This is a genomic window from Kribbella sp. NPDC051620, from assembly GCF_044453825.1.
Classification (GTDB): Bacteria; Actinomycetota; Actinomycetes; order Propionibacteriales; family Kribbellaceae; genus Kribbella.
Window position 1 is genome coordinate 1,144,318 of record NZ_JBITDB010000002.1, and the last position, 57,306, is coordinate 1,201,623.

Here is a 57,306-nt window from a genome sequence, read left to right on the forward strand (position 1 = left end):
AGCCGCGCCGGTGGTCACCCCGGGCGACTTCGCGCCAGCGGGTTCCGCCGGCCGTTCGACATCGGCCGAGTCGGCGCGGGTACTACCGGCGAGGGGGTCCGTGGGCGGCGAGGCGGCGGTGGCGCCGGTCAGTGCGTCGCCGCTGGTAGTGGCGGTCAGCGGGTCAATTTCGGTGCTACCGGTGGGCGCATCGACGCCAACTGCTTCGGTGGTCGCGGATGCGTTGGGTGTGTCCGCGTGGGAGTCCGCGCCAGTGGGCGGCGCCGCGGTAGTACCGGTCAGTGCGTCGCTGCCGGGCGTACCGGCTAGTGCGTCGGTGGTGGAGTCGTCGGCGTCTTCGGGGTGGCGGTTGGCGCCTAGCGTGGGGCGTTGGGGTGGGGTGGGGATGGAGTCTTGGAGGTTGCGGCGCCAGGCTAGGCGGACTATGGGGAGTTCGGTGGTTTGTTCGCTGGGGTCTTCGTCGTTGTCGTAGCGCGAGGACGCAGGGACCGAGCCTGGGCGGATGGGATCGCCGTACGGGGACGCCACGGGCGGAGTGGCGTACGGGCCCGGGGCCGTCTCCAGGGTGTTGTCGAGCCAGCGTTGCTTCAGGAGTGGGCGGAGGATCTTGCCGCCGGGAGTGGTGGGGAAATGGCGGCGAGGGACGCCGACGACCCGGGCGTCCAGGCCCAGGCGGCCGCGGATGACCGAGCGGATCGCCTCGTCGACGCCCTCGGCCGACTCCGACGAGAGGGCGTAGAAGATCAGCAGCCGCTCAGTGCCCAGGGCGGCGTCGGCTACGCCGCAGGCTGCGACTAGGCCGGCGACGGCGCCAGGAGCAGTTGCGGCGACCGCCTCGAGCTCGTGCGCGTAGTACGTCTGGCCGTTGAGGATGATCCGCTCACTGTCGCGCCCGGTGATGACCACCTGCCCACCGGAGATGAACCCCTGGTCCCCCGTTGCCAGCCACTTGCGCGCCGGCCAGTTGCCTGCGGGGAACGCTGCGCGGTCTGCATCGGGATTGCCGAGATACCCCGGCGTCACCCGAGCGGACGCGATCTGCAGCTGTCCGATCCGCCCCTCCGGCAGTACTGCGCCGTTGGGCCCCACGATCCGCACAGTCGCCCCAGGAGCAGGCGCACCCACAGACACCAGACTCAGTACGCCGGGCGCATCCGTGCGGCCCTTCCCCGGCCGAGCGACAGCAACCTTCCCAGCACTGGTCCGCTGGTCGACCCACTCGACAACCCCGGTCTGCGAGATCCGCACCCGATGCACGTTCGGCGTGAGCCCCGGTCGCCCGAAGGTGATGCCGGTGACCGTCTCGGTCATCCCCCAGGCGGCGACGAAGGTCTCCGGCACGACACCGAACCGATTCGTCAGCCGCAGGAACTCGCTCACCACCGGCACAGTGATCTGCTCGCCACCACTGACCAGACTGCGCAACGCCGACAGATCCCAGTGCCGATCAGGCTCGCCGGCGATCGCCGCGGCGGCCAGCCGGTACCCGAAGTTGGGCGACCACGAGTGGTTCACCCGGTGCTGGTCCATCAGGTCCAGCCAGCGCAGCGGGTCGGCGAGCACCCAGTCCGTCGCCACATGAATGTTGGTGCAGCCAGTGAACACGGGCAGCAGGTGGTACAGCAGGAAGGCCCCGCTGTGGTCGAGCGGCAACCAGTTGAGCGTCGTCTGCCCGGGTCGCACCGGCAGCATCGCCGGCGTACCGGCTGCGAACTCGACCAGCCCGCGATGTGTGAGCTGGATGATCTTCGGCGTACCGGTACTGGACCCCGAGGTCATCATCAGTACCGCGACGTCGTCCGCAGCAGGCCGGTGGAATTCGGAGGTCGGCTCGTGCCCAGCCAACGCGTCCGGGTCGAGCACCGGCAACCCGAGATCGTTCGGCAGGTCCGACGGCCGCCCGATCAGTACCGTCCAGCCGAGCAGGTCTGTGACCTTGCGGAGCCGCTCGCGGCCCTCCTCGGTCGTGTCACCCTCCGGCGACGGCGACATCAGCAACGGCCGGATGCCGCCCAGCGTGCACGCCCAGAACGCCGCGAAGAACCCCACCGGCTCGGTGCAGTGCACGACAGCAGGATCACCAGCCCGTACGCCGTTCGCGCGCAAGCCGGCCAGGATCCGCGCAGCCAGCTCGAGCAGCGTCGGGAAGTCGAGCCTGGTCTCGCGACCGTCCGGGCCGATCTCGACGACGCCCGCAGTACCGAAGTCGCGGGCAGCCCGCAGCAGGGCGCTGGGCAGATCGCGCGGGTACCCCGCCGGGATCATCAGCGCCGGTCCGGTACTGATCGCCGGCCGGTCCATACCGCTCCTCATCGCACCAGCCCCGCACCGGGGAGCACAGAGGCGCCAGTCAGTTGGCGACCCACGGACACGTGCCTCCCCAACTGGACGGAGCCGGGCTCAGGGCATGCCCGTCTCGCTGGTATCGACAGAAAAGCCCCGTTGCCGGCACCGCGCGAGGAGGGTGACCGAGTGGTCCCGGTGCGTCATCGCGTGAGCCGACGAACGGGAACCTTACCAGCCGAATTGTGACCTGGCCGAAGCAGATCCGGCAGCTGACTGTTAAGAAAGTCAGCAGGGGTGAGGGGTGGGCGCTGAGGGGATCGAACCCCCGACATCTTCCTTGTAAGGGAAGCGCTCTACCGCTGAGCTAAGCGCCCTCGTTCAGCCTGTCGAAAAGGCGGAGCGGGAAGTCTATCCGAGATCAGGCCGAAGACTCGCCAGGGCCTCCGCATACTCGTCCGGATCACGGGCCGCACCGATCTCGTTCACCACCGACCAGCGCACGATCCCGGCCTGGTCGACCACGAACGTGCCACGCAGCGCGCAGCCGCGGTCGGCGTCGAACACCCCGTACTCCGAGGCGATCACGCCGTGCGGCCAGAAGTCGCTGAGCAGCCCGAACTCCAGCCGTTCGGCCTCGGCGTACGCGCGCAGCGTGAACATCGGGTCGCACGAGATCCCCACGAACTCCGCGCCGGCCAACAGGTCGGGCCGGTCGCGGAGCGCGCCGAGTTCACTCGTGCACACCCTGCTGAAGGCATACGGATAGAACACCAGAACCACGTCGCGCCGGCCCCGGTACTCCGAGAGCCGGAACTGCTCGCCGTGCTGGTTGCGGGCGGTGAAGTCCGGTGCCTGGCTGCCGACCCTGGGGACGACAGCAGTCACCGGACAGTCACTTCCTGACCTTGGGCGACTTCGGCAGCACCAACTTCGTCGCCGACCAGTCCGGGGTCGCGCTCAGGCTGCTGGTCGTCTGCATCCCGGCCGTCGGCGCCGCCTCGGCGATCTCCGCCGCGTCGACATAGCCCTCCCGGCCGACCTTGGGAGTCATCAGCCAGACGGCTCCGCCGGCCTTCAGGTCGGTCAGCGTCTCGAACAGGGCGTCGACCAGGTCCCCGTCGTCCTCACGGAACCAGAGCAGGACGACATCGACTGCGTCGTCCGGGTCGTCGCCGGTGAATTCCTCGCCGGTCAGTTCCACGATGGCGTCGCGGAAGGCGTCGTCACAGTCGTCGTCGTAGCCGAGCTCCAGCACGACCGTGCCGCTCTCGAAGCCGAGCCGGCTCGCCATGTTCGGCTCGCCGCTCTTGCCGTCCGCGTGGTCCGCGGTCGCGCTCACGTGTCCTCCTCCGTCGTCCCCGGTGGCCGGGGGTAGGCGTCAGTAGCAGTAGTCCATCGTGGCCTACCGCGTCGCGCAAGTATGCACGAGGGTTCCGTGACGTGTCCGGTATCCGCATGTCGGACACGGTGCGTGTCCGGTGGGAACCCACCCGATCAGGCGAGATCGGCCGAGGTTGTGGATGCCAAGTAGAACGCATTCCGGTCAGGTGACAGGATTACCAGTGCTCCGATCGCTCAGCACTGGAGTAGGACCGACTAGACAGACAGGCAGGACACCCGTGGCTTCCGGACACGAACCACCAGCCATCATCACCGAGGGGATGCCCACCCAGCTCCCCGACATCGACCCCGACGAGACCCGCGAGTGGGTCGAGTCGCTCGACGCCGTGCTGGACGAACGCGGCAAGGCGCGAGCGCGCTACCTGATGCTCAAGCTGATCGAGCGGGCCCGGGAGCGACAGGTGGGGGTGCCCGCGCTGCGGAGCACGGACTACATCAACTCGATCCCGCCCGAGCGCGAGCCGTGGTTCCCCGGCGACGAGCACATCGAGCGGCGGATCCGGGCCTTCATCCGGTGGAACGCCGCGGTGATGGTGAGCAAGGCCAACCGCAAGGGCCTGGAGGTCGGCGGCCACATCGCCACCTACCAGTCGGCGGCCAGCCTGTACGAGGTCGGCTTCAACCACTTCTTCCGGGGCAAGGACCACCCCGGCGGCGGCGACCAGGTCTTCATCCAGGGCCACGCCTCCCCCGGTATGTACGCCCGGGCCTTCCTCGAGGGCCGGCTGACCGCCGACCAGCTGGACGGGTTCCGGCAGGAAGTCTCCCGCGGCCCGCACAAGGGCCTGTCGTCGTACCCGCACCCGCGGTTGATGCCCGACTTCTGGGAGTACCCGACGGTCTCGATGGGTCTGGCGGCGCTGGACTCGATCTACCAGGCGCGCTTCAACCGGTACCTGCACAACCGCGGCATCAAGGACACCAGCGACCAGCACGTCTGGACGTTCCTCGGTGACGGCGAGATGGGCGAGCCGGAGTCGCTCGGCGCGATCGGCCTGGCCGCCCGCGAGGAGCTCGACAACCTGACCTTCGTGGTCAACTGCAACCTGCAGCAGCTGGACGGCCCGGTCCGCGGCAACGGCAAGGTGATCCAGGAGCTCGAGGCGTACTTCCGCGGCGCCGGCTGGAACGTCATCAAGGTGGTCTGGGGCCGGGAGTGGGACGCGCTGCTCGCGCAGGACCACGACGGCGCCCTGGTGAACAAGATGAACACCACTCCGGACGGCCAGTTCCAGACCTACTCGGTCGAGTCCGGCGAGTACATCCGGAACAACTTCTTCGGCGGCGACCAGCGGCTGCAGGCGATGGTCCGGAACCTGTCCGACGAGGACCTGCGCAAGCTGCCCCGCGGCGGCCACGACTACCGCAAGGTCTACGCGGCCTTCAAGAGCGCCAAGGAGCACGTCGGCCAGCCGACCGTCATCCTGGCCCAGACCGTCAAGGGCTGGACGATCGAGGCGCTGGAGGGCCGCAACGCGACCCACCAGATGAAGAAGCTCACCTCCGACGACCTGAAGACCTTCCGCGACCGGCTCTACCTGCCGATCGAGGACAAGGACCTCGAGGACGCCTACAACCCGCCGTACTTCCACCCGGGCAAGGACTCCCCGGAGTACCAGTACATGATGGAGCGGCGTTCCCAGCTCGGCGGCTTCCTGCCCGAGCGCCGGGTCCGGCCGAAGACGCTGAAGCTGCCTGGTGACGACGTCTACAAGCCGCTGGCCAAGGGCAACGAGAAGACCCCGGTCGCGACCACGATGGCGCTGGTCCGGCTGTTCCGCGACCTGATGAAGGACCCGGAGATCGGCCACCGGATCGTCCCGATCGCGCCCGACGAGTACCGGACGTTCGGTATGGACTCGATGTTCCCGACGGCGAAGATCTACTCGCCGCACGGGCAGACGTACGAGGCTGTCGACCGCGCGCTGCTGCTGGCGTACAAGGAGTCCGAGCAGGGCCAGCTGCTGCACGAGGGCATCAGCGAGGCCGGCGCGATGGGCTCGATGATCGCTGCCGGCACGGCGTACGCGACGCACGGCGAGCCGATGATCCCGTTCTACATCTTCTACTCGATGTTCGGGTTCCAGCGCACCGGCGACCAGCTCTGGGCGCTCGGTGACCAGCTCGGTCGCGGCTTCCTGATCGGCGCCACCGCGGGCCGTACGACGCTGACCGGTGAAGGTCTGCAGCACGCGGACGGACACTCGCCGCTGCTCGCGTCCTCGAACCCGGCGGCCGTGCACTACGACCCCGCGTTCGCCTACGAGGTCGCGCACATCGTCAAGGACGGCCTGCGCCGGATGTACGGCTACGGGCTGGACAAGGACAAGCCGTTCGGCGAGGACGTCTTCTACTACCTCACCGTCTACAACGAGCCGGTCGCGCAGCCGGCCGAGCCGAAGGACCTCGACGTCGCGGCCCTGCTCAAGGGCATGTACCGCTTCAACGAGTACGAGACGGCCTCGGGCGACGACGTACCACGGGTCCAGCTGCTCGGCTCGGGTGTCGCGCTGCCGTGGATCCGCAAGGCCCAGCAGATCCTCGCCGAGGAATACTCGGTCGCCGCCGACATCTGGTCGGTGACGAGCTGGAACGAGCTGCGCCGCGACGCGATCGCCGCCGAGCAGCACAACCTGCTGCACCCGGACGAGGACGAGCGGGTCCCGTTCGTCACGCAGCAACTGAAGGACACCAAGGGCCCGGTCGTCGCGGTCAGCGACTTCATGCGCGCGGTCCAGGACCAGATCTCCCGCTGGGTGCCGAACGACTACACGTCGCTGGGCACCGACGGCTGGGGCCTGGCCGACACCCGCGCCGCCGCCCGCCGGCACTTCCAGGTCGACGCCGAGTCCATCGTCGTCGCAGCCCTGGAGATCCTGGCCAAGCGCGGTGAGGTCAAGCGCGAGGTCGCCGCCGAGGCAGCCCGCAAATACCGCATCGACGACCCGACGGCGGTTGCCGGAGTCAAGCAAGAGGGCGCCGGCGCCTGACCCGAAGCACCTGACGAAGGGCCGTCCACCGATCCGGTGGCCGGCCTTTCGTCGGGTACGAGAAAGTACGTAGTACCGGCCGGGAGCAGTTGGGTATTGCGACCGACGCGGGTACCGATGCCGCGCTCATACCTTCGGTGACATGACTGGCGCAGGCATTGCTCTTCTCGCGGGGACGGTATCGACCCTCCTGTTCGCGTCGAGCACGCTGCCGATGGTGATGAAGGCGGCTCGGACGAAGGACCTCTCGTCGTACAGCCTGGCGAATCTCGTGCTCGCCAACATCGGCAACGCCGTCCACTGCATCTATGTGGTGCACCTGCCGGTAGGGCCGATCTGGGCCCTGCACGGCTTCTACGTCGTGACGACCGGGCTGATGCTGCTGTGGTGCTTGCGCTACCGGCCGGCCCGCCGATCGCCCGGCGCGCTACGCACTGAGCGGAGACTCGCATGATCACCGAGAGCATTGAGACTGTCATCATCGGAGCCGGCCAGGCCGGCCTGGCGACCGGGTACCACCTGCGCAAGCGGGGCCGGCCGTTCGTCATCCTCGACGGCAACGCCCGCGTGGGTGACAACTGGCGGGCGCAGTGGGACTCGCTGCGCCTCTTCACCCCGAAGAAGTACGACGGACTGCCAGGACTGCCCTTCCCCGGCAGCAAGTGGTCCTACCCGACCAAGGACGAGGTCGCCGACTACCTGGAGTCGTACGCCGCCCACTTCGAGTTGCCGGTCCGCACCCGGACGACGGTGGACCAGCTCGAACCGCTGGACGACGGCGGCTACGCCCTGACCACAGGTGACCGGCGTATCCTCGCCACCAACGTGGTCGTTGCCACCGGCACCTTCGGTCGTACGCCGTACCTGCCCGACTTCGCCGTCGACCTCGACCCGGCGATCCGGCAGCTCCACTCCAGCGAGTACCGGCGTCCGGGACAGCTCAAGGACGGCCCGGTCCTGGTCGTCGGCGGCTCGCACTCGGGTACCGACATCGCGTACGAGGTCGTGACCACGCATCCGACCGTGCTCGCCGGCCGTGATCCGGGCCAGATCCCGGTCCGGCTGGAGAAGAAGGGCGCCCGGATCTTCTTCCCCGTCTTCCTCTTCCTCGGCAAGCACCTGATCACTCGCCGGACGCCGATGGGCCGCAAGGAACTGCAGGAGATCCGGTACCACGGCGGCCCGATGCTCAGGGTCAAGCGGGAGGACCTCCTCGAGCGCGGCGTCGAGCGGGTGCACAACCGGGTCACCGGCGTACAGGACGGACGGCCGGTACTCGACGACGGCCGGGTGCTGGACGTGGCGAACGTCGTCTGGTGCACCGGGTTCCGCCAGGTGTTCGACTGGATCAAGGCGCCGGTGATCGGCCCGGACGGCTGGCCCGAGGAGATGCGCGGCGTCGCCGGCGGCGCGCCCGGCCTGTTCTTCTGCGGCCTGTGCTTCCAGTACGCCTTCACCTCGATGACCCTGCCCGGCGTCGGCCGGGACGCCGAGTACGTCGCCAAGCGCATCGTCGCCCGTTCCACCGCCGCCCGAACCGTCACCGCCGCCTGAAGCCCTCCCGCGCGTATCCTCAGCGCAAAGGGGACTCTCCGCGGAGGAGATGGGCGATGGGCATCGTCGACGACCTGGAGCAAGCACGCCGGGCCTTCGAACGGCGGGACTGGGCGGCCGCCTACGACCGCTTGTCGCTGGTCGCCGACCTCGGCCCCGACGATCTGCTGAAGCTCGCCACCGCCGCGTACCTGGCGGGCGACGACGACGCCTGCATCCGGGCGCTCCAGCGCGGCTATCAGGCGCAGGTCGACAGTGCACACACCCTGGGCGCGGTCCGCTTCGCCTTCTGGCTCGGTCTGGTTCTCAGCACCCGCGGCGAGGCGGCGGTCGCGGCCGGCTGGGTCGGCCGGGCCCAGCGGCTGCTGGCCGATCAACCGGATGATGTCGTGGAACGGGGCTACCTCCTGATCCACGACTTCTTCCGGTACCTCGACCAGCAGGACTTCGCGGGCGCGCTGCGGGTCGGCACCGAGATGGCCGACCTCGGCCGCCGGTACGGTGAACCCGACCTGGTCGCCCAGGGCCTGGTCTGCCAGGGCCGCCTGCTGATGTACTCAGGACAGGTCCCGGAAGGGCTCGCGCTGCTGGACGAGGCGATGGTCGGAGTCGCGGCTGGCGAGCTGTCGCCGATCTTCGCGGGCAACGTGTACTGCGCGATGATCGAAGCCTGCCAGGAGGTGGCCGACTTCGGCCGGGCCTCCGCTTGGACGAGTGCGCTGACCCGGTGGTGCGACACGCAGCCGGACCTGGTGCCGTTCACCGGTCAGTGCGCTGTCCATCGCGGTCAGATCCTGCGGCTGCGCGGAGCCTTTAGTGAGGCCCTGGAGGAGTTCGAGCTAGCCCGGCGCCGCTACGCCGCCACGAACTCGCAGGGCGCGGCCGGGCTCGCATTGAGCGAGTGTGGCGATGTGCTGCGGATCCGCGGCGAGTTCGCGACCGCCGAGTCCTGCTACGAGCAGGCGTCGGGACACGGGTACGAGCCTCAGCCCGGCCTGGCTCTGTTGTGGCTCGCGCGTGGGCGCACGCCGGCCGCACTCGCCGCCATCCGCCGACTGCTCGCCGAAACGCCTGACCCGGTGCACCGGTCCCGGCTGCTGCCCGCCGCGACGGAGATCTTCGTCGCCGGTGGCTGCGGCGACGAAGCCGAAGCAGCGGCGGGCGAGCTCACGAAGATCGCTGAGGCCTTCGGCTGTACCGGCTTGCGCGCAACAGCGGCGTACTGCGCCGGCCTGGTCGCCCTCGCCGCCGATGACGCCGACCGTGCACTCCCCTGCGCGAGGCTGGCGACACAACTCTGGACCGGCCTGCAGGCGCCGTACGAGGTCGCCCGCGCCAGGGTGCTGGTCGGACGTGCCTTCCGGCTCCTCGGTGACGAGGACTCGGCGACGGCCGAGCTCGCCGCAGCCGGGCAGACCTTCACCGAACTCGGTGCAGTGACCGACAGCCTGCGGCGGACAGCAGGCGGTCTGACGGCCCGAGAGCTAGAGGTGCTGCGCCTGGTTGCCGCCGGCAACAGCAACACAGAGATCGCGCAGCACCTCGTCCTCAGCGACAAGACGGTGGCCCGCCACCTGTCCAACATCTTCACCAAGCTCGACGTACCGTCCCGCACCGCAGCCGTCGCCTACGCCCACACCCACCACCTGCTCTGAGTCGCACGTGCTCGACCTCGCGCTGATCTGGCTGAGCCTCAGACCTTTCCTCTCGGCCGCACCACCCGATGCCCCAGCCGAGTCGCCACCGACTCCACGAAGCGATCAGCCAACAAGGGCCAGTTCCAGAACGTGAAGCCGAGATAGCCGAACCCCCAGGGCGGCATCCACCGCAGGTCGTTCAGGTCGACGGCACGTTGGCACGCCGGGCAGCGATAGGGCCCGCTGTTCCCGGCGTACCAGCGGCTGATCTCGTCCCAAACATCCTCCGCCACGACGCGGCTGAAGCCGCAGTACGGGCAGGTGGTCGACGAGAGATCGTCACTGGAGTAGAAGACGGTCCTGCCGACATCGAGTTCGAGGCCGTTCGTGATCAGAGTGCTCAGCTCCGGGTCGGGGGTGGTGACGGCGTTGTAGTACGCCGGGCCGGGCTCGTATCCATAGCCGTCGCCGCCGAGCACGCACTGGGTCCGCTCACCGACGACGATCCCGGAGTCGACCAGCCATCGCAGCATCGAGGCCGCGAGCGCCGGGGCTTCGTCGGGGGTAGCGTCGATGTCGGCAAGTACCTGAAACCGGTCGCCCATGGATCTCCCAACGGTCGTCTCCCTCGCATGGTGGCACGGAATCGATCGGTGGAGGGACTGGTCTCACTCGCGTGGGTGAGGATCGGGTCCGCGGCCGGCGAGATGCTCCTGGTATGACAGAGAATCCGGTACCGCGGTGGGCTGATCGTCTGGCGCATGTCGTTCCGTTGCTGGTCCTGCCGTCGGGGTTGTGGCGGCTCGGGCTGGTGGCGGGGTCGTCGATGGGGATGTTGGACGACAGCGGGCGGCCGGCTCGGGTGGAGAGTGTTTGGCAGGGCGCGTACATCGTCTGCCTGAGCTTGTTCTCGGAGGCGGTCGCGTTGACCGCCTTCGGAATGGTCAAGCGGTGGGGTGAGGTGGTGCCGGGGTGGATTCCGTGGCTGGGCGGGCGGCGAGTGGCACCGTACGCGGCGATCGTTCCCGCGACGCTCGGGGCGCTGTCGCTGATCGCGATCTGGACCTATGGGTTCCGGGATGTCTTCAGCGGGAACTTCATCCCGTTCTCGAGCGATGCGGCCGCGGCGCTGATGATCAGTTGTTATGCGCCGTTGCAACTCTGGGGGCCGGCGCTGCTCGTACTGACCTGGGCCTACTGGCGCCGCCGAACCGGCCGCACACACCAACCTCTCTCAGGGCGCAGTCCGGCTAGCGGGAGCGCGGGCGGGGTTTGAGGCGGGTGGCGGGGAGGGGTGGTGCGGGGAGGGCGTCGCCGTCGTAGCCGGGGACGGCGGGGAAACGGTCGGTGCCTTGAGCATCGATCGAGGCCATCCAGTCGTTGCGGGCGGCAACGATCTCCTCGTGGGAGCGGCCGATGAAGTTCCACCACATGACGAGCTGCTCCTCGAACGGCTCGCCACCGAGCAGAAGGAAGCGGGCATCACCGGTCAGCTGGATGCCGTCGCGGCCGGCCCCCAGATACAGCATCTCCCCGAAGCCGGCAGTCAGGCCGCCGCGTGCGAGGTCACCGGCCGTTGGGTCAGCGCCCGCCGGGACACAAGCTGCTGGGTCAGCGGCTGTTGGGGAGGTGACGGTTAGGGAGCCGGCTACCACCAGTACGGCGTACTCGAAAGCCGGGGTCAGTGGGAGGGTGGCTGCGGCGCCTTCGAGTTGGATGTCGGCGCCGACCAGCGGGGTGTACGCCGGTGCGGGTGACGTGACGCCGGCGACCGTACCGATCATCACCGTGCCCTGCGCACCGTCGAGGGTCAGCTTCGGCAGGTCGGCGTACGCGTTGAAGTGCGGGGTGACCGTGGTGCGGTGGGAGTCGGGCAGGGCGACCCATAGTTGGGCGCCGTGCAGCGTCGGCGGGCCGTCCGGCAGCGAGACCTCGGAGTGGGCGATGCCGTTGCCGGCGGTCATGATGTTGAGTTCGCCCGGCCGTACCATCGCATGCGAACCGACGCTGTCGCGGTGCTCGATCTCGCCCTCGAACAACCAGCTGACCGTCTGCAGACTGGTGTGCGGATGCGGCGGCACGAGCATGCCGCGCTCCCCCGGTACGTCGTACGAATCGACCCGGGCCGTCAGATCATCCGGCCCGTAGTGATCGACGAAGCACCAGGCGCCGACCATCCGGCGGTTCTTGTTCGGCAGGAGTCGACGGACCTTCGTCGTCCGGCCGAGCACGACCTCGCGCGCCTCGAGCCGCTCGACCACCGGCCCCTCGGCCCCTTCGCCGCCACAGACACCTTCAGCAGGATGCTCGTCCAGATTGCTCATGTTCCGAGTATCACCCGGCCCGCCCAACAGCCCGCGAGGACGCACCCCCTACCCCACCGTCGTGGGCCGTCGGTCAGGAGGCGGTCCACTCCTGCAGGGTGGCGGCGTCCCAGGTGTTGATGACGCGGTCGGCGGGGACTTCGCACTCCTCGGCGCGCTCGCAGCCGTAGATCTGCCAGTCGAGCTGGCCGGGCGCGTGGGCGTCGGTGTCGATGGAGAACACGCAGCCGGTATCCACAGCCATCGACAGCAGCCGGCGCGGCGGGTCGAGGCGCTCGGGGCGGGAGTTGATCTCGACGGCAGTACCGAACTGCTTGCAGGCCTCGAAGACCACCTCGGCGTCGAACTGCGATTCGGGCCGGGTGCCGCGGCCGCCGGTGATGAGGCGGCCGGTGCAGTGACCCAGTACGTCGACGTGCGGGTTGGCGATCGCGCGTACCATCCGCTCGGTCATCGCCTCGGACTCCATCCGCAGCTTGGAGTGCACGCTCGCGACCACGAGGTCGAGGCGGGCGAGGATCTCGACGTCGCAGTCCAGCGAGCCGTCGTCGAGGATGTCGACCTCGATCCCGTTCAGGATCGTGAACCCGTCGAGCTCGTCGGCCAGCAACTTGTTCAGCTCGGCGACCACGTCGAGCTGCTGCAACCGCCGCTCGCGGGACAGCCCGTTGGCGACGGTCAGCCGCGGCGAGTGGTCGGTGAGTGCCATGTACTTGTGCCCGAGCGCGGCCGCGGTACGAGCCATCTCCTCGATCGGGCTGCCCCCGTCGGACCAGTCGGAGTGCAGATGCAGATCCGCCTTCAATTCGGCCCGGAGCGCAGTACCGGCTCCTGCCGCGGTCAACTCGCCCGCAGCCTTCTCCAGCTTGACGAGGTACGACGGCGTCTCGCCGTCCATCGCCTCGATGATCACGGCCTCCGTCTTCGGCCCGATCCCCGCCAACTCGGTCAACGTCCCCGCCCGCCGCCGAGCCCGCACCTCAGCCGCCGGCAACCCCTCGATCGTGTCCGCCGCCCGCCGGTAAGCCTTCACCCGATGCGTAGGCTCCCGCGCCCGCTCCAGAAAATACCCAATCCTCCGCAACGCCCCCACCGCAGCCTCAACACCAGCCCGATCACTCATCCCCCCATCATGCCGCCTCCCAGGGACACCCTCCGCCCCTCGCCCGGCCCCTGTCCGGTAACAAACTTGCACCCAGCGACGAAAAGTTTCCGCAGTACCGGATCAAGCTCAGATCACGTGCTCGGGGTAGCCGAGGTGCGGGCCGGAGTTGCGGCGGAAGATTCGCCAGGCCTCGGTGTCGACGGCTGAGGAGGTGGGGAGGACTTCGAGGCGGAGGTCGTCGCGCCAGCTGATCGCCAAGGCGCCGGCGTTGCCGACGGTCACGTCGGTCATCGGGACGGTGGACTTGGCCAGAAGTTCGGTGATCTGGGTTGCCCGGTCGTCGTAGAAGGTGGCGCCCTCTCGCGATGAGTTCAGGTCGGCGGAGCCCAGCACGATCGAAGTACCTCGGACCAGCCGGAACGGGCATTGGATGTGGATCGCGATGTCGCCGGTCGGACCGGTGGCGTGGAACTCGCCCATGTCGAGTGTGCGGCTGATCGAGCGGAGTTGGGTGTCGTGCAGGAGACGCCTCACCGACGTCTCCAGAGCTTCAGTTGTCATCTACTCCATCTTCCTCGGGCCAGTTGGTGAGGAGGGTGTGGAGGGCTGTTAGGGCTGTGTGCCAGGAGGACTGGGAGGGGCGGGGGGTGTGGCGGAAGGAGCCGGTTAGTTCGAGGGTTATGTAGCCGTGGAGGGTGGCGCCCAGGAGGCGGATGGCGTCTGTTTCGGCGGTGGGAGTCAGGTTGTAGGCGTGGAGGATGGATCGGGTCAGAGCCGCGTGGCGGCGGGCGGGGTCGGCGGCTGGGCCGTCTGCGTCCAGGTCTTGTTGCATGGCGGCGTAGCGGCCGGGGTGTTGGGTGGCGTAGTCGCGGTAGGTGTTGGCGAAGGCGGCTAGGGCGTCCTGGCCTGATCGGCCGGCCATGTTGGCTGCTACTTGGTCGGCTAGTTCCGTCAGGGCAAGGGCGGCGACTCGGGCTCTGAGGTCCTTCGCGTTCTTGATGTGGGAGTAGAGGCTCGCGTCCTTGACGCCGAAGTGGCGGGCCAGGGCGGAGACGGTGACGTTGGCGAAGCCGATCTCGTCGGCCAACTCCGCGGCCGCCTGGGTCAGGCGGTCGGCGGTCATTCCCACGCGTGGCATGCGGCTCCTCGGATATCGGTTTGCCTAGGAGGTCTAGGATACTACCTATGAGCACTTGGATAACTACACCGATCGACGGCTGGCTCCTCCGCGGCGCGGTCGCGCTGGAGAACACCCAGCACGGCGTACTGCCGCATCGTCTCCCGGCGTGGGCCCGGGCCCAGTCGACGGACGGCCAGCTCGCGATGGCCGAGGCGCAGCCTTCCGGCGTACGGCTCGTCTTCCGCACGTCCGCCACCGCGATCGAGCTGGACGTACTACCGACCAAGGTCCTGTACGCCGGTGCGCCCACCAGCCCGCATGGCGTCTACGACCTGCTCGTCGACGGCGGACTCATGGCCCAGGCGCACGCGACCGGCGGCAACGTCCTCACCATCGACATGGCCGCCGGTACCACCGCATTCGAACCCGGTTTACCGACCACCGTCGCCTTCACCGCGCTCCCACCGGGCGAGAAGGAGATCGAGATCTGGCTCCCCCACCGCGAGCGGACCGAATTGGTTGCCCTGCGCACCGATGCTCTGATCGAACCGCCGGCCGGCGCCGGCAAGCCGGTGTGGTTGCACCACGGCAGCTCGATCAGCCACGGCTCGAACGCGGACAGCCCGACCCAGATCTGGCCCGCGCTGGCGGCTCAGCAGGGCGGTGTCGAGCTGATCAACCTGGGCTTCGGTGGCGGCGCGCTGCTGGATCCGTTCACCGCGCGGACGATGCGCGATCTCGAGGCGGATCTGATCAGCGTGAAGCTCGGCATCAACGTGGTGAACGCCGACCTGATGCGGCAGCGCGCGTTCGGGCCGGCGGTCCATGGTTTCCTCGACACCATCCGGGAGGGGCATCCGACCACGCCGCTGCTGGTGATCTCGTCCATCTACTGCCCGATCCACGAGAACACGCCCGGTCCGTGCGTGCCGGAGTTCGTCGACGGCAAGGTCCAGTTCAAGGCGACCGGCGATCCGGACGAGCCCGGCAAGCTGACCCTCAGTTGGATCCGCGACGAGCTGGCCGAGCTGACGGCCTCGAGGGCGAAGGACGACGCAAACCTGTACTACCTGGACGGCCGCGAACTGTACGGCGAGCAGGAGTTCGCCGTACGACCGCTGCCGGATCAACTGCATCCGGACAACGCGACTCACCATGCGATGGCCGCGCGTTTCGCTGACCTCGCCTTCGGCGACCAGGGCGCGTTCGGGGGCAGGTGAGCCGGCGAGCTGAGCTGCGCGCAGGCGGGCTGAGCCGGACCGGCAAGGCGGGACGGCGAGGCGGGCGTTCAGCGGGCGATGGTGATTTGTGTGCGGCGAGGGAGTAGTAGCGGTGTTGCGAGGATCAGTACTCCGGCGGCTGCTACTGCTATGCGTGGGGTGGTGGCAGCGGCCAGTACTCCCCACAGGGCGGTCATCAAGGCGATGACCGCCTTGCTGGAGATTGACCAGGCGGAGAGGGTGCGGGCTACTCGGTCGTCGGGGGTTTCGGTCAAGCGGTAGGCCGCGAAGAGGGGCATGAAGATGCCCATGCAGGTGATCAGGCCGAGCTCCACCAGGATCACCGTCAGCAGACCCGCGACTCCGGGCTGTACGAAGGCCAGGCCGAGCAACCAGCAGGCCCGCAACCAGCCCGTCACCATCAAGACCCGATGCGAACCGAAGCGCGCGGCCAACGGCGCCGACAACCGCGACCCGATCAGCCCGCCGATGCACGGCAGCCCGAAGGCCAACGCGTACTGCCACGGCGCGAACCCGAGTTCCCCCAGCATCAGCACGGCCAGCAACGGCGCCGTCGCCATGATCAACCCACTGGTCAGTACGCCGTTGAAGAACAGCAACCGCAACGACGAGTGCTGGAGGATGTACCGCCACCCATCCAGCAACTCACCGGCTCGAAGCCGCTCAGCACGACGTACCGGCGGGCTCTCCCGCAACCGGATCGCCCGGACGCTCAGCGCCGACAACAAGTAGCTGACCGCATCGACCACGACTGTCACGACCGGCCCGAAGATCCCGATCGACAACCCACCCAGCGGCGGCCCGATCATCGTCGCCGTCCACGTCGTCGACTCGAACCGCCCGGTCGCGACGACCAGTCGTGACCGCGGTACGACGGCCTTCATCACCGCCCCGGTCGCCGCGGTGAACGCATTGTCGGCCGCACCGACCACCACCGAGACGACCACCAACTGCAGGAAGCTGAGCCACCCCAGCCAATACGCGAGTGGAATGGTCGCCAGCGCGACGAAGCGCACCAGATCCATCCCGATCATCACCGGTACCTTCCGGCGGAACTCCACCCACGGCCCGAGCGGCACCGCGACCACTGCCCCGACGGCAAGACCCGCGGCCGCCAGCAGCGACACCTGACCGGGTCCCGAGTGAAGTACCAGGATCGCGATCAGCGGGAACGCGTCGAAGGCGAACCAGGTGCCGACCGTGCTCACGGCGTACGAGGTCCACAACCAGCCGAACTGCCGCCCCAACCCGCGCTCACTCACCGCAGGATCAAACCGCGCCGGCCGGCCCGGCCTCAAACAACCGCCGACCCGGCGAGCCACAACCGGAGGTTGTCGAGCACCCTCGACGCTGTAGAACAGACGGCGTGGATCTCGACGCCGTGCGCACCTTCGTCGCGGCAGCCGGCGCGGGCAAGTTCCAGGACGCCGCCGACGACCTCGGGATCACCCAGCAGGCCGTCTCCAAACGCATCGCCGCCCTCGAGAAGCACCTGGGTGTCAGGCTCTTCACCCGTACTGCGCGCGGCGCCCGGCTCACCCTCGACGGCCAGACGTTCCTCCCCCACGCCCAAGCACTGCTGACCGCTGAGCAACAAGCCCTGGCCTCAGTGAAACCCGGCAACCGCCCCCTCCGAGTCGACGTGATCGGCGGCTTCCTCGCCCCCGCCGTCCTCGTCCGCGACTTCCACCGCGCCCAGCCCACCGTCCCTCTCGACATCGTCAACCTCCCCAACGGCACCACCGCCATCGAAGCAGTCCGCGAAGGCACCATCGACGCCACCTTCCGAGCCCTCCCCTCGACAGCAGACCAGCCAGCCGATGGCCGCCTCGGCGTGACGCCTCAGGCCAGCCTCAGCGGTGATCTCGACAGCGTTCGCGTCTTCGACGAGCCGCTCCAACTCCTGACCGGCCCCGCCCACGCCCTAGCGGACGCCGACGTACTGAGTCCCGCCGACCTCGCCGGTCACCGGATCTGGATGCCCGGCAACATCGCCGGCACCGAATGGGCCGCGTACTACGACGACCTGGCCGCCACCTTCGGCTTCACCATCGACACGGCCGGACCCAACTTCGGCCTCGACGCCATGCTCGACGCAATGGCCGAAACCCCCGACCGAGCCACCTTCGTCGGCGAACTCACCCGCTTCCGCTGGCCAGCCGCCTACGATCTCCGCCGCATAGACCTCCAAAACCCCATCCCCGTCTACCCCCACTCCCTCATCTGGCGCACCACCAACCCCCACCCCGCCCTAACCACCCTCCGCCACCATCTCTTGCGCCAACGCTCCCCGCAGACCACCTCTGTATGGTCGGGGCGTGGCGACCAAGCGGAGGATCAGCGCGCATGAGGCGCGGGCGCTTCGGTTGCAAGGGGCCACCGGGGCGCTGGCGACGGCTGCGATTGCGGCGATGGACGAGAAGCTTCCTTGGTTCAGCAAACTCTCGGCCCAGGATCGGTCCTGGATCGGGCTGGTCGCGCAGTCCGGGATCACCGCGTTCGTCGACTGGTTTCGCGATCCCGAGGCGCACTCGTCGATGCCGACGCGGATGTTCGGGTCGGCGCCGCGGGAGTTCACCCGGGTCATCTCGCTGCATCAGACCGTCGACCTGCTCCGCACCACCATCGAGATGATCGAGCAGACGATCGGCGACCTGCTGCCGGCCGACGACGTACCGGCCGTCCGTGAGTCGATGCAGCGGTACGCCCGTGAGGTCGCCTTCGCCGCCGCCACCATCTACGCGCAGGCCGCCGAGATGCGCGGCGCCTGGGACGCCCGGCTGGAAGCGCTCGTCGTCGACTCGGTGATTCGCGGCGAGGCCGACGAGTCGGTCCGCTCCCGCGCCTCCGCCCTCGGCTGGACGGGAACCAGTACCACCGGTGGCACCTCGTCAGAGGTCGCCGTGGTCGTCGGACGAGCCCTCGAAGCCGAGTCCGGCAGCGCGAACGTGGCTGACTCGGTACGGCATGCGGCCCGGGAGGCAGGAGCCGACGCGCTGTGCGCGATGCAGGGCGACCGGCTGGTGGTAGTACTCGGAGGTACAAGCAAACCTGTCGAGATCGTACAAAAACTGGCGGGCTGGTTTGGACCCGGACCGATCGTCGTGGGGCCCGTTGTCAAGGACCTGATGTCCGCCGTCACCAGTGCCCGCGCGGCGGTCGCCGGACTCCGCGCCGCACCCGCCTGGCCGGGCGCCCCGAGACCGGTCCAGGCCGACGAACTGCTGCCCGAGCGATCGCTGTCCGGTGACGGTCACGCCCGCCGTCAACTGGCTTCGGACGTCTACGGCCCGCTCACAATGGGCGACGGAGTACTGCTGGACACCGTCACGGCATACCTGGACTCCGGTGGTTCGATCGAGGCGACGGCCCGGGCGATGTTCATCCACGCCAATACCGTCCGGTACAGGTTGAAGCGTGTGGGCGAACTCACGGGCTACTCGCCGTCGAATCCGCGAGACGCTTTCACGTTACGTGTCGCACTGACCCTCGGGCGCCTGCTCAACCCGGAGCCCGGATCGTCGTTTTTGTAGGAACCCTACAAAGTCCTGCGGGTAGAATTCGTGCCGCATTGTGCTCCGCGAACCGGCTGCCTCAGGGAGAGTTGTTCTCGTGCTCGTCATCGCCGCGCCCGGACAGGGCGCCCAGACCCCAGGATTCCTCGAGCCGTGGCTGGCCGACCCCGTCTTCGAGAACCGGCTGAACTGGCTGTCCGCGGTCGCCGGCCTCGACCTCGCCCACTACGGCACCAAGGCCGACGCCGAGACGATCCGGGACACCGCGATCGCCCAGCCGCTGCTGGTCGCCGCCAGCATGCTGTCCGCGCTGGCGCTGTTCCCGCACCCCGGCGACTCCTTCGAGAAGATCGGCGCGCTGGCCGGCCACAGCGTCGGTGAGATCGCCGCCGCCGTCGGCGCGGGCGTGATCACCGGTGAGCAGGCGATGGTGCTGGTCCGCGAGCGCGGCAAGGCGATGGCCGCCGCCTCGGCCCTCACGCCGACCTCGATGACCGCGGTGCTCGGCGGCGACCGCGAGGAGATCCTCGCCAAGCTGGAGCAGTACGGGCTGACCGCCGCCAACGACAACGGCCCCGGCCAGATCGTCGCCGCCGGTACGGTCGAGGAGCTGGCCGCGCTGCAGGCCGATCCGCCGGAGAAAACCCGGCTGATCCCGCTGTCCGTCGCGGGCGCCTTCCACACCAAGCACATGGAGCCGGCCGTCCAGACGCTGGCCGGTTATGCCCGCTCCATCACCACGCACGACCCGCGCACCCGGCTGATCTCGAACCGTGACGGCCAGATCGTGCACGACGGCCGCGACGTACTGCGCCGCCTGGTGCAGCAGGTCAACGCGCCGGTCCGCTGGGACCTGTGCATGCAGACGATGGCCGACCTGCAGGTCACCGGCATCCTGGAGATGACCCCGGCCGGCACGCTGACCGGGATCGCCCGGCGCGCGCTCAAGGGCGTCGAGGTGTTCGCGCTGAAGACGCCGGACCAGCTCGACGACGCCCGCGCGTTCGTGGACAAGCACGGCAGCCCGTCCGAGATCAACGCGTCGCCGACCTGGCGGCTGCTGGTCGCGCCGATGAAGGGCACCTTCACCCGTGAGGGTCAGATCACCCGCGAGGCGGGCGACACCGTCGAGGCCGGTGAGGTGGTCGCGCTGGTGAAGAGCCTGCGCGACGAGGTCGAGGTCCGCGCGCCGCACGGCGGCAGCGTGGTCGAGTGGCTGGTCGAAGAAGGCGACCCCGTCGCCCCTGGACAGCCGCTCGTGCGGCTGCACCCGAGTGGAGTGAACTGACATGGGCGGACAGATCGCAGAGTCGACCGGAGCGGCACACGCCGCAGTACTGGGCCTCGGCTCGTACCGGCCGCGCAGAGTGGTGCCGAACTCGGAGATCCTGGAGCAGATCGACTCCAGCGACGAGTGGATCCAGACCCGCTCCGGGATCAAGGAGCGGCGCTGGGCCTCCGACGACGAGACCGTGCTGATGATGTCGACGAACGCGGCCAAGGAGGCCCTGGTCGACTCCGGCATCGACCCGGCACAGATCGGCTGCGTCGTCGTCGCCACCGTCACACACCTGTACCAGACCCCCGCGATCGCCACGCAGATCGCCGTCGCCGTCGGCGCCCCGACGGCTGCCGCGTTCGACATCTCGGCCGCCTGTGCCGGGTTCTGCTACGGGATCGCGATGGCCAACGACCTGGTCCGCGGCGGCAGCGCGAAGTACGTGCTGGTGATCGGGGTCGAGCGGCTCAGCGACATCACCGACCGGACCGACCGCAGTACCGCGTTCATCTTCGCCGACGGCGCCGGCGCGGCCGTGGTCGGACCGTCCGACGAGGCGGGCATCGGCCCGGTCGTCTGGGGTTCGGACGGCACCCAGCACGAGGTGATCAGCCAGAAGGAGTCGTGGGTCGAGGCGCATGGCAGCTACCAGTGGCCGCACCTCACGATGGACGGCAACCCGGTGTTCCGCTGGGCGTCGTTCGAGATGGCCAAGACCGCGCAGCAGGCGCTCGACGTGGCGGGTGTGAAGCCCGAGGACCTCGACCTGTTCATCCCGCACCAGGCGAACATGCGGATCACCGACGCAATGCGGCGCACGCTCAAGCTGCCGGAGAGCGTCAAGGTGGCCCGTGACATCGAGCGGCAGGGCAACACGTCGGCCGCGTCAATCCCGCTCGCCATCGCCACGATGCGCGAGAACGGCGAGGCGAAGAGCGGCGACGTGGCGCTCATCATCGGCTTCGGCGCGGGGCTCACCTTCGCCGCCCAGGTGATCCGCCTCCCGTAACGGCTACCGCCCCAACAGATGTCCGGGGACGGCTCAGGTGGCCGGCTCCGGCGACGTACCCAGCAAACGAAGTACATCCGAAAGGTAACCAAACAGATGGCCAGCACCGAAGAGATCCGCTCCGACCTCGCCGAGATCGTCAACGAGATCGCCGGCATCCCGGTCGAGGACGTCCAGCTGGACAAGTCCTTCACCGACGACCTCGACGTCGACTCGCTCTCCATGGTCGAGGTGGTCGTGGCCGCCGAGGAGAAGTTCAGCGTCAAGATCCCCGACGACGAGGTCAAGAACCTGAAGACCGTCGGTGACGCCGTCGCGTTCATCGAGCGCGCCCAGAACGGCTGATCGACTCCTTCTGGATTCGATCGTGCTGGCAGCCGTGGCGGGCTCACCGGATCGCAGGGTCCGGTGAGCTGCCGCTCCAGCCCCAGCCGGTACGCCGTACCGGTCTCCCCCACCCGTTGATACGCCGAAGGATGAGGTAACCATGTCGAAGACCCGAGTCGTCATCACCGGGCTCGGAGCGACCACCCCGGTCGGGGGCGACGTCGCCAGCACCTGGGAGGCGCTGCTGGCCGGCAAGTCCGGCGCGAAGCTGCTCACCGCCGACTGGGTCGAGGAGCTGCCGGTGAAGATCGCCGCTCCCGCCGCTGTCGAACCCACCGAGATCATCGAGCGGGTGAAGGCCCGCCGGCTGGACCGCAACGCGCAGTTCGCCATCGTCGCGTCCCGCGAGGCCTGGGCCGACTCCGGCCTGGCCGACGTCGAGCTGGACAAGACCCGCCTCGGCGTGGCGATCGCCACCGGAATCGGCGGCCTGATGACCACGCTGGCCAACTACGACCTGCTGCAGAAGGGTCCGCGCCGGGTCTCCCCGCTCGCGATCCCGATGCTGATGCCGAACTCGGCCGCCGCGAACGTCGGCCTCGAGTTGGGTGCGCTGGCCGGCGTACAGACTCCTGTCTCGGCCTGCGCATCGAGCAACGAGGCCATCTCGCTGGCCGCCGACCAGATCCGGCTGGGCCGCGCCGACATCGTCGTCGCCGGTGGCGCCGAGGGTTCGATCGCCGGGCTGCCGCTGGCCGCGTTCGGCCAGATGATGGCGCTGAGCAAGCGCAACGACGACCCCGAGCGCGCGTCCCGTCCGTGGGACGTCGACCGCGACGGCTTCCTGCTCGGTGAAGGCGCCGGAGTCCTGGTGCTGGAGAGCTACGACCACGCGATCGCCCGCGGCGCGAAGATCTACGCCGAGTTCGCCGGCGCCGGGATCACCGCCGACGGCCACGACATCGTGCAGCCCGACCCGACCGGTTCGGGCGCCGAGCGCGCGATGCTGCAGGCGCTGCGCGAGGGCGACCTGGCCACCGGCGACATCGTGCACATCAACGCGCACGCGACCTCGACCCCGGCCGGCGACGTCGCCGAGGCGATCGCGATCCGCAAGGCGCTCGGCAAGGTCGCCGACACCGCCGTCGCGACCGCGCCCAAGTCGATGATCGGCCACCTGCTCGGCGCGGCCGGAGCGGTCGAGTCGATCGCCACCGTGCTCGCCCTGCACCACCGGCTGGTACCGCCGACGATCAACCTGGACAAGGTCGACGACGGTGTCGAACTCGACATCGCCACCGAGCCGCGCAAGCTCGGCGACGGGGACATCGCCGCGCTGAACAACTCCTTCGGCTTCGGCGGCCACAACGTCGCCCTCGCCTTCAAGTCGATCTGATGCAGTAAGTCGATTTGATGCAGTAAATCAGTCTGACGCAGTAAATCGAACTGATGCAGTGCATCAATTCGATGCAGTGAGTCGGTCTGATCCATGACGAGCCGGGGCTGCCGGCCCCGGCTCGTCTCCGGTCCGCGCACCTGGCTTCGGCCCTGAGCCCGGCTGTAGTCCGTGCCCTTCCAACCCCCGGGAGATGCCCATGACCACCGCCCCCGTGAAGCCGGTCAAGCTGCCGCGCGACGAGGATCCCCGCAACCCGGTCTCCCGGCTCACCGCGCTGTTCGACCCGGGCACGCTCGAGCTGATCACCCCCGACAACCTGTCCGGGATGCTGGCCGCGCGGGGCATGATCGCGGGCGCCCCGGTGATCGCGTTCTGCTCGGACGCCACCGTGATGGGTGGGGCGATGGGTGATGAGGGCTGCGAGGTCGTCGTACAGGCGTATCGGGTGGCTCGCGCGGAGGAGCTGCCGATCATCGGGTTGTGGCACTCCGGTGGCGCGCGGCTGGCCGAGGGCGTGCTGTCGCTGCACGCGGTCGGCAAGATCTTCTACGAGATGACCCAGGCCTCGGGCAAGATCCCCCAGATCTCCGTCGTACTTGGCCCCGCCGCGGGTGGCGCGGCGTACGGGCCGGCGTTGACCGACATCGTCATCCTCGGCCCAGAGGGACGGATCTTCGTCACCGGCCCGGACGTGGTCCGCTCGGTCACCGGCGAAGACGTCGACATGCTGCGACTCGGTGGCCCCGAACCGCACGGGCGACGCTCGGGCGTCGTGCACATCACCACCGACTCCGAGGCGGCCGCGATCGAGAAGGCCCGCCGGCTCGCGGACCTGTTCGCCAATCCCGGTGCGGTGGCCGATGAGGTCTCCGACACCGACCTGTCGGGCTTTCTGCCGGAGTCGGCCAAGCGTGCCTACGACGTCCACCCGCTGGTCGGCGGGGTCCTCGACGAGGAGTCCGGCGTCGAACTGCACCAGCGGTGGGCACCGAACATCGTCACGACGCTTGGGCGGCTCGGCGGTCGTACCGTCGGCGTGATCGCGAACAACCCGCTGCGGCTGGGCGGTTGCCTGGACGCGTTGTCGGCGGAGAAGGCTGCCCGGTTCGTGCGGATGTGCGACGCGTTCGGCGTGCCGATGGTCGTGCTGGTCGACGTACCGGGATATCTGCCCGGCGTCGGGCAGGAGTGGGACGGCGTCGTACGCCGCGGCGCCAAGCTACTGCACGCCTTCGCCGAATCCGTCGTACCCCGCGTCACGCTCGTGACCCGCAAGACCTACGGCGGCGCCTACATCGCGATGAACGCCCGCTCGCTCGGCGCGACCCGGGTATTCGCCTGGCCCCGCGCCGAAGTGGCCGTGATGGGCGCGGTCGCCGCGATCCGGATCCTGCACCGCCGTAGGTTGGCCGAGGTCGAGCCGGATCTGCGGCCGCAGGTCGAGGCCGAACTGGCCGCCGAGCACGAGAAGATCGCCGGCGGTATCGAGCGGGCCCGCCAGATCGGCGTCGTCGACGAGATCGTCGAGCCTCTGAAGACTCGCTCAGCTCTGGCCGCCGCGATCGCCACCGCCGAATCCACCGGACGTGTTCGTGGGCGGCACGGGAACATTCCGTTGTAATGCTTCCAGGCAAAGAGAAGGGCGCGGACCGTGAGGTCCGCGCCCTTTCACGTGGTGCGGCCGCTGTGTGTGACAACCGGGGGTGTCCCGACACCCGGTGGCCCAGCGGCCACTTCTGTCTCCCGATCAACGGGAAGCTTGTTCATAGCATCGTGCAGATCGCGCCGAATGTCCTGCTCTCACGAGCTTTCTTCTGAACTTCTCAGGTTCTGCTCAGACGACCTGGTGCAGCCAGCGCACCGGCGCGCCGTCACCGGCGTACCGGAACGGTTCGAGCTCGTCGTCCCAGGGCCGGCCGAGCAACCGCTCGACCTCCTCGGTCAGATCGGCCTCGCCGGTGGCGGCCTTCAGCATCGCTGCCTTCAGCCGTTCCTCGGGCACCATGATGTCGCCGTGCACTCCGGTGGTCGCGTGGAAGACGCCGAGCGTCGGCGTGAAGGAGTACCGCTCGCCCTCGACCCCGTTGCTGGGCTCTTCGGTGACCTCGAAGCGCAGCTTCTGCCAGCCGCGCAGAGCCGATGCCAGCTTCGCCGCCGTGCCGGCCTCGGCCTGCCACGACAGCTCTGCCCGGTACGTTCCCTGCGCCGCGGGCTGCGGCGTCCAGTCGAGTTTCACGGGCACACCAAGGATGCCGCCCGCTGCCCACTCAACATGAGGGCACAACGCTGACGGCACGGTGTGGACGTATAAAACGCCACGAGTCGTCGCCACCGGGACCTCCTGTGCTCGAGCTGCGCCTTCCCCAGCGTTCTCGAACAACCACCGTCGATCCCGGACGGCGAGGTCCATACTGCACCACCCACCCCGCCAACACCAGCAACCTCGCCGTGTCAACCACATCACCATCGTGTCGCAATCCAGAACCGCCCAGTCCGCAACCACCGCACCGCCGCGCCGCCCTGTCCTTCCAACTTGAGCGTATCCGGACTCACTCTGATCGGACCAAGGTTGTCCACAGGCGTCAGGTCGAGGAGCGGATCACCAATCGCGTCGGGAGGATCAGGGGGCTCGGTGGGTCGCCAGAGATCAGGGTCAGGAGCATTCGGGCCATTTCGCGGCCCAGGGCGTGGATGGGCTGGTGGACCGTGGTCAGGGGTGGGTCGGTGTGGCGGGCGCTGGGGATGTCGTTGAAGCCGATGACGGCGACGTCGCCGGGGACCGAGCGGCCGGCGCGGGCAAGGACGCGGAGGGCGCCGATAGCCATCTGGTCGGAGGCGATGAAAACAGCGTCCAGGTCAGACGCCCGCTCGAGCAGCGTGGTCATCGCGGCAATGCCGCCGTCCTCGCTGAACTCGCCGTTCTCGGCCAGTGAGCTGTCAAGGCCGGCGACAGCGAGGGCGTCCTGGAAGCCTTGCAGCCTGGCCATTCCGGCGCCCTCGTCGAGGCGTCCGGTGATGGTGGCGATCCGGCGGCGGCCGGTCTGGACGAGGTGCTCGGCGGCCAGCCGGGCGCCGCCGCGGTTGTCTGCGTCGACGTAGTACCGGGGTTCGAAATTGAGCGGGCGGCCGCCGAAGACGACCGGTATGGAGGCGCTGTCCGCGAGCGCTGCCAGCGGGTTGTCGCCGTGCAGCGACATCAGCATCACGCCGTCGGCCTGCCGCGTACGCAGCAACTGCTCCAGCCGTGCCTGACCGCGTGCGGAGGTCGCCAGCGAGAGCATCATCTCCAGCTCGGTCTCCTCCAGGACGGAGTGCACCCCGACAATGACCTCGGCGAAGAACGGGTCCGCGAACATCGCCGGATCGTCACCGCAGATCGCCAGCACGACCGACCCGGCCTGCTGGGTCGCCAGCGCGCGAGCCGTCGCGTTGGGCACGTAGCCGAGGTCGTCGACCGCACGGCGGACCGCTTCGCGCTTGGCGGGGCTGACGTTCGGCGCGTTGTTGATCACCCGGGACGCCGCCGATCGCGACACCCCCGCGCGCTCCGCGACCTCGTCGAGCGTCGGCTGCCGCCTGGGCGTGCGGGTCGTCACCTGGCCGTTCTCCTTCACCTGGACTGGGAGCGCTTCCGGCTGACAATAGGGCAGGGAGGATCAGTTGTGAAGCAAGAGGTTTCGGTCTTGACACGCTACGGCGACGCCACTGACTCTAGGCCAAAACTGAAAGCGCTCCCAGTGCGATCCTCCGGAGGTAGCCGTATGCCCACACTCCGAAGGCGCTCAGTGACCACCCTGACCGCCTTTCTGCTCATCCCGGCAACTCTCGCTCCGGCGAGTCTCGCCGCGGCCGACGGTCCGCAGTACGAGCGGATCCTCAACGGGACCTTCGACAGCGGCGACAAGAGTCCGTGGTGGACCAGCGGGAACACCCCGGCGACCGTCACCGGCGGGCGGCTGTGCGCGGAGATCCCCGGCGGCACGGTGAACGTGTGGGACGCGATGATCGGCCAGGACGACGTCCCGGTGGAGGACGGCCAGCTCTACACGCTGCGCTTCGACGCGTCGGCCAGCCTCGCGACCACGTTCCGGGCCGTCGTGCAGACCTCGTCCCAGCCGATGGCGACGGTGCTGAACAAGACGGTCGACGTCACCACCGCAACCCAGACGTTCACGTTCACCGGCACGTCGCCGACCACCTCGGAACACACCCAGGTCAGCTTCCAGGCCGGCGGCGGCAGTACGCCGTACACGCTCTGCCTGGACAACATCTCGCTGGTCGGCGGTGTCGTACCACCTGGTGGGGTACGGGACTTCGGCTCTCCGGTCCGGGTCAACCAGCTCGGCTACCTGCAGAACGGCCCGAAGCGAGCCACCTACGTCACCGACGAGACCAACCCACTCGACTGGCAACTGCTCGACGCGGCTGATCGCGTCGTTGCCCACGGCAAGAGCAAGCCGTACGGAGCCGACCCGATGTCCGGTACCAACGTCCAGCTGATCGACTTCAGCCGGTACCGCGGCACCGGCGACGGCTATCGCCTGACGGTCGGCGACCAACTCAGCGAACCCTTTGCCATCGGCAACGGTATCTACAAGCCGCTGGCCCAGGACGCGCTCGAGTACTTCTACAACAACCGCAGCGGCATCCCGATCGAGGCCCAGTACGTCGGCGCGGAACGCGCTCGCGACGCCGGCCATCTGGGCGTCGCACCCAACAAGGGCGACACGTCCGTCCCCTGCTTCCCGGGGACCTGCGCGTACAGCCTCGATGTGCGGGGTGGTTGGTACGACGCGGGCGACCACGGCAAGTACGTCGTCAACGGGGCGCTGGCGGCGTGGCAGCTGCTCGACCAGTACGAGCAGTCCGGTGACGAGACGCTGCGGATTCCCGAAGCAGGCAACAGGATTCCCGATGTGCTGGACGAGGCGAAGTGGGAGATCGACTTCCTGCTCCGGATGCAGGCGCCGTCGGGGATGGTGCATCACAAGATCCACGACGAGAAGTGGACCGGGCTGCCGCTCAAGCCGGCTGACGATCCGCAGCAGCGTTACCTCTATCCCCCGTCGACGGCGGCCACGCTGAACGTCGCCGCGGTCGGTGCGCGGTGCGCGCGGGTCTATGCGCGATGGGACAAAGCGTTGGCCGCTCGGTGCCTCACGGCGGCGGACAAGGCTTGGAAGGCGGCGTTGTCGAACCCCGCGGTCTATGCCCCGGCTGGTGGGGAAGGCGGTGGCGCGTACGACGACACCAAGGTGACCGATGAGTTCTCGTGGGCGGCCGCTGAGCTGTTCGCGACTACCGGCAAGCAGGCGTACAAGAAGGCGATCACGACGCAACTGAAGGCAGCCGACGGCTTCTCGTGGCAGGAGACGGGTGGGCTGGCCGATCTCGCGCTCGCTCGGGTGCCGAGGCGACTTTCGCCCGTTGAGTACTTGAAGCTGGTTGTCCGGATTGCGCGGGTGGCGGACAAGTACCTGGGTGATCTGCGGGCGCAGGGGTATGCCAATCCGTACCTGCCGGCGGACGGCAAGTACGTGTGGGGGTCGAACAGCGCGGTCGCCAACAACGCGATGGTGATGGCGACGGCGTACTCGCTGACTCGGCTTCCGAAGTACCGGGACGGGGCGTTGGAGTCGCTCGACTACCTGCTCGGGCGGAACGCGATCAACCAGTCGTACGTGACGGGGTACGGCGAGCGGGACAGCCACAACCAGCATCACAGGTTCTGGGCGAAGTCGCTCGACCCGACGCTGCCGTCGCCGGCTCCCGGATCGCTGGCGGGTGGGCCGAACTCGGGGCTGCAGGATCCCGTGGCCCAACGCGCGCTTCAGGGGTGCGCGCCGGCCACTTGCTACCTCGACAACATCGGCTCGTACTCGACCAACGAGGTCGCGGTGAACTGGAACTCGGCCCTGGCCTGGATCACTGCCTTCGCCGACAGAGCGGACTAGTTACGGGAAGCGGGTGGCCAAGGCGATACAGGCGCCGGCGGCCAGCAGGGTGAAGAGCATCGCGATGCCGGCGAAGCGGGAGGTGACTTCCTTGTCCACCTTGTCGTACCCGACCGAGGAGCCGATGTCCTTGTAGACGTCTTCGAGTTCGCCGGCGGATTCGGCCGTATAGGCCTCTCCGCCGGTGATCTCGGCGACGCTGCGGAGCTCGGCGCGGTCCGGGGGAACGCGCTGGCGGATGCCGTCCATCTCGATGAAGCCGGAGTCCGTACCGAAGGTGATCGTGTAGACCGGCGTGTGCTTCGCCTTGGCCGCCTGCGCGCCTTCCTGGGCGGTCCGCCCGACCGTGCGCTTGCCGTCCGAGAGCAGCACGATCCGCGCCGGAGCCGGGTCGTTCGGGTGCTCCGGATCAGCCGGTACCTGAGTGAGCGCCTGCAACGAGGTGAAGATCCCCTCGCCGGTCGCCGTCGACTCGGCCAGCTCCAGCCCGTCGATCGACCGCTGCACGGTGGCCCGGTCGGTCGTCGGCGGCACGATGATCGACGCGGTCCCGGCGAAGTTGACCACCGCCACGTTGAACTTCGCCGGCAACTGGCTGACGAAGTTCTTCGCCGACCGCTTCGCCGCCTCCAGCCGGTTCGGGTCGACGTCGGTCGCCATCATCGACAGCGACACGTCGATCGCGACCACGATGGTGGCCCGCTCGCGCGGCACCTTCACCTCGTCCTTGGGCTGCGCGAAGGCGATGACGCACGACGCCGTCGCGAACAGGGCCAGGACGACCGCCAGGTGCCGGCGCCACTGCGGCCGGCGCGGCGCGACCCGGTCGAGCAGTGCGATGTTGGTGAACCGCAGCGCGTACTGCGCTCGCCGGTGCTGCAGGAAGATGTACCCGGCGACGACGACCGGGATGAACAGCAGGAACCACAGTCTGGCCGGAGACAGGAACTCCATCAGCGAGCCACTCCCTTCGGCGGTTGGTGCAGGCGGGGCGCCATTCGCCGGTAGGCGAGGACGAACCGCACGGTGTCGGCGACCCAGTCCCGGTCGGTCCGCAGGACCAGGTGTCCGGCTCCTACCCTACGCAGAGCCGTCCTGGTTCGTTCCCGCTGCGCCAGCGCGGCCGCGGCGAACTCCTCGCGCACCCGGCGTTTGCGGGTGTCGATCTCCCGGATCGCTCCGGTCTCCGGGTCGCCGATCATGACGACGCCGATGTTCGGGATCTCCAGCTCGCGCGGGTCGACGATCTCGACCGCGAGCACCTGGTGCTGGGCGGTCAGCTTGCGCATCGAGCGCTCCCAGGACGGCTCCATCCGGCTGTCGATCTCGCCGTCCTCGGGGGTGAGGAAGTCCGACACGATCACCCGCAGGCCGCGCTTGCGCTGGGTCCGGGCCATCGAGTCCAGCGCGCCGGCCAGGTCGCTGCGCGCCTGGTGCTCACCGTGATCGGTCTCGGCGAGCAACGCCCGGAGCAGGCCGTAGAGGGCGAGCCGCCCGGACCGGGCCGGCCAGCGGCGCAGGCTCGAGTCGCGCAGCATCAGCCCGCCGAAGCGGTCACCGAGTCGATGGGTGAGGAAGCCGACGGTGGCGACCGCGGCCACGGCCAGCTCACGCTTCTCCAGTTGCGACGTACCGAAGTCCATCGAGGCGGACAGGTCGACCATCGCCCAGGTCTCCAGCTCGCGGTCCGCGATCAGGTCGCGGACGTGCGGGACCGTCGTCCGGGCTGTGACCGCCCAGTCCATCCGGCGGACGTCGTCGCCGACCTGGTACTCGCGGGCCTCGGCCAGCTCGGTGCCCGGTCCGGGCAGCAGGCCGAGGTGTTCGCCGTGCAGGAATCCCTCCAGCCGGCGGACCACCGTCAGCTCGAGCCGGCGCAGCGCGCGCTCGGGAGCGAGTTGCGAGATCGTCATCGCAACCCGTGGGTCTGGTCGGTTGGCCACTAGACGAACTCGGGGCGTCCGCTGCCGTCGGTACCGTCGCGCCAGACCGGCTGCGGCGGCGGGACGGTGGCCAGGATCCGCTCGACCACGGCGCGGGGGTCGATGTTGTCGGCGACCGCGTCGAAGGTCAGCCCGAGCCGGTGCCCCATCACGTCGAGCGCGATCGTCTGGATGTCGCTGGGGAGCAGGTAGTCGCGCCCGTGGATCAGCGCCAGCGCCCGGCCGGCCGAGACCAGGCCGAGGGTGGCCCGCGGGCTGACGCCGAGCTCGATGATCGGCTCCAGGTCGGGCAGGTGGAAGTCGGACGGCGTCCGGGTCGCCATCACCAGGCGGACGGCGTACTCCGCGACCAGGTTGTGGACGAAGACCTGCTCGGCCGAGCGCTGTAGCTCCATGATCGTCTCGGGCTTGAGCACCTGGCGGGCCTGCGGCGGGTCGACGCTCATCCGGCGGAGAATCTCGAACTCCTCGTGCCCGCGCGGGTGCGGCACGTCGATCTTGACCAGGAACCGGTCCCGCTGCGCCTCGGGCAGCGGGTAGACGCCCTCGGACTCGATCGGGTTCTGGGTGGCGATCACGATGAACGGCTTCGGCATCGGGAACGTCTGGCCGCCGATCGACACCTGCCGCTCGGCCATCAGCTCAAGCATCGCCGACTGCACCTTGGCCGGGGCCCGGTTCACCTCGTCGGCCAGGACGAAGTTCACGAAGGTCGGGCCGAGCTCGATGTCGAACGCCTCGCGGGTCTGCCGGTAGATCCGGGTGCCGACGATGTCGGACGGGACCAGGTCCGGGGTGAACTGGATCCGGGCAAACGAACCACCGACCACCGACGCGAAGGTCCGGACCGCCAGCGTCTTGGCGACGCCGGGGACACCCTCGAGCAGGCAGTGACCCTTGGCGAGCAGCGACACCATCAGCGTCTCGACCATGTGCTCCTGGCCGACGATCACGCGTTTGATCTCGCTGATCGCCTCACTGACCAGGTGTGACTGCTGGGCCACCGACCCGGTCGGCACAGTGGTTTCGGTCATGCCTGTCCTTCCGGGGTCCTGGGTGCGGACCTTGTCTTCGCTCGGGAACTGGCGCCCATTCCATCAGATCGCCGGACCTGGGCACGCGCGCGCCCCGCCCCGCTCCCCTCCTATCCTGCCCAGCCGCTCAAATCCGAACACCCCGTACTCCGGCCTGCGGCTCCCCGGCAGCCCCGAGTCCGGCGTACCGGGCGGGCGCGGGCGACATGGCTACCGGGGATGTGGTGGGATTGGAGGTGATGACCGCGACCGACTCCCAGACCGACACGGCGACGCCGGCCGAGCCTGAGGCTCCTGCCGAGCTGCCCGCCGGGGATCCCGCGCGGGCCGTACCGGACGCGTTGCCGTTGCTGCCGGAGGACCCGCCGCGGGTCGGTGACTTCTGGCTCCGCGGCCGTCTGGGCGCCAATGCGGCGGGCTACCTCTACATCGCCGCAGACGAGACCGGCCGTGGCGCGGTCGTCGCGATGATGACCGAGGGCTCCTCCGACGACGCCGCCGCCCGCGACCGGTTCATCACCGCCGTCGACGAGCTGCCCGACGGCGTCGTACTCGCGCACAACGACGAGGACGACGAGGAGCTGGCGCTCTGGGCCGCGCTCGGACCGGTCCGCGTTGACGATGGTTCGAGCGCAGCCGGGGACGAGCAACTGATCGCCGAGCGCCGCGGCGAGGACGTCCTGTCCGCAGTACTGATGGACCGGGTCCCGCCGATCGGCCGCGTTCGCGGGCCGGACTTCCGGCACTATTGGGAGAACCGCCGCCGTCCGGGCCTGTTCCGGCTCTGGCCGCTGCCCTGGCCGTCCGCGCTCAAGCCCGCCTCCTGGCTCGCGGTGGCGCTCTCGCTGCTGACGATGGCCGTACTGATGGCAGTGGCGATCCTGGTCGCCTGGCTGATGTTCAGGCACTCGCCCGTCGTGGAGCCCGACCCGCTCATCCCGCCGCCGGACCGCACGTTCACCGTCACCGTCACGCCGACCACTCCGCCACCCAACTCGAACGGCACGGAGAGCCCGACCACCCCCGGAGGCACCCCGTCGGAGACCGTCACGGTCCCCCCGCCGGGCTCACCCGGAACAGGTTCACCGGCGACCCCGGAGCCCGGCGACCGGTTCTAGCTTGAACCGTTCTGGCGCACGGTGCTGGGCTTGGCGGCCCGGAGCAGGCTCAGCAGCCCGATCAGGCTGACGAGGGCCCAACTGCCTTCCAGCAACAGGAAGCCCCAAGAGCTCTCGACCGCGGCGATCACCGCCAGCACCGCCGACCCGATCAGGTTCAGCAGTTGGTACGACAGCGTCTTCTGCTCGAGCCGTCCTGCCTGCGCAGCCGCAAAGGCCACCAGGACGGTCAGAGCACCAACGATCTCGATCACATCCACGACATGCATGAGCTCGGCCCCTCCAGGGACCGGCGTCGTCTTGTCGGGAACCGGGTACGGCGCCTTCTCGTCCGGAGGCCCGCCGGATCGCCGGGCCTCCGTCCAGAGTACCTACAGAGCGTGCCGGATCGCAGTTGCCTTCGTCACCAGCTGGCTGGCCGCGGCCGCCGGGATCTTCGTGCCTGAGTTGGCTTTCACCTCGACGACGAACGCGATCAGCAGCACCTTCGCCACCGTTTTGTTGTTGGCCTTGATCGCGAGCCGGGTCTTCTCGAGCTTCAGCACCAGCGAGGTCTCGAGCGCCTTCTGCAGGTGCAGCGCCTTCACCTCGGCGATCAGGTCCGTCAGCATCTTGTCCGGGCTCGGCGGCGCGACGGTCTCGGCGAACTCGACCGACCCGGCGTCACAGTTCGCGCCGAGCGGGCGGGGCTGCAGCCGCTGGTCGTCCTCGGTCGTGCAGCTGGCGATCGGCACCCGCCCACCGAGTGGGCTGGTTGTTGCCGGCAGCCGGTAGCCGTTCGACAGTGCGCCGAGTTGTGGGTCGGCGGCCGTCACGAGGTCGGAGGCGATGGTGCCGCAGGTGGCGTCTCGTAGTACGGAGAATCCGCCGGAGACACCGTTGAAGGCGCCGCCGACGCCGGCGCACGCGGTACCGGTGATCGGCAGCACCAGAGCGCTGCGGCTGATGGCGACCGTGGCGGCCGGTACGGCGGCGATGTGCGCGCCCGTCGTCGCCTGGTCGTCGGCCATCGTCACGTGGGTGAGGTCGACGTGCGTCGCGGTGGTGAAGCTCAGCCCGCCGCCGGTGGTCGCGGTGTTGCCGTTGACAGTGCTGTTCAGCAGGCTCGCCGCGATCGCCGAGATCCGCGCGCCACCACCGGCACCGGCCGCCGGTACGACGGAATTGTCGTTGATCGTCGCCTTGTCGAACTTGACCGACTCCGCGGCCAGATCAAGGCCGGCGCCGTTGGCCGCGTGGTTCCCGTAGTACTTGCCGCCGTCGAACGTGGCCTGGTAGGCGAAGCCGACCTTGACGCCACCACCGTTCCCGGTCGCCGTGTTGGCGGAGATGACCGGCTGGAAGCCGCCGACCGAGCCCGCGCTGAAGGCGTACACGCCGCCACCGTCGGTACCGGCGGTGTTGTTCGTGATCTCGTTGGAGTCCAGCCACAGCGCCGAGGTCGGCACCACGTCAGGCCCGACCGTGAGGAAGGCCAGCCCGCCACCGCGCTGCGCCGCCGTGTTGCCGATGAAGCTGCCCTTGTAGTCGTTGAAGTCGCCGACGCTGATCGCCGCGCCGCCGCCGTCGGCGGCCGAGATGTTGTTGTCGATCGGCGTCCGGTCGATGTACGTCACGGCGGTGTTGCCGCCGTCCTCGACCAGCACCGGGGTGACGGACAGGCCGCCGCCGGACACCGTGCTCTTGTTGCCCGTGATGCCGGACAGCATGATGCTGATCCCCGATGCCGGGGTGCCGCTGCGCTGCGACATCGACATCGAGATGCCGCCCAGGGCGTCAACCGCGGTCAGTCCGTTGTTCGCGACGCCGCTCGAGTACAGGTTGAGCCGGCCGCAGTTCACGCAGCGGATGCCGACCCGGCCGTTGTTCTCGATCTGGGTGAAGTTGAGCTCGGTCTTGTTGGCCGGGAAGCCCTGGCCGGTGTTGCTGATCCCGGCCCGGGTGTTGTGCGAGACGGTCGAGTTGTCGAGCACGAGCGGATAGCCGTCGACCAGCGAGATGCCCGACCCGACGTTGTTCGTGATCGTCGTACCGGTCAGATGCGCCGAGCAGTTGTCGCAGCTCACGATGCTGCCGCTGTTGTTGTGCAGGTTGCTGTTGTTCAGCGTCAGCCGGTACGGCGTGATGCCGTGGTCGAAGCTCGACCAGACGACCGACCCGCCGGGCGAGAGCACGTTGCGGATCTCCACATTGCCGAGCAGCAACTCGCTGTCCGAGCGGACGGCCGCACCCTCCAGCCCGACGGCGGCGGCGTTCGGGCCGCCGTCGACGATCAGGTCCTGGAGCTCCAGCCGGCCGGCGTGGTCCGTGCTGTCGATGATGCCGGTCGCGTCGCAGCTCTGGTCGATCGTCGAGTTGTTGCCTTGGACAACGAGTTCGTGGCCGTCGGCATGCGTCAGCGGCCCGGCGCACTCCGTCAGCGAGTAGGTCAGCCCGGCGCCGAGCGAGATGGTGTCGTCGGCACCGTTCGTACCGGCCGTCGTGAACGCCTCCCGCAACGACGTCAGGCCGTCGCCCCCGTTGACGACGTCGGCCGTCGTGGTGACGGTGATGGTGGCGGCCGTGGCGGCCGGCGCGGCGATCGCGACCAGGCCGGAGCCGAGCAGCCCGGCCAGCACGGCGGCGCGCAGACAGGACGAAGTGATTCTGGACATGTGCTATCCCCCCACAGGAATCGAACGACCAGAATCACCTAGTGGGAGGCCGGGGACAAGAGGTTGTCAGTCCAGAAGTCTGAGGAGTTCCTTGTCACGCCAGAGTTCGCCGGGAACCGATTGCCGGACCAGAGCGGCATCGGCCCGGATCTCGGCCGGGCTGGCCGCGCCGATCAGCACCGAAGCGACCGCGGAATGCCTGCCGGGGAAGGCCAGCGCGGCCTGCGGCAGCGATACGCCGTACCGCTCACAGACCGCTGAGAGCCGGCGCGCGAGGATGACCGCCGGGTCAGTCGTTTGTTTGGATTGGTCGATCTGCAGCACCTGCTTGCTCAGTACGCCGGACACGATCGCCAGCACTCCCCTGGCCTGGCAACGGTCGAGCAGCGGCGCCGCCGACCTGTCGAGCAAGGAGTACTGGCCGGCGAGCAGCACCGCGTCGAGCTCGGTGTCGCGGACGAACCGATCGAGTAGCTGCCAGTCGCCGGCAGCCGCTCCGACAGCGCCGATCACCTGCTCGGAGCGCAGCTCGTCGAGGACTGGATAAGCCTCCTCGATCGCCTGTTGCCAGTGCTCTCCCGGGTCGTGCAGCAGGACCAGATCGATGCTCAGACCGAGCCGCTCGCGACTCTCGACCAGCGACCGGCGGATGCCCTCGGCGGAGAAGTCAGCGGTGCCGTCGATCGTCCGGCCGACCTTGGTGGACAGCACGTACTCGTCGCGGGGGCGGCGGGCGAGCGCAGTACCGAAGCGCCTTTCGGAGCGGCCGCCGCCGTAGCTGGGCGCGGTGTCGAAGTACCGGATGCCGGCCTGGTACGCCGCGTCGACGGTGGCCGACGCGACCGCGTCGCCGGCCGGGTCCGGCAGATCACCGATCGGCGATCCGCCGAGCCCGAACCGGGGCAGCCGGAACCTGGTCGCGGATTTCGGGCTGAGAACGTGGCTCGGAGCGGTCATCTGACTGGCCCTCCCTGGTCGGCACCACTACCAGGATGCTTGCTCTGCGACCGCTTCGCATCTCGAATCAGCTATCAGCGTCCAGAGGCGTACAGCGCGCGCACCTCCGCGTCGTCGAGGGCCCGGTCGAAGAAGTGCACCTGGTCGACGGTGCCGTCCAGGTAGTCGACCGAATTGCCGCCGAACTTGGCCCGGCCGATCACGGCATGCCCGGTCGAGGTCGAGTCGAGGCTGCAGGCACTCTTGGTCGCGGCCAGTTCGCCGTCGACGTACAGCCTGAGCTCACCCTTCGCGGCATCCCGTACGCCGGTGAGGTGGTACCACTGATCCGGGTTGGGCTTGGTCGGCGCGAGGGCACGCTGGCCGGGGAAACTCATCGCGAATCGCTGGTCGGCACCGGAGTACTGCAGGAAGAAGGCGCTGTCGCGATCGCCGTCCTGGCTGACCACGGTCTGGAATGAACCGTCCGCCTTGTTCAGCTTCACCCAGGCCATCGCGGTGTAGTTGCCGGACGTGTCGAGCAACTGCGCACCGGTGTCGATGAACTGGTTGGATCCGTTCAGCGCAACGCCTTGCCCGTTCTTGCCGGGGGCAAAGACCGCGCCGTTCTGCAGCGTCGCGTCATTGGTGCCGACGGCATCTTCCGCGGTTCCGTCGAGTGGGTAGAAGTGGATGCCGTCGGCACCTGGAGTGCCCGGCGGGAGCTGCGGACCGCTCGTACCGGTGCCGTCGGCGCCCTTGATGATCTCGGTGTTCACGGCCTTCACCTGGGCGAAGTCCATCTTGGGAATCTGCCGGTCGTAGGTGAAGAAGCCGTTCAGCTCGCCCTCGACATCGGTGATCTGGGTGTAGACCGAGCCGCTGATGCCACAGGAGTTGGCCGACCGCAGTACGTCGCGCTGGTTCTCGACGTACCGGCGGGTGAGCGTCGCCTTGTCGGGCGTCATCTCGTACGCGAACCCGTCGCCGAACCACATGTGGTCGGTCGTCTTGAGGCCGAACCCACCGTGCTCGCCGTCGACGGCTACCCGATCACCAGCCGGGGATGACGTCGCCGGGCCGAGGTAGGCGTGGTGGTCGATGACGTCGCCGCGACCGGAGTCTCCGAGCGAGTCGCAGCAGTTCATCCCGCTGTGGGCGTTGACGAGCCGGGACGGATCCTGGGCTTTCACGCTGTCCGCGATCCGCCCGGTCTCGGCCAGATCCCACTCACCCCAGCCCTCGTTGAACGGGATCCAGGTGGTGATCGAGGTGAAGCTCTTGTGCTCGTCGACCATTTCGCGCAGCTCGGCCTTGAACTGGTCGCGCCAGGGTCCGGCCGGGATCGGGTCGGGCTTCGCGGCCGGCATGTCCTGCCAGACCATCAGGCCCAGCTGGTCGGCGTGGTAGTACCAGCGATCCGGCTCGACCTTGATGTGCTTGCGCACGGTGTTGAAGCCGAGCTTCTTGTGCTGGACGAGGTCGAAGGCGAGGGCCTCGTCGGTCGGGGCCGTGTTGAGTCCGTCCGGCCAGAAGCCCTGGTCGAGAGTCGACAGGTTGAGGAGGATCTTGCCGTTGAGCGCGAGCCGGAGTTTGCCGTCGGCACCCTTCACCTTGCCGACCGAGCGCATCCCGGAGTACGAGCCGACCTCGTCCTGGGTCTTGCCCCGGTCGATCAGCTTGACCTTGAGCGTGTAGAGGAACGGGCTGTCCGGCGACCAGAGCTTGGGGTTCTTGATCGGCAGCTTCAGCTCGGTGTCGGCCTTGCCCTTCACCTGGCCGACGAGCTTGCTTCCGTCGTACGCCGTGGCTTCCACGTCGAGGCCGGCCGGTCCACTGGTCTCGGCGGTGATCTTCAGCGAGCTGCTCGGCAGGTCGGGGGTGAGCTGCAGCCGATCGATCGAGGAGGTGGCCACGGGCTCCATCCAGACGGTCCGCCAGATGCCGGAGCTGCCCTGGTAGAAGATCCCGTGGTCGCTGACCTCGCGCTGCTTGCCGATCGGCTGGAAGGTCTCATCGGTCAGGTCCTCGGCCCAGACGATCACCTCCTGCGGACCGGACCGTTTGAGCACGTTGGTGACATCGACGTCGAAACCGTCGTAGCCGCCGCGGTGGGTCGCGACCTGGCGGCCGTTCACCCAGACCTTCGCGTCGTAGTCGACGGCGCCGAAATGCAGCAACAGCCGCTGCCCCTTCCAGCTGCTCGGCACGGTGAAGGTTCGCCGGTACCACATCCGGTCCTCGTGCCGCTGTACTCCGGACAGCGCCGACTCGATCGGGTACGGGACCAGCACCTGCTCGGCCAGCGTCCTGTCGAATGGCGGGGCCTCCCCCGTGGCGGCCGGGGCGAACTCCCACAGGCCGTTGAGGTTCTGCCACTTCTTGCGGGTGAGCTGCGGCCTCGGGTACTCCGGGAGCGCGTTGGTGGGCGAAACGTCGTCGGTCCAGGGCGTGCTCAACGGCGGGGTTCCCTTGTGCCAAGTGGTCTCTTGTCCGACTGCCTGTTGGGTGCCGGTGGCGAGCGCGGTCGCGGCCAGCAGGCCGGCCACCGCGGCTGCCACCGCGCGACGTCTGAGATGCATGGGCTTCCCTCTCGTGGGCGGAGAAAGGTCAGTCCGTTGGAAACGATCCCGTGACGGGGCGTGACCGAGCGGACACGCCCGTCATTCAAGGCGCGCCAACACAAAAAGGCAAGAGTTCAGCCAAAATCAAACATTGGCCGACCGGTATCGGCCAGCCCGGCAGGTCAGCCCGGCAGCACGCAGACCGGGATCGGGGCGGTGAAGGAGGTCTTCGGGGTCAGGCCGCCGGACTGGGTGTCGACCGCGAAGGTGGTGACGTTGTTCGACCGCTGGTTGGAGACCAGCAGCAGCTTGCCCGTCGGATCCAGCGTCACATGACGTGGCCAGTCGCCGCCGCAGGACGGCGTACCGATGCGCCGCAGGCTCGCTCCGCCGGACTCGACGGCGAAGATGGCGACGCTGTTGTGCCCGCGGTTGGTGAGGTAGACGAAGCGGCCGTCCGGCGACACGATGACCTCGCCCGGGTAGTTCGTCGGGCCGGCGGGCGCGGTCGCTTGTGCGGTTCCGGGAGTGACCTTGCCGGTCACGCCGTCGTACTGGAGCACCGTGATCGTGCTGTTGAGTTCATTGGCGACGTAGGCGTAGCGGCCGCTGGGGTGGAAGGCGAGGTGGCGCGGGCCGGCGCCGGTCTTGACCTTCGCCTGGCTCTTCAGGGACAGCTTGCCGTTGGCAATCGTGTACGTGTAGATCGAGTCGGTGCCCAGGTCGACGGCCAGGACGTAGTTGCCGGTCGGGTCCTGGAGGACCTGGTGTGCGTGCGGCGTCGAGCCCACGTGCTTGACCAGGTCGGTCCGGGCGCCGAGGCTGCCGTCGGTCCTGACCGGGTGGACGGAGATGTCGCCCGAGCCGTAGTTGGCGCTCAGCAGGTACTTGCCATTGGCAACGAGAGCCAGGTGACAGGGGGCGTTTCCACCGTTGGGTTGACGATTGAGCACCCGGAGCTGGCCGGGTGCGTCGACGGCGATGGCGGTCACGCCGCCTGACGACTGCTCGTTCACGGCGTACAGGTTGCGGCCCGACGGTGACAGGATCAGGAACGAGGGGTCCTGCACGCCGGCCAGTACACCGGTCGAGGTGAGCTGGCCGGTCGCCACGTCGTACGAGGCGATCCCGATGCCGGTACCACCGCCCGACTCGGAGGTGTAGGTGCCGAGGTACAGCGTGTTTGAAACGGCTCGGCAAGTCGCACTCGCGCTTGCCGGGACAGTGCCGACAGCTGCGCTCCCGACGACAGCGGCGGTGAGTCCGAGGAATTGGCGGCGGCTCGTACCCATGACACATCCTCCGAGCATTTAGGTAATGATCCGACCACAAAGAGTGGCCTAGCTCGGCGGATGTGGCAATAGGCACAACTTAGGTTGCAAACTACGCAACTGGGACCGTCAGTGATGAGGGGTTGCCGGCGGGCGAGCTGAAGGTGACCGAGCTGCCGAGGCCGCTGTAGCCGAGATAGCGCGGATCGACGGTGTCGACCACGAGCACCAGGTGATGCCCGGCGGGCACCTCCCAACTGGTCGCCTCCAGCCTCAGATCAACGGTCTTCGGCTGCCCGGCCGTTGCCCCACGCAACGTGTACGGCTTGTGCGAGACGAGCGATCCGACGCCCAGCGCGTCGACGTCGTACAGGTAGGCGAAGAGCGAGGTGTCGCTCGCGCTGGGCGTGACCTTCAGGTGCAGTCGGGGAGCACCGTTGACCACTGTTTTGGTGCTGTACGCCGGACCCGACCAAACCCCTGCGAAGGTCCGATCGACGAGTTGAGTGGCGACCCCGACCGGGATCGAGAGCAGGCCCTGGAACGCACCCGAGAGCAGCGCGACGCCACTGTCGGCCACCGTCGGAACGCCGGCGCCGATGCCGTTGGACCAGCCTGTGGAGGCCGTGGATTGCAGGGATCCGGTACGCGATAGGCCGGTCGGCTTGGTCAGGTACGAGGTCTTCTCGGTGCCGACCGAGGCCCAGTCCGGGTAGCTCCGCCAGACGTTCCGCTGCGACTTCAGCTGGACCGGCGCCTCCTGGTCGGCGCCGTTGTCCGCGCCGGTGAGGAAGTGCCGCAGCCAGGGCGCGAGCTCGTCCCAGACCTCGTTGGGCAGACCGATCGCGCCGGTCACCTCGGGGGTCGCATGGTCGCCGTGCGCGAGCAGCAGCCGCTTCGGTCCGGTCAGCTGAGTGAAGAAGTCGGTGTACTGGCCCGGCGGGAAGATCGAGTCCTCGAAGGCGTTGGCCAGGAAGACCGCGGGATGGTTCGCGTTGATCTGACCGACCACGGTCTTGGCCGACCTGACGGGCGCGAGCGCCGTCGCGTCGGTGATCGCGCCGTCGAAGTCGCCGGTGATGAACTTTGTCTGCAGGGCCTGCATCTCCGGCCCTGGCCGGCCGGTGACGTTGCCGGCGGCAAGCAGTCCTGCCACGGCCTGGAGACTGACGGTGTCGTTGGGGTGGATCGAGGCGATCAGATCGGCCCAGCCGCTCAGTGCGCCGACCGCCTTGATCCGTGGGTCGCGGGCCGCGGCCAGCAGCGAGACGCCGGCGCCGTACGAGATACCGACGGAGGCGACCCGGCTGGTGTCGGCGGGTGTGTGACCCGCAGCCCAGTCGATCACTTCGGTGACGTCAGCAACGGTCGGCGGGCCGGCGATGTCGATGCCGCCGGCGGAGTCCCAGAATCCACGGCTGGTGTAGGAGATGACCTGGAAGCCGGCCTTGGCGAGTTTGCTGCCCTGGCCGACGTACTCGAGGTTCGGCACACCCCAGCTCGACGGCATCACCACGAGCGGGAACGGGCCGGCGCCCTGGCCGGTCGGGGTGAGCACGACGGCACCTAGCTCGGTCCCGCCGGCACCGGGGATGCGCTGGTACGACGTACTGAAACCCGCGGCGGCCTGCGCTGGGACGGGAGCGAGGCCGATGCTCGCGACGAGGACGGCTAGGGCGACCACGAGTCTGCGCATCGATGACCTCCGGGCGGGGTTACTCCTCGGTTTTACCGAAGGGTAACCAGGAAATCACCGGTGTGTCACTAGCTCGTCGCTGTCAGTCAGAACGCGTCGACTCCCGTCGCCTCGACCGACCAGGCCCACAGGTCGCGGGCGAGTCGCGGGTTCTGGGCGGCCTTGCTCGGGTGGACCAGCTTCGGCTTGCCGCGGTACTCGAAGAACGACGGGCCGTAGTACGAGCCGGACGGCATGCCGGGCGTCGTCGCGGCGTACAGGCTGGGCCAGGCGCCGGCAGCGGCGGACTGGGCGACGAGGTTGGTGCCGATCGCGAGGAGCCGGGCCTCCAGGCTGATGCCGCCGAGTTGGGGTCCGGACGACTGCAGGTGCGTGCGGGCGTAGCCGGGATGGGATCCGACGCTGACGAGGTTCGAGCCGGCGGCGCGGGCGCGGCGGTCGAGCTCGCTCATGAAGAGCAGGTTGGCGAGTTTGGATCTGCTGTAGGCATCCCACTTCGCGTAGCCGTTCTCGGCGCGGAAGTCGGCCTGGCGGATCGTGGTCGCCGTCTTGTGCATGAACGAGCTGACGGTGACGACCCGCGGGGCCTTCGCCTGCAGCAGCAACGGCAGCAGACGGGCGGTGAGAGCGAAGTGGCCGAGATGATTGGTGCCCAGCTGCAACTCGAAGCCTTCAGCGGTCTGCCGGTACGGCGGTGCCATCACGCCGGCGTTGTTGACCAGGATGTCGAGGCTGTCATACGTCGCGCTGAAGCTCTTGGCGGCCTCTTCGACACTGGCCAGCTCGGCCAGGTCGAGCTCGAGGATTCTCGCGTCCTTGCCGGTGGCGGCCTTCAGCTTCGCGGCGGCCTGCTCGGACTTCTCCGGGTTGCGGGCGGCGATCGTCACCTCGGCGCCGTGCTTGAGGAGTTCGAGGGCGGTCTCGTAGCCGAGTCCGCTGGTCGCGCCGGTGACGAGAACACGGCGTCCGGTCAGGTCGGGGATGTCCGAAGTGCTCCAGCTCATGCGCCCACAGTAGTGGTGGGCGCATGAGCCTGAGTCTGGTACTAGAGGATCTTGCGCGCCTTGAAGGCGGTGGTCACCTGAGCGGCGGCCGCCTTGCCGTAGAGCAGGCGAGCCGACTGCACGGTCACCCGGGCGGCGTCGGCGAACGAGGTGTCCGGCGCGTAGAAGAACGTGCCCTGCAGGATCACCTTGTTGGCCTTGGTCCGGCCGAGTGCCTTCTGGATGTCCCAGAGCGCGTTCGACCAGATCTCACCGTCGTCGTGCACCTCACCGTCGATGTCGTCGGTGGTCTTGCCGGTGTCGGTACGGCGCAGGCAGTGCTTCGGTCCGTCGGTGTACGACGTGGCGTCCCAGTCCATCACGCACGGGATGTCGTAGTTCTTGCTGACCGGGATGGACTGCTGGACGGCCCAGTAGTCGCCGAAGCCCTCGCCGATGGCGCCGGCCTGCTCCGACTCACCGAAACCGGGAACGACGTCGTCCTGGATCGCGTGACCGTACTCGTGCCAGATCACCTCGGCGTCCTCGGCGTCGTCGACGCCACCCTCGCCCATCGTGATGACGTCGGTCGACGGGTCGTAGAACGAGTTGTCGCCCTCGAAGGTGTTGATCGAGAAGTCCTGCGACTCGCTGTTCACGTCGCTGAAGCCGAGCGAGTGGATGTACTCCTGGGTCTGGTTGACCTGGTAGTACGCCATCACCTGCTCGAACTTGTCGTTGGCCCGCTGGTATACGAAGTGGTTGTTCTTGTTGACCGCCACCCCGCCCTTGGCCTCGGCGATGTTGACGTAGGTGCCGTTCAGCTTGCCCGAGCCGTCCAGGTTGCGCAGGATGACGTTCTTCTGCGCCAGGAACAAGGCGTTCTGGTTCTTGTCGTCCTGGTCGGTCAGGTCCTCGTTCTTCAGCGTGACGACCGGGTTCGGGTCGAAGACCGAGCCGGTGCCGTCGATGTTGTCGCTGATCACCTTCGACTCCACGACCGTACCGGTCTTGGCGTCGACCAGTGAGCGGCTGACGCCCTCGGTCGAGCGCGACGTGACGTTCCAGACCAGCTTGGCGTTCGGTCCGCCGAGCACGGCCAACTGGGCCGCACCCTGGGTCGCGGCCGGCGTCGGGGTGACGTTCTTGCCGCCTGTGCTGCGGCTACGCGCGGCTTTTGCGGTGACGGCCGTGTTGGCGCTCTTCGTCGCGCTGGCCGAGGCGACCTTCGCGCTGACGTCGAGGTTGGCCGGTACGGCGTCGCGGCCGTCCGCGATCTGCACCTTGCCCGACTTGTCGACGTGCTTCGCGTAGTACCCGCCGATCACCGGCAGGCCCTTGAACGTCTGCTGGTACCAGTAGTGCTTGCCGAGCAGCGAAGTCTTGGTCTTGATCAGCTTCAGGTTCGCCGGAACCGCACCGGCTGCCTGGCTGCTCGCCGGCGCTGCCCCCGCCGCGCTGGTGAACGAGATCCCGAGTGCCAGCACCACTCCAGTGGTGGTGATGGCTGCGATCGCCTTCCGGCGACGCGACTGCTCCCTCATACGCATTCCCTCCCAAGGTGGGCGAACGACCGTGGTGAAACGACTACGATCCGTCGCGACCCTAGTTCGCCCGGCACCGTCGTGGGAAGCAAAACTTTGCGTCACCCCGGGTTGGCAAGGGAAAACATCTAGTCAGCGGCTGCCACTTCCTACCTCCTCCTTATCGACTCGGCTGGTGCTGCCCGGAATGGTTGCCCGATGGCCACCGGCATGCGGTCGCCATCGCTTCGATTGCGTACCGGCCCGGATCGAGGCCTTCGCCGGCCGCTGGCGTTGACCTCGCCGAGGGGAGAGGATCGGCCATGACCAAGCTGAGCCTGCGAGCCCAGAACAGGGCCACTCTCGACCGCCAATGGCTGATCTCCCGTCGCTCCGCCACTGCTCTCGAAGCGATCGAGCACCTGGTCGGCATGCAGGCACAGATCCCGCTGGCTCCCTACATCGGCCTGTGGACCCGCCTGGTCGACTTCGACCCTCTCGAGCTGGCCGACCTTATGGAGACTCGCCAGGCCGTCCGCGGCTCCCTCATGCGAGCCACCATCCACCTGATGTCCAGCCGCGACTTCCTGGCCATCCGCGGCCTCATCCAGCCCCGCCTGGAACGTGAGGTCTACTCCAACACGACGTACGGCGGCAAACGCCTGGAAGGCCTGGACATGCAAGCCGTCCTAGCCGCCGGCACCGCCCGCCTCGAAACCGCCCCCGCCACAGCCGCCGAACTCCGCGACCACCTGGCCCCCCTCTGGCCCGACCGTGACGCCCCATCCCTGGCCCACGCCGTCCGCTGCCTACTCCCCACCATCCAGATCCCTCCCCGCGGAGTCTGGGGCAAGTCCGGCAACCCCACCATGTCCACCGCCGACCTCTGGCTAGGCACCCCCATCACCCCCACCCCCGACGTAGACGCCCTGGTCCTCCGCTACCTAGCCGCCTACGGCCCCGCCACAGTCCTGGACGCCCAATCCTGGTCCGGCCTGACCCACCTCTCCGAGGTCTTCGACCGCCTGACCCTCCGCACCTACACCGACCCAGACACCAACCGCCCCTTGTACGACCTACCCGACCAAGTCCTCCCAGACGAGCGCTGCGAAGTCCCCACCCGTTTCCTCCCCGAATACGACAACCTCCTCCTCTCCCACGCCAACCGCGCCCGCTTCCTCCCCACCCCTCTCCCCCTCAGCAAAGGCGCCATCCTCCACGACGGCCACCTAACAGCCCTCTGGACCCGCCCCAAACCCACAAAAACCCCAACCCTGCAAATCCAACCCCTAACCAAACTCACCCCAACCACCCGCAACACCATAGAAACCGAAGCCCAAAACCTCCTGGCTTTCATAGCCCCCACAGCCACCACCCCCGAAATCCGCTTCCTCCCCTAATGCACGAACAGCCCGACCCCAAAGGGTCGAGCTGCACGTGGCCAGCGCCTACGAGCGCCGAATCTGCAAGAGCAGAGCCGACACCGCAGCCACAAGCGGCAAAAGCCCCGGAGAGAACACCGCGACGGCAGCGACCACGATGAGGACGACCTGAACAGCCTGCCGAAGCAAACCAGTAAAGCTCGCTATCAACGAGGTAAGTGCAACCAAGTTGGCATTCCAACGCTCAACTCTCTTGACGAAAACAGTGCGCGTACGACGGGTGTTGGTGGCAACCATAGGATCTCACTCCTGATAACAGGTGAAAGTTCGCCACGGTTGGACCAACAACCACAAGGCGAATCGATCACAAGTGAACGAAAGCACCTTGTAGTACTTTTGTTTGAGACCTCAGGCTACCAATCAGACTGCAGCCCCGCCATCACCAACCCATCGGTCCGATCCGGGTATGATCGTTGCCGTCGGCCGAGGTGGACCAACACCGTTGAAGCTGATGAGACCGCGGCGCATCTATGGATCTCACTCCGTGCGCCGCGGTCTGCTTATGCTCTGAGGTTGACGAGGACCGGACCGACCCGAGCTCCGTTCGAGCGTGCCAGCGAAATCAGCGCATGGCCGGCCGGTACACCCGTGATGATGTCGGACACAGTCCACCGCGCTCGTTCGACCCTACGGATGCTGTAGCCAGACGTCTGGCTGTTACTCCGGCCATCCGGCATCCCGCGCTGGTTGTACTGCGTCCCCGACTGCGCACTGCGGCTGATGGTCGTCTCGTTGACGTACTGGTCGCCGAACCATTTCGAGAACACGTCGGCGTCCTGCGGGTCGATGCCCCCGAACACCGCCTTGCACCCGGTCGAACCGAAGATCGTCGCGCGAACCTCGATCGGAAAGTCCGACATCGTCTGTGAGAGCAGGACCAGGCCTGCATTGTTCGACCTCAACTTCTGGACCCCCCTCGCCACGTAGTCGTCGACGAACCGGCCGGCCTCGTCGATCACCAGAGCCTTGAAGATCGAGCGGTCGGTCTCAGAAGAGGAGGTGATCTGGACGAACTGCGACACCACGAGACGCGCGAGGATCCGCGAGGCGTCCGGATACTCTGCCTCAGGAAGAGAGACCCGAACCCTCACGGGCCTGTTGAGATCGCGCATCTGGAAAGTCGGGCCGGGGTGATCCAGCAGCTTCCGAAGCGCAGGGCGGTCCAACAAAGCAAATCGTTCCACCAGGCTCGCAGCGGGGTCGGCTGTTCGAAGGGTCTGGTTCTTCCGCGTATCGAGAAGCGCCTTCATCTCCTTCGCGCCAGGACCCTTGAGGCGTTCTTTCACCCTGTCGATCGAAGACTGCTCTGCACGGAGCAGGCCGAGTAGCTCAGGAACTGTAGGCCAACGCTCATACGCCGCTTCGAACGGTGCCAAACATGCGTAGAGAGCGTTCTTCGAAGCATCGATGAAGTAGGCCTTGTCGTCGCTTACCGCAGGTGGCAGAAGAGCCGACGCAAGCCGGTCTGCCGCAACATCCGCCGTTCGAGAGCCGCCGAAAAGGCTGAACCCACACGTTGGGTTCAAGGGGTCGATAGTGACGTCGAACCAGCCGTCATAAGCGAAGTCCGTGCCCTTTGGATCGACCACGACCATGCTCGCCCTGCCGGTGAGCGCCGCCAACGAGAGATGCTCGACGATCGGCGTGGCGATGCCACGGGTCTTGCCCGAGCCTGGCGGACCGATCACCAAGAGGGAGGTCCTCAGCACGTCGAGGTCAATGCCGAAGTCCCCGGTGATCTCGAAGTCACCACGGTGGTCCGGTACGACCTCGCCAAGTCTGACTTGGCCGGCCAACAGGTTGTGGCGTGCGAACCGCCGGCCCGGCAGATCACGCTGTTGCGATGGGTGGACCAAAGCAGCACTGCGATCACGCTCGATCGCCTGCGCCAGTCGTTCTAGCTCCGGCGGGTTGGCAACCTGGCCGCGAATCGCATTGGTCAGACGCGCACGATCGACGTCGTTGAAGTCAGCGCTCGCCGCAAGATCATCCAACTGCGCGGCAAGGCCCGGGTGCGTACCTCTAATCGACTCCCACGGAGGCGCGACCGGCCCCGCGGGGGCTCCAGTCGGAGCATCCGCGGGGCGAGAAACCGACTCCGCCATGGCCGTCAGTTTCTTCTTCAGGTTTTCGAAGTGTTCGCGGCGTTTGGTCATGGTCGACTGTTCTGGAGGTAGCGCTCGAGTGCTGTGATGCGGTCTGCCACGGACGGGTGCCTCGAGTAGACAGCACCTCTCCAACCGGCCGCGCGTCTCGCGACATCTTCTCCCTGTGCCTGCAGCTCGTACAGGAATGCGACGGTATCGCGCGCGTACCCGAGGTCTGCGGCAACTTGGTCCGCCATCAGCTCGGACTTCCTGGTGAACCAGGCGAGTGGAATCGGAACGAGGAATGGCAGAACTGCATAGAAGGCCCAGCCCCAGCTGCGATGAAAGATCCAGGAATCAAGCGCCAGGCCGACGGCGCTGAGGAAGAGAAAGGCAGCAACCAGACACCCGACGACCGGGTTGGTGCCGGAGATCGCCCGCACCAGGCCCGCTACAGAGCGGCCAGGCAACGCGTACCAGAAGACCACCAGGGCCGTCCACGTGTTCCCGCCTCGATGATGACCCAGTTCGTGAGCCAGGACGGCCTGGAGTTGCCGGGGCGGCAGGGAGTTGAGGGCCCAGCGTGTTACCGCGATCGACTTCCCAGCCATCGCGTAGCCATTGATGTCGTCCGACTCCTCGATCCACAGCTTGTAGTACTGCGGATCGACGTGAACCTGGGAGCAGACGGCGCGCCATGCCACGTCAAGCTTCTGCTGCTCGAGCATCGTCGGGCGGCGAAGGCGAAAGAGATACCTGGCGAGATAATCCTCAGTGCGAGGCCAGAAGATCACCAGCCCGGACAGTATCCAGATCACCACTGGGACCACGGTGGCGAAGCCATCGAAGAACATCGCCGACAGCGACGAGACAACTCCGAGGCTCCAGATCACCCACGGGATCCCGAGCAACAGTTGAGCCGCTGACGGAACCGTGATCCTGGGTCCCTGTGGAGTAATGGGCGTCGATGAAACCGGATCGCTGAAGGAGAACGATCCGGGCGCATAGTCGGGTGCATCCGGTGCGCCACCTTGAGGACCCCCCGCGGGCGGTTTCCAGTCGTCAGGCGAGAACCCGCCCGGCTTGTCGCCGTTGCCGTCAGAGCCGCTCATGGGATGCCTTCGATCCGCCGGACGGCTGCACAGTTGAGGATCCCTTCACTGAGTACGTTTCCATGGTCGTCGACCTGCCTGAGCGTTGCCAGTCGTCAGTACATCGACACATGCACATGGTCGTAGTGACCACCAGTCGCATCCGTCGGATTGTAGACGCCGCCGCCGTTGTACGGCCGCCATTGGCCTGTTCTCGCGCTCCAGATCTTCCCGTACCAGATGACGTAGCGAACACCCGTGGTCGCCGCCGTCTGGAGGGTCCAGTTCGCTATCTGATCGCCTCTCGCCTTGGCAGGCGGCGACTTGCGGGAATCGGCGCCGACCATCACGTCGCACGCTTTGCCCTTGGGGTGGTCACTGGTCGGATTCCATACATGGGCGTCCCAGCAGGAGATGCTTGGATTCGGCAGCGCCGCCCTGGCCTTGGCCACCCACGCTGCAGTCCTGGGTGTGACCATTCCACCTGTGCCGGTCGGGTCTGGAATGCTCTGCTCCTCCGGCGGCCAAACTCCCCCGATGGGGCGCCCACTGACAAGCCCACCACCGCATTGAGCCGCAGCATCCGCCGCCGACGGGACGGCGCGAATCGGACGCGGCCCGGGGCGCCCGCGTCCTGCGTACGGATCACCTGCCCTGTTCAGATCGATCCCGGCCTCTTCGGCAATGTCACGAGCGGTGTCCTCGTGACGGGCATAGGCGTCCGGGAAGGCCGAGACCTGGACTGCCTGGGCGGCAACCGTGTACGGCATCGAGTCCCAGCCATTGATGTCCACCAGCCCTGGCGGGCTCGGCGGCTGAGAGCCTCCGAAGAACGCCTGGGCGGCGTAAACAGGATCCATGATCTGTTCCGCCGTCCCCCAGCCCGCCGCCGGACGCTGCTGGAAAAGGCCGACGGAGTCGCGATCACCGTAGGAAAGGTTTTGCAGTTGCGACTCTTGCAAGGCGGTCATCAGGGCAACCAAAGTGGCCTGTCCCGGAAGCCCTCGCGACACAGCTACACCATCGATGATCTTCGCGTACGCGATCTGAGTAATCCGCAGCGGTCCGTCCGGCATCGGATCACGAGCGCCTCCGGCGATTCCGGGCGGACACGCAGCATTGATCTGATCCCCTCTCGCTCCGAACGGTGCAAGCATCACGACGACCATCAGAATCAGCAGGCCGCCGGCTGCCGCGACCTTGGTGGCGACTCCCCTCGCACTACCGAGACCCGCTGCATCGGCCAGGTCTCTTGCGCTATACATCGCGCTCACCACGGGCGCTCATGGCCCGGTACCGCCGTCGACGGCACTGACCAGCCAGCGACCCGCATCCGGAGTCATCGTCAGCAGAAGCGGAATCTCGAACTGCGAAGGGTCCTTGCCCGTAGTCGCAACCGTGACCGTGACGAGTCTGGTGATCCGGGTCGGAGTGTCGACCGGCGCGGTGTCCGGGCGTGGCGGACCCAGAGCGATGGACACCACCCTGGAGGTCCCACCCGAGGCTTTGAGTGCGTCATAAGTGGCATCGCCGGTGCTGGAGAAACTCGATTCCAGTTCTGACGTTGTGAACTCAGCCGCTCGTCCCACCAGCTGTCCATAAGTTTCGGTGGCCGGCGTGCGCGTATAGAACAGCGTTGCCCACTTCTTCGCTGTGTCGTCCGCTGAAGTGGTCTCCAGCGCGCCTGGGCGCTGGGTCTGGATAGGTGGTGTGGTCAGGGATGGGGTGGCACCAGAGGTGACGCTGGACAGCGGGCTGCCGGGCGTCTGTGGTGCTTCCGTACCCGATCCACCAGGCGTCAGCACGCCGATCGGTCCCTGATCCTCCGAGCCACGGTGCAACAGCTGCGGCAATCCGCCGCCGATGCCGAGGACCAGGATCGCAAGCAGCAAGATGACGACGATCACCCCAACCGGACTGGCGGGTTCGCTCGTGCGCCGATCGCGTAACGTCGCGCGTTGGCGGGCAAGATCTTCACGTCGACGATCCCGCCGCGAACGACGGCTTTCGTCGACCTCCGGAGAGCCTCCGCTGAGCCACGGATCATCGTCCTCAGGCCGACCCGGTCGGCTTCCCTCCCTACGCCCTGGCCCTGCGCCCACCTTGGATCACCGTCCGCCCGGGGATCGATGGCTGGTCGGCCCACTGCTCCGCGCAGCCGAGTACTCCCGGTAATGCCGCTGAGCTGCCGCGACCTTGCGAATCTCCCTCGGCGCCTTCGGCGGACCTTCCCGAAGACTTGCGGACGGGACAAACCTTCTGGGCTCGTACCGTCCCTGACGCAACTGTGCGGCAGTCGACGACACCTTCGCGTGCCGACCTGAACTGCGTTCGGTGGAGTTCTTGCTCGAATTCACAGTGGGCTTCGGCGCCTCGATGGTGCCACCTTGGAAGATGTCTCTCGACACCCGCTTTGTTGCCGGCTTCGCCCCGCTTGGCGCGGAAACGCCGCCAGGCCGAATCGTCGCATCGCGACGATCGCCAGGCTTCTTGGTCCCGGGTCCGCTGACACCAGGCCGGTTCGGGTCTCCCGGCCTACCGATCCTCCGCTCCGAGGACGTGTCTGCCTGTCCCTCGGCCTGCTGCCCGCGACCCGATCCGGGGGCCGGCATCTTCCGGTAGACGCGAGTCGTATCGGTACGGCCGTCCGGCTCCTGTCCTCCACCACGCTGCGTCGTCGGACGACTTCTCTCCCCGTCCGCGGTAGCAGGCGCCGCCCCGCGGCTCCGGATAGCTGTGACGACGCGACGAACCGCCTGTACTGCTCCCCGGCGGGCAAAAGAACCCATCATCATGCTGCCTACGCCCGGCCGCATCATTGTCGTCATCGACTCGAGCAGGCGCCGTAGCCGGAATGCGGCGATCAGGACCACCAAGGCCAACCCAGTCACGGGCAACCAGCCAAGACTCTGGCTCAGGCTGAAGACAGCTGTGAGAAGTGACAAGGCGACTCCGAATACCAGCATCGCCGCCACGGATTGCAGAACCAGTCCCAGTAATGCCTCCAGCCAGTTCATGCCCCACTGTCGGGACCGGCCAGGAATGATGAAGAGGCATGCGAAGACAACGCCAACGACAAGCATTATCAAGCAACCTACAAAGGCCATCAACGCAGTCGCGGCAAGCCCGATGTTGAGAAAGGCGAACAGCGTCGCGGCTACTGCCGCAATCAGCAGGACGCCGATCCTTCCGAAAGGATTCTCGCCCTTGGCCCACTTGACGGTCGGAGTGTCGCCACCGCCCTCGGCTTTCGCGATGTCGTTCTTCACGTAGTCCATACGCTTGTCTTTGTCGACCCCGACGTCAAGCATCGCTTTCCCGTAGCGTCCGCACGCCTCCATCGACCCGAACTCCGCGATGCACCACGGCGTCACGGCGAAACCGCGCCAGGCCGCGTCGCCGGATTTCCTCAGCATGGTGTCGCGGGGCGAGCCTGGGAATGCAGGCTCCGGCGTCTCAAAAGGTGTCTTCAGTGTCCCGCCGACTACTTGCCCTGATGCACCCATGACAGTTTCGGCTCCGACCTGCCGAGCGCCGTCCACGCCCTTCAACCAGGTCGCTGGGCCGGCTGCCAAGCTGATCGCCAACAGGCCTGCCGCGAACACCCAGACGAGCTGCCCGAGCGCGGAACCGCTCGACTTACGCTGAACGTAGGCCGCCACCGCCCCCAGTGCGAGTGCGGAGGGAAGCAGCCAGCCCGACAGCTGTGTGCTGACGTCGCCGATGGCGCTCGACGTCGAATCCATCAGAGCGCGAACGTCCGTGAACGAGAACAGCCACCAACCGATCGCGATCGCCGCACGAGTGGCCGCGACGACGTACAGCATCAGCAACTCGGCGAACGAGTTGAACACCGGCCGGAACGGATCGCTGAAGCTTCCCTCGAACTCGAGGCTGTAGGCCATCGGGTTGTACTGCTCGAACAGCGTCCGGGTATCCCCGTGGGTCAGATCAGGTGCCGGCAACAGGTCACCGAAGCCTGTCGGCGTGGTCTGTTGCTGCGGATCTGCCGCCAGGGCGAGCTGAGCCGTGATGATGAGGGAGAACGTCAGGACGGTCAGCGCCGTTCTGATGCGGCGCGACCACTTCATGCGACGTGCTCCTTCTTGCCTGAACCGTTGCTCGGGGACTTGTCGGGGTCCGGCTCGTTGGCGGGGTACATGGCTTCGTTGTAGGCGGCTTCGTCGGCTTCTTGGTCGTATACCTCGTTGGGGCCGATTGGTTCTTCGTAGCGGGGTGGGTGGTGGTGGTCCACGCCGTTGGGAGAGGGGGTGGCCGGCGCGGTGGGGACTGCGGGGGCGTGGTGGTTGGAGGTTTCTACTACCGGGACCGATGGGAGGGGGGTGTCCTGAACGGGTTCCTGGGTGTGGGCTTCGGCTTGGGAGGCGGCGGACGCGGCTGGTTGGAGGGCAGCCTCGGCGCGGTCTTCGTCGTCTTCGGCGAAGGGGTCCGGGTCCTCGTAGGGCGGGAGGATCGGCTGGGTCGGTTCCAGGTCGTGTTCGGACTCGGGAGTGGTGCGGAGGAGTTCGGCGACGCGCTGGCTGGGGATGTCGATCTGGACGGTGGCGACCTCGTCCCAGCGGTCTCGCATAATGCAGTGGCCGTGGCGGATGCTCTTGCCGTTGGCGGCGGTGTTGATGCCGCGGACCAGGGTTTGGTACGGCGCGGTCTGCGGCCGGCCCAGCAGTTCGAGGAGCGAGTCGACTTGTTCGCGGGAGCGAAGGCTGAACGCGAACAGGGTGGTGATCTGCTCGACCAGGCCGGGGAGCTTCAGGATGGATGCGGGGTCCTGGGTGTCCAGGACCAGGGAGGCACCCAGGGCACGACCGACGCGGGCGATGTAGTCCAGGAAGCTGGCCCCGTCAGGCGTCTTCGTCAGCAGGTGTACCTCGGGGACGATGACGACCTTGGAGCGGCCGCGGAACTCGCGGCGGCCGGTGGTACGGACCATCCAGGCGAGGCAGCCGCGGAGGCAAGCCATGCCGACGCGCTCGATCGGGGACCACGACTCGGGCGCGGACTCCGGCGACGGCAGGGTCAGGCCTGGCATCTGTACGACCCAGAGGCCCGGGTTCGTCGTCAAGGACGAAAGACCCGACGGCGGTCCGGCGACGACCGAGCCGAGGCCCGTCTCGACCAGGTCGCGCAGGGCGAAACCGACGGTCCGGGTGGTCTCCGACTCGGCCGCGCACAGCCGCTGGATGACACCCCACGAAGACGGATCGGGCGACTGGATCTCCGCACGTGTCGCCGCCATGACTGGAGCTTCGGCAGCACCTCGCAGGTGTGGCGGCAGCAGCAACATGAGCTGCGACGGAGCCTGCAGCAACGCGTCGTCCACAGGTAGTACGCGCAGCAGGTCGGCAGCGCCCGAGAACTGGGCCGTGATCTCGATGACGGCAGTCGGTACCCCGTACTCCGCGGCGACCGCCGACACCCCAGCAGCATCACCCTTCAAATCCAAAAGTGGAACCCACGCCCCGGCAAAAGCCGAATCGAGCCCACCCAGCATCGCCGCAGTCGTCTTGCCTCGACCCGAACGACCGAGGAACAGCGTCGTCGTCGCGTCACCCAAAGCCGAACCGGCCGCCGCGTCGAAACGCACCAACCCAGGCGTCGACCCGGTCAGATACCCGATCGCCGGACCGGTCGCGTCACCGATCGACGCCCCGCCCCAGAACCACGAGCCGAAGAACGCGGTCGACTCCCGCACATGCCCCAGATCGGGCACCCGGAGCTGGTCGCCTGGCAGCGATTCCAGCCACAGGTCGCGCTGCTCGTCAGCACCGGCGGCAACCGTGATACCGCGGTCGGCGTAGTGCGCGATGACCGCGTCGACGTACGCGTCGAGATCCTCGCGAGTGTCCGCGCTGACCAGTAGTCGTGGGTGGTCCTCGACCAGCGTCAGGCCGCTGCGGTTGATGTCGCGCTTGACCTCCCGCATGATCCGCTCGGTCTCGACGATCTCGTCGGCCGTCTCCTCGGCGGTGCCCTTCGCGGCCGACCGGCGCTGCTCCTTGGCCGACTTGCGGGTCTCGTCGACCAGGTGCCGGGCGGTCTTCTTGGTCAGTACCCGGAACCGGACCGAGGCCTCGACGGTGACGTCGATCTCGTCGCCGTCGTCGTCGATCGCCTTGATCTCGGACAGCGTCCGCAGCCACTCCCCCGCGCCCGGTGTCTCGAGCTCCTCGGGGAAGTCGGTCATCGCGAGCACACTCGTGTACGCCGCGATCTGGCCGCGCGAGTCGTAGATGCGCAGGTGGTCGGTGTACGGCACGACCCGGCCGGACGTCAGCCGGGCCAGCGAAGCGCCGGTGATCAGGCCGCGACGGGGTGCCGCCACCGCTCCGCGGTGCATCTCGCGGCTGATCAGCCAGGAGATCACCTCGGCCGGGGCCGTGTGCGCGCGCCAGACGGTCGAGCCGAGCTGGCGGGCGAGTTTGTGGACGCGCTCGTCCAGGTGCGCGAGCTCGCGCGCGCTCACCCGCCACGAGGTCGTACCGAGGGCGTCGCTGATCGAGCCGCGGACCTGCGCGGTCGCCCGGGGGTCGCGGTCGCTGAGGTGCACGCCGAGCGCGACGTACCGCTCCGGCATCCGCATCTCGTCGATCCGGTCGGCGCGGGTCTGCGCCCAGCCCTCGTGGTCACCGATCCGGTAGTGGCCGGCCACGCTGTCGATGTAGTCCATGCCGGTCGAACGGCCCCAGACCACCTTCAGGTGGCTGAGCCGGTCGCCGAGGATGGTCGCGGCGGCGCTGACCGCGGCGTCGAGGGCGGCGTCCTGCTCGCCCTCGGTGGCCAGGTCGGTGTTCGCGACCGAGATCAGGAACCACGCCTCGGCGCTGCGCTCGGTCACCAGCAGACCGTCGGCGATGGCGACCAGGCGTGGCGGCGGCAGGCCGCGCTCGCGGCCGACACCGACCAGGTTCAGGAGCTTGTCAGCGATCTTCATCAGTGCCCCTTGTTCTTCGATCGGCCCGGCGACGTCCTGCGACTGACCCTCTGCACGTGGTCGGCTCCGAGCAGGCGAGCCCGTTGGTTCACGGTGATCTCGGCGCCGGCCCGGACCTGCGGGTCAAGCTCCACCACGTCCTCGCGTTCCCATTCCGGGGTCACTCTGGCCTTCGCCAGGTTGGCCACCTTCTGGGTCGCGACGCGCTCGCGCCACGGCAGGTACTCCGTCTTGTCGGCGGCCCGGGCGCCGAGTCCGATCACCGGGCGATGGGCGCGCAGCGCGTAGCGGACGGCGAGCGCCCACTCGGTCACCCGGCGGCGGCGTTCGTGGTGCTTGCCGGCCCGCCAGCCGAACGCGGTGATCACGAACGGCGGCACGATGTACAGGCTGACGGTGGCCTTCTGCGGCACCCCGATGAACGGGACGAGCAGGGCGATCCAGACGAGGATGATCACCGCGCCGAAGATGATCATCCGCCGGCGGGCGCCTTCTCCCAGATCGATCCCGAGCAGGTCGTACTGCCGGGTCTCGATCTCGAAGTGGTGGGTCAGGGTGCGGCCGACACGCATCAATTACCTCCGGCCAGCAATCCCCAGAAGCCCTTGAGCACGTTGATCGTCTGGTTGTTGGCGTAGATCAGCCCACCGACCAGCACTCCGGCCGCGATGTGACCGAACAGCTCGCCCCACTCGCGCTTGAAGTAGTGGCCGATCGCGCGCAGCACGAGGATCGCGATGAAGATGTTCCCCGCGATGACCAGGACCCAGTCCTTGAAGTCCGCCCCGGTGGGGACGTTGCTGTCGGCCATCGGCGCGGTCAGCTCCACCACGCTCGCGACGAGTTGGTGCGTCATCATTGCGGTATCTCC

47 protein-coding genes, 1 tRNA gene and 1 riboswitch (1 of these 49 only partly in view) are annotated in these 57,306 nt (G+C 67.9%); of the genes, 16 read left to right on the forward strand and 32 right to left on the reverse strand.

All coding sequences use genetic code 11. The features are described 5' to 3' along the window. The 4 genes from ACIA12_RS12495 to ACIA12_RS12510 form a co-directional block, all read right to left on the reverse strand. Positions 1–2,301, reverse strand: partial view of an amino acid adenylation domain-containing protein gene (locus ACIA12_RS12495; RefSeq protein WP_396367032.1) — the 5' end (the start) only. 8,871 nt of this gene lie to the left of the window's left edge; 2,301 of the gene's 11,172 nt are visible here — the first part of the coding sequence; its start codon is at positions 2,299–2,301; the stop codon falls past the left edge of the window. Positions 2,302–2,588: 287 nt separating this feature from the next. Beyond that, positions 2,589–2,660 (reverse strand) — tRNA-Val (locus ACIA12_RS12500). A 34-nt stretch (positions 2,661–2,694) separates the two neighbouring features. Next, complete coding sequence (locus tag ACIA12_RS12505) at positions 2,695–3,171, reverse strand: peroxiredoxin (RefSeq protein ID WP_396367033.1); 477 nt, start codon at positions 3,169–3,171, stop codon at positions 2,695–2,697. A gap of 7 nt (positions 3,172–3,178) precedes the next feature. Then, a complete protein-coding gene (locus ACIA12_RS12510; protein ID WP_328322083.1) occupies positions 3,179–3,625 on the reverse strand; it encodes a DUF3052 domain-containing protein in 447 nt (148 codons plus the stop codon). A gap of 322 nt (positions 3,626–3,947) precedes the next feature. Here ACIA12_RS12510 and aceE point away from each other — a divergent pair, with 322 nt between their 5' ends. From aceE to ACIA12_RS12530, 4 genes are all read left to right on the forward strand, one after another. Further along, positions 3,948–6,677, forward strand: a complete 2,730-nt coding sequence (gene aceE / locus ACIA12_RS12515; protein ID WP_396367165.1) for a pyruvate dehydrogenase (acetyl-transferring), homodimeric type — start codon at positions 3,948–3,950, stop codon at positions 6,675–6,677. Between the two features lie 142 nt (positions 6,678–6,819). Continuing rightward, on the forward strand, positions 6,820–7,131 hold the full coding sequence (locus ACIA12_RS12520) for a hypothetical protein (protein WP_396367034.1): 312 nt from the start codon (positions 6,820–6,822) through the stop codon (positions 7,129–7,131). Beyond that, positions 7,128–8,231, forward strand: a complete 1,104-nt coding sequence (locus ACIA12_RS12525; protein WP_396367035.1) for a flavin-containing monooxygenase — start codon at positions 7,128–7,130, stop codon at positions 8,229–8,231. Before ACIA12_RS12520 ends, ACIA12_RS12525 begins: the two co-directional genes overlap by 4 nt. Before the next feature lie 56 nt (positions 8,232–8,287). Further along, positions 8,288–9,886, forward strand: coding sequence for a LuxR C-terminal-related transcriptional regulator (locus ACIA12_RS12530; protein ID WP_396367036.1), 1,599 nt, complete (start codon positions 8,288–8,290; stop codon positions 9,884–9,886). 38 nt (positions 9,887–9,924) lie between these two features. On the opposite strand, the gene ACIA12_RS12535 is transcribed toward ACIA12_RS12530, so the two are convergent. After that, on the reverse strand, positions 9,925–10,473 hold the full coding sequence (locus ACIA12_RS12535; protein WP_396367037.1) for a hypothetical protein: 549 nt from the start codon (positions 10,471–10,473) through the stop codon (positions 9,925–9,927). 113 nt (positions 10,474–10,586) lie between these two features. Here ACIA12_RS12535 and ACIA12_RS12540 point away from each other — a divergent pair, with 113 nt between their 5' ends. Next, a complete protein-coding gene (locus tag ACIA12_RS12540; RefSeq protein WP_396367038.1) occupies positions 10,587–11,144 on the forward strand; it encodes a hypothetical protein in 558 nt (185 codons plus the stop codon). On the opposite strand, the gene ACIA12_RS12545 is transcribed toward ACIA12_RS12540, so the two are convergent. From ACIA12_RS12545 to ACIA12_RS12560, 4 genes are all read right to left on the reverse strand, one after another. Further along, positions 11,119–12,192, reverse strand: a complete 1,074-nt coding sequence (locus ACIA12_RS12545) for a pirin family protein (protein ID WP_396367039.1) — start codon at positions 12,190–12,192, stop codon at positions 11,119–11,121. The genes ACIA12_RS12540 and ACIA12_RS12545 overlap by 26 nt on opposite strands. A gap of 73 nt (positions 12,193–12,265) precedes the next feature. Then, complete coding sequence (locus ACIA12_RS12550) at positions 12,266–13,315, reverse strand: PHP domain-containing protein (RefSeq protein WP_396367040.1); 1,050 nt, start codon at positions 13,313–13,315, stop codon at positions 12,266–12,268. 108 nt (positions 13,316–13,423) lie between these two features. Then, entirely contained in the window at positions 13,424–13,858 is a 435-nt protein-coding gene (locus tag ACIA12_RS12555) for a hypothetical protein (RefSeq protein WP_396367041.1), read from the reverse strand. Then, the gene (locus ACIA12_RS12560; RefSeq protein ID WP_396367042.1) at positions 13,848–14,435 is read right to left on the reverse strand and encodes a TetR/AcrR family transcriptional regulator; all 588 of its coding nucleotides are present in this window, start codon (positions 14,433–14,435) and stop codon (positions 13,848–13,850) included. Before ACIA12_RS12560 ends, ACIA12_RS12555 begins: the two co-directional genes overlap by 11 nt. 47 nt (positions 14,436–14,482) lie before the next feature. On the opposite strand from ACIA12_RS12560, the gene ACIA12_RS12565 reads away from it, so the two are divergent. Further along, positions 14,483–15,637: an SGNH/GDSL hydrolase family protein gene (locus tag ACIA12_RS12565; RefSeq protein ID WP_396367043.1), complete on the forward strand. Its 1,155-nt coding sequence runs from the start codon at positions 14,483–14,485 to the stop codon at positions 15,635–15,637. 68 nt (positions 15,638–15,705) lie between these two features. Here the strand turns inward: ACIA12_RS12565 and ACIA12_RS12570 are convergent, their stop codons facing one another. After that, the gene (locus tag ACIA12_RS12570; protein WP_396367044.1) at positions 15,706–16,920 is read right to left on the reverse strand and encodes an MFS transporter; all 1,215 of its coding nucleotides are present in this window, start codon (positions 16,918–16,920) and stop codon (positions 15,706–15,708) included. A gap of 104 nt (positions 16,921–17,024) precedes the next feature. On the opposite strand from ACIA12_RS12570, the gene ACIA12_RS12575 reads away from it, so the two are divergent. The 7 genes from ACIA12_RS12575 (at position 17,025) to ACIA12_RS12605 (ending at position 24,808) form a co-directional block, all read left to right on the forward strand. Continuing rightward, on the forward strand, positions 17,025–18,008 hold the full coding sequence (locus ACIA12_RS12575; protein ID WP_396367045.1) for a LysR family transcriptional regulator: 984 nt from the start codon (positions 17,025–17,027) through the stop codon (positions 18,006–18,008). After that, on the forward strand, positions 17,977–19,191 hold the full coding sequence (locus ACIA12_RS12580; protein WP_396367046.1) for a PucR family transcriptional regulator: 1,215 nt from the start codon (positions 17,977–17,979) through the stop codon (positions 19,189–19,191). The genes ACIA12_RS12575 and ACIA12_RS12580 overlap by 32 nt, the downstream gene beginning before the upstream one ends. A 79-nt stretch (positions 19,192–19,270) precedes the next feature. Next, positions 19,271–20,461: an acyltransferase domain-containing protein gene (locus ACIA12_RS12585; protein WP_396367047.1), complete on the forward strand. Its 1,191-nt coding sequence runs from the start codon at positions 19,271–19,273 to the stop codon at positions 20,459–20,461. 1 nt (position 20,462) lies between these two features. Next, positions 20,463–21,461: a beta-ketoacyl-ACP synthase III gene (locus ACIA12_RS12590; RefSeq protein WP_396367048.1), complete on the forward strand. Its 999-nt coding sequence runs from the start codon at positions 20,463–20,465 to the stop codon at positions 21,459–21,461. Positions 21,462–21,557: 96 nt separating this feature from the next. Next, positions 21,558–21,806 (forward strand): acyl carrier protein, encoded by a 249-nt coding sequence (locus tag ACIA12_RS12595; RefSeq protein WP_270131318.1) that lies wholly within the window; start codon positions 21,558–21,560, stop codon positions 21,804–21,806. 142 nt (positions 21,807–21,948) lie between these two features. Next, positions 21,949–23,184 (forward strand): beta-ketoacyl-[acyl-carrier-protein] synthase family protein, encoded by a 1,236-nt coding sequence (locus ACIA12_RS12600; RefSeq protein WP_396367049.1) that lies wholly within the window; start codon positions 21,949–21,951, stop codon positions 23,182–23,184. Positions 23,185–23,383: 199 nt separating this feature from the next. Next, on the forward strand, positions 23,384–24,808 hold the full coding sequence (locus ACIA12_RS12605) for an acyl-CoA carboxylase subunit beta (protein ID WP_396367050.1): 1,425 nt from the start codon (positions 23,384–23,386) through the stop codon (positions 24,806–24,808). Positions 24,809–25,021: 213 nt separating this feature from the next. Here ACIA12_RS12605 and ACIA12_RS12610 read toward each other — a convergent pair whose 3' ends face one another. Beyond that, the gene (locus ACIA12_RS12610) at positions 25,022–25,519 is read right to left on the reverse strand and encodes a DUF3145 domain-containing protein (protein WP_396367051.1); all 498 of its coding nucleotides are present in this window, start codon (positions 25,517–25,519) and stop codon (positions 25,022–25,024) included. 250 nt (positions 25,520–25,769) lie between these two features. Next, the gene (locus ACIA12_RS12615; protein ID WP_396367052.1) at positions 25,770–26,783 is read right to left on the reverse strand and encodes a LacI family DNA-binding transcriptional regulator; all 1,014 of its coding nucleotides are present in this window, start codon (positions 26,781–26,783) and stop codon (positions 25,770–25,772) included. Between the two features lie 189 nt (positions 26,784–26,972). On the opposite strand from ACIA12_RS12615, the gene ACIA12_RS12620 reads away from it, so the two are divergent. Next, complete coding sequence (locus ACIA12_RS12620; RefSeq protein ID WP_396367053.1) at positions 26,973–29,141, forward strand: glycoside hydrolase family 9 protein; 2,169 nt, start codon at positions 26,973–26,975, stop codon at positions 29,139–29,141. On the opposite strand, the gene ACIA12_RS12625 is transcribed toward ACIA12_RS12620, so the two are convergent. Genes ACIA12_RS12625 through ACIA12_RS12635 form a run of 3 tightly spaced genes read right to left on the reverse strand, consistent with a single transcriptional unit; the run spans position 29,142 to position 32,118 of the window. Then, complete coding sequence (locus tag ACIA12_RS12625; RefSeq protein ID WP_396367054.1) at positions 29,142–30,095, reverse strand: VWA domain-containing protein; 954 nt, start codon at positions 30,093–30,095, stop codon at positions 29,142–29,144. Further along, entirely contained in the window at positions 30,095–31,054 is a 960-nt protein-coding gene (locus ACIA12_RS12630; protein WP_396367055.1) for a DUF58 domain-containing protein, read from the reverse strand. Before ACIA12_RS12630 ends, ACIA12_RS12625 begins: the two co-directional genes overlap by 1 nt. Positions 31,055–31,083: 29 nt before the next feature. Then, positions 31,084–32,118, reverse strand: coding sequence for an AAA family ATPase (locus ACIA12_RS12635; RefSeq protein ID WP_396367056.1), 1,035 nt, complete (start codon positions 32,116–32,118; stop codon positions 31,084–31,086). A gap of 239 nt (positions 32,119–32,357) precedes the next feature. Between ACIA12_RS12635 and ACIA12_RS12640 the strand changes: the two genes are divergently transcribed. Then, positions 32,358–33,236: a hypothetical protein gene (locus ACIA12_RS12640; protein WP_396367057.1), complete on the forward strand. Its 879-nt coding sequence runs from the start codon at positions 32,358–32,360 to the stop codon at positions 33,234–33,236. Here ACIA12_RS12640 and ACIA12_RS12645 read toward each other — a convergent pair. From ACIA12_RS12645 to ACIA12_RS12680, 8 genes are all read right to left on the reverse strand, one after another. Continuing rightward, complete coding sequence (locus ACIA12_RS12645; protein ID WP_396367058.1) at positions 33,233–33,505, reverse strand: hypothetical protein; 273 nt, start codon at positions 33,503–33,505, stop codon at positions 33,233–33,235. The two genes, ACIA12_RS12640 and ACIA12_RS12645, sit on opposite strands and share 4 nt — an antisense overlap. Positions 33,506–33,526: 21 nt before the next feature. Beyond that, a riboswitch (guanidine-III (ykkC-III) riboswitch) is annotated at positions 33,527–33,596 on the reverse strand. 11 nt (positions 33,597–33,607) lie between these two features. Further along, a complete protein-coding gene (locus ACIA12_RS12650) occupies positions 33,608–35,890 on the reverse strand; it encodes a right-handed parallel beta-helix repeat-containing protein (RefSeq protein WP_396367059.1) in 2,283 nt (760 codons plus the stop codon). A gap of 66 nt (positions 35,891–35,956) precedes the next feature. After that, positions 35,957–36,847 (reverse strand): aldo/keto reductase, encoded by an 891-nt coding sequence (locus tag ACIA12_RS12655; protein WP_396367060.1) that lies wholly within the window; start codon positions 36,845–36,847, stop codon positions 35,957–35,959. A 74-nt stretch (positions 36,848–36,921) separates the two neighbouring features. Continuing rightward, entirely contained in the window at positions 36,922–39,408 is a 2,487-nt protein-coding gene (locus tag ACIA12_RS12660) for a LamG-like jellyroll fold domain-containing protein (protein ID WP_396367061.1), read from the reverse strand. Positions 39,409–39,572: 164 nt separating this feature from the next. After that, on the reverse strand, positions 39,573–40,682 hold the full coding sequence (locus ACIA12_RS12665) for a lactonase family protein (protein ID WP_396367062.1): 1,110 nt from the start codon (positions 40,680–40,682) through the stop codon (positions 39,573–39,575). Between the two features lie 91 nt (positions 40,683–40,773). Beyond that, positions 40,774–42,357, reverse strand: coding sequence for a CocE/NonD family hydrolase (locus ACIA12_RS12670; RefSeq protein ID WP_396367063.1), 1,584 nt, complete (start codon positions 42,355–42,357; stop codon positions 40,774–40,776). 86 nt (positions 42,358–42,443) lie between these two features. Further along, positions 42,444–43,361 (reverse strand): oxidoreductase, encoded by a 918-nt coding sequence (locus ACIA12_RS12675; RefSeq protein ID WP_396367064.1) that lies wholly within the window; start codon positions 43,359–43,361, stop codon positions 42,444–42,446. A gap of 41 nt (positions 43,362–43,402) precedes the next feature. Beyond that, on the reverse strand, positions 43,403–44,884 hold the full coding sequence (locus tag ACIA12_RS12680; protein WP_396367065.1) for a M36 family metallopeptidase: 1,482 nt from the start codon (positions 44,882–44,884) through the stop codon (positions 43,403–43,405). A 302-nt stretch (positions 44,885–45,186) separates the two neighbouring features. Here ACIA12_RS12680 and ACIA12_RS12685 point away from each other — a divergent pair, with 302 nt between their 5' ends. Then, entirely contained in the window at positions 45,187–46,263 is a 1,077-nt protein-coding gene (locus tag ACIA12_RS12685) for a winged helix DNA-binding domain-containing protein (RefSeq protein WP_396367066.1), read from the forward strand. Between the two features lie 48 nt (positions 46,264–46,311). Here ACIA12_RS12685 and ACIA12_RS12690 read toward each other — a convergent pair whose 3' ends face one another. The 9 genes from ACIA12_RS12690 to ACIA12_RS12730 form a co-directional block, all read right to left on the reverse strand. Continuing rightward, positions 46,312–46,542, reverse strand: coding sequence for a hypothetical protein (locus ACIA12_RS12690; protein WP_396367067.1), 231 nt, complete (start codon positions 46,540–46,542; stop codon positions 46,312–46,314). 263 nt (positions 46,543–46,805) lie between these two features. Next, positions 46,806–48,461, reverse strand: coding sequence for a type IV secretory system conjugative DNA transfer family protein (locus tag ACIA12_RS12695; RefSeq protein ID WP_396367068.1), 1,656 nt, complete (start codon positions 48,459–48,461; stop codon positions 46,806–46,808). Beyond that, on the reverse strand, positions 48,458–49,246 hold the full coding sequence (locus tag ACIA12_RS12700; RefSeq protein ID WP_396367069.1) for a M48 family metalloprotease: 789 nt from the start codon (positions 49,244–49,246) through the stop codon (positions 48,458–48,460). The genes ACIA12_RS12695 and ACIA12_RS12700 overlap by 4 nt, the downstream gene beginning before the upstream one ends. 353 nt (positions 49,247–49,599) lie before the next feature. Further along, a complete protein-coding gene (locus ACIA12_RS12705) occupies positions 49,600–50,757 on the reverse strand; it encodes a hypothetical protein (protein ID WP_396367070.1) in 1,158 nt (385 codons plus the stop codon). Between the two features lie 9 nt (positions 50,758–50,766). Next, positions 50,767–51,390 (reverse strand): hypothetical protein, encoded by a 624-nt coding sequence (locus tag ACIA12_RS12710; protein WP_396367071.1) that lies wholly within the window; start codon positions 51,388–51,390, stop codon positions 50,767–50,769. 201 nt (positions 51,391–51,591) lie between these two features. Then, positions 51,592–53,388 carry a type IV secretion system protein gene (locus ACIA12_RS12715; RefSeq protein WP_396367072.1) on the reverse strand — a complete coding sequence of 599 codons (1,797 nt, stop codon included), beginning with the start codon at positions 53,386–53,388 and terminating at the stop codon, positions 51,592–51,594. 182 nt (positions 53,389–53,570) lie between these two features. Continuing rightward, positions 53,571–56,435 (reverse strand): ATP-binding protein, encoded by a 2,865-nt coding sequence (locus ACIA12_RS12720; protein ID WP_396367073.1) that lies wholly within the window; start codon positions 56,433–56,435, stop codon positions 53,571–53,573. Continuing rightward, the gene (locus ACIA12_RS12725; RefSeq protein ID WP_396367074.1) at positions 56,435–57,007 is read right to left on the reverse strand and encodes a hypothetical protein; all 573 of its coding nucleotides are present in this window, start codon (positions 57,005–57,007) and stop codon (positions 56,435–56,437) included. Before ACIA12_RS12725 ends, ACIA12_RS12720 begins: the two co-directional genes overlap by 1 nt. Then, positions 57,007–57,294, reverse strand: coding sequence for a hypothetical protein (locus ACIA12_RS12730; protein WP_164597436.1), 288 nt, complete (start codon positions 57,292–57,294; stop codon positions 57,007–57,009). The genes ACIA12_RS12725 and ACIA12_RS12730 overlap by 1 nt, the downstream gene beginning before the upstream one ends. Positions 57,295–57,306: the final 12 nt, after the last annotated feature.

What these genes read in the sequence shown, in the direction of transcription:
- aceE (WP_396367165.1), top strand. Translation starts at nt 3,948, where the DNA reads ATGCCCACCCAGCTCCCCGACATCGACCCCGACGAGACCCGCGAGTGG.
- ACIA12_RS12520 (WP_396367034.1), top strand. Translation starts at nt 6,820, where the DNA reads ATGACTGGCGCAGGCATTGCTCTTCTCGCGGGGACGGTATCGACCCTC.
- ACIA12_RS12525 (WP_396367035.1), top strand. Translation starts at nt 7,128, where the DNA reads ATGATCACCGAGAGCATTGAGACTGTCATCATCGGAGCCGGCCAGGCC.
- ACIA12_RS12530 (WP_396367036.1), top strand. Translation starts at nt 8,288, where the DNA reads ATGGGCATCGTCGACGACCTGGAGCAAGCACGCCGGGCCTTCGAACGG.
- ACIA12_RS12535 (WP_396367037.1), bottom strand. Translation starts at nt 10,473, where the DNA reads ATGGGCGACCGGTTTCAGGTACTTGCCGACATCGACGCTACCCCCGAC.
- ACIA12_RS12540 (WP_396367038.1), top strand. Translation starts at nt 10,587, where the DNA reads ATGACAGAGAATCCGGTACCGCGGTGGGCTGATCGTCTGGCGCATGTC.
- ACIA12_RS12545 (WP_396367039.1), bottom strand. Translation starts at nt 12,192, where the DNA reads ATGAGCAATCTGGACGAGCATCCTGCTGAAGGTGTCTGTGGCGGCGAA.
- ACIA12_RS12550 (WP_396367040.1), bottom strand. Translation starts at nt 13,315, where the DNA reads ATGAGTGATCGGGCTGGTGTTGAGGCTGCGGTGGGGGCGTTGCGGAGG.
- ACIA12_RS12555 (WP_396367041.1), bottom strand. Translation starts at nt 13,858, where the DNA reads ATGACAACTGAAGCTCTGGAGACGTCGGTGAGGCGTCTCCTGCACGAC.
- ACIA12_RS12560 (WP_396367042.1), bottom strand. Translation starts at nt 14,435, where the DNA reads ATGCCACGCGTGGGAATGACCGCCGACCGCCTGACCCAGGCGGCCGCG.
- ACIA12_RS12565 (WP_396367043.1), top strand. Translation starts at nt 14,483, where the DNA reads ATGAGCACTTGGATAACTACACCGATCGACGGCTGGCTCCTCCGCGGC.
- ACIA12_RS12590 (WP_396367048.1), top strand. Translation starts at nt 20,463, where the DNA reads ATGGGCGGACAGATCGCAGAGTCGACCGGAGCGGCACACGCCGCAGTA.
- ACIA12_RS12595 (WP_270131318.1), top strand. Translation starts at nt 21,558, where the DNA reads ATGGCCAGCACCGAAGAGATCCGCTCCGACCTCGCCGAGATCGTCAAC.
- ACIA12_RS12600 (WP_396367049.1), top strand. Translation starts at nt 21,949, where the DNA reads ATGTCGAAGACCCGAGTCGTCATCACCGGGCTCGGAGCGACCACCCCG.
- ACIA12_RS12605 (WP_396367050.1), top strand. Translation starts at nt 23,384, where the DNA reads ATGACCACCGCCCCCGTGAAGCCGGTCAAGCTGCCGCGCGACGAGGAT.
- ACIA12_RS12625 (WP_396367054.1), bottom strand. Translation starts at nt 30,095, where the DNA reads ATGGAGTTCCTGTCTCCGGCCAGACTGTGGTTCCTGCTGTTCATCCCG.
- ACIA12_RS12630 (WP_396367055.1), bottom strand. Translation starts at nt 31,054, where the DNA reads ATGACGATCTCGCAACTCGCTCCCGAGCGCGCGCTGCGCCGGCTCGAG.
- ACIA12_RS12635 (WP_396367056.1), bottom strand. Translation starts at nt 32,118, where the DNA reads ATGACCGAAACCACTGTGCCGACCGGGTCGGTGGCCCAGCAGTCACAC.
- ACIA12_RS12640 (WP_396367057.1), top strand. Translation starts at nt 32,358, where the DNA reads ATGACCGCGACCGACTCCCAGACCGACACGGCGACGCCGGCCGAGCCT.
- ACIA12_RS12645 (WP_396367058.1), bottom strand. Translation starts at nt 33,505, where the DNA reads ATGCATGTCGTGGATGTGATCGAGATCGTTGGTGCTCTGACCGTCCTG.
- ACIA12_RS12650 (WP_396367059.1), bottom strand. Translation starts at nt 35,890, where the DNA reads ATGTCCAGAATCACTTCGTCCTGTCTGCGCGCCGCCGTGCTGGCCGGG.
- ACIA12_RS12655 (WP_396367060.1), bottom strand. Translation starts at nt 36,847, where the DNA reads ATGACCGCTCCGAGCCACGTTCTCAGCCCGAAATCCGCGACCAGGTTC.
- ACIA12_RS12660 (WP_396367061.1), bottom strand. Translation starts at nt 39,408, where the DNA reads ATGCATCTCAGACGTCGCGCGGTGGCAGCCGCGGTGGCCGGCCTGCTG.
- ACIA12_RS12665 (WP_396367062.1), bottom strand. Translation starts at nt 40,682, where the DNA reads ATGGGTACGAGCCGCCGCCAATTCCTCGGACTCACCGCCGCTGTCGTC.
- ACIA12_RS12670 (WP_396367063.1), bottom strand. Translation starts at nt 42,357, where the DNA reads ATGCGCAGACTCGTGGTCGCCCTAGCCGTCCTCGTCGCGAGCATCGGC.
- ACIA12_RS12675 (WP_396367064.1), bottom strand. Translation starts at nt 43,361, where the DNA reads ATGAGCTGGAGCACTTCGGACATCCCCGACCTGACCGGACGCCGTGTT.
- ACIA12_RS12680 (WP_396367065.1), bottom strand. Translation starts at nt 44,884, where the DNA reads ATGAGGGAGCAGTCGCGTCGCCGGAAGGCGATCGCAGCCATCACCACC.
- ACIA12_RS12685 (WP_396367066.1), top strand. Translation starts at nt 45,187, where the DNA reads ATGACCAAGCTGAGCCTGCGAGCCCAGAACAGGGCCACTCTCGACCGC.
- ACIA12_RS12690 (WP_396367067.1), bottom strand. Translation starts at nt 46,542, where the DNA reads ATGGTTGCCACCAACACCCGTCGTACGCGCACTGTTTTCGTCAAGAGA.
- ACIA12_RS12695 (WP_396367068.1), bottom strand. Translation starts at nt 48,461, where the DNA reads ATGACCAAACGCCGCGAACACTTCGAAAACCTGAAGAAGAAACTGACG.
- ACIA12_RS12700 (WP_396367069.1), bottom strand. Translation starts at nt 49,246, where the DNA reads ATGTTCTTCGATGGCTTCGCCACCGTGGTCCCAGTGGTGATCTGGATA.
- ACIA12_RS12715 (WP_396367072.1), bottom strand. Translation starts at nt 53,388, where the DNA reads ATGGCCTACAGCCTCGAGTTCGAGGGAAGCTTCAGCGATCCGTTCCGG.
- ACIA12_RS12720 (WP_396367073.1), bottom strand. Translation starts at nt 56,435, where the DNA reads ATGAAGATCGCTGACAAGCTCCTGAACCTGGTCGGTGTCGGCCGCGAG.
- ACIA12_RS12725 (WP_396367074.1), bottom strand. Translation starts at nt 57,007, where the DNA reads ATGCGTGTCGGCCGCACCCTGACCCACCACTTCGAGATCGAGACCCGG.
- ACIA12_RS12730 (WP_164597436.1), bottom strand. Translation starts at nt 57,294, where the DNA reads ATGATGACGCACCAACTCGTCGCGAGCGTGGTGGAGCTGACCGCGCCG.